Genomic DNA, 56,448 nt, shown 5'->3' on the forward strand with positions numbered 1-56,448 from the left:
TACGACACCCTCGAAGGCGTGCGCCGTGTCATCCAGCTCGGCCATGAACGGGGCGAGGCCTTCCGCGTTCGGGCCATCCGCCTGGACTCCGGTGATCTCGGAACACTGGCCCGCCAAGCCCGGGCGATGCTGGACGACGCCGGACTGCAGCAGGTCGGGATCTTCGCCAGCGGCGGCCTCGACGAACACGCGATCGCCGAGTTGCTGGCACGGGACACACCCATCGACGCCTTCGGCGTCGGCACCAGCATGGGCATCTCCACCGACGTGCCGGACCTGGATATCGCCTACAAGCTGGCCGAGTACGCCGGAGAAGGCCGCCTCAAGCTCTCCAGCGGCAAACCCATCCTGCCGGGCGCCAAGCAGATCTTCCGACGCCAGGAAGGCGGCCGGTTCGCGGGCGACATCATTGCCCGCCACAACGAAAGCCAGCCCGGGGAACCATTACTGCGGCCGGTGATGCACGAGGGCCAGCGTCTGCCCGCGCATCCTCGCGACCTGGACACGCTGCGTGACCACGCGCGGGAACAGCGGGCGCAACTGCCCCCCGCGATCCGCGCCATCGAGCCCGCGGAGACACCCTACCCCGTGTCCGTCAGCCCGGCGCTACAGGCACACCAGGATGCGGTCACCCGCGCCATACGCGCCCGGCACGCCACATCCGGCCAGCGGCAACACCAAGGGGGAGTCTCATGACGGACGATCCACGCCACCAGCTTCAGACGGGGGACGCCCTGCTGGTCGTCGACGTACAGAACGACTTCTGCCCCGGCGGGGCCCTGGCCATTGATCACGGCGACACCGTCATCCCGGTGCTCAACCGCTGGCTTGAGGCCGCGGACGCGCTGGGACTGCCGGTCTATGCCTCCCGCGACTGGCACCCGGCCGGCCACCCGAGCTTCCGGGAACAGGGCGGCCCCTGGCCTCCACACTGTCTGCAGGACTCGCCCGGGGCCCGGTTCCATGCGGACCTCGCGCTGCCTGCCGGCGTTATCAAGGTCACGAAGGGAACGCGCTTCGACCATGACCAGTACTCCGCGTTCGACCAGACCGGCCTGGCCGAAGAACTGCGGAAACGGGGCGTGACGCGGATCTGGCTGGGCGGGCTGGCCCTCGACGTCTGCGTGGCGGCAACAGCCGTGGACGCGCGCAACAACGGCTTTGACGTCCACCTGATCCCGCATGCCGCGCTGCCCGTTACGCCGGAGGGCGGCGCGGAGGCCCGAAAAAAGATGAAAGCCGCCGGCGTGGAGATCGCGGCGTATGCCTGAACCGAACAAGATGCCGGTCCAGCTGATCACCGTGGACGAGGTGGTCCGGGCGGCCGACGACCTGGCACACCAGGTCCTGGACAGCGGCTTCCAGCCGGACTGCATCGTGGCGATTGCCCGCGGCGGCTTCATGCCGGCGCGTTTTCTCTGCGACTTCCTCCGCGTGCACAAGCTGCTGAGCCTGAAGGTGGAACACTACACCTCGGGGGCCCGCGAGAAACAGCAGGCAGCGGTCACCATCCCGCTCGCCGGCGACGTGCGCGGCGAACGGGTCCTGCTGGTGGACGACGTCAACGACTCCGGGGACACCCTGGCGACCGCCCGCCCGCACCTGGAGGGCTTCCAGCCCGCCGCGGTACGTACCGCGGTGCTGCACGAAAAGGCCGGAACGTCCTGTCGCGCCGATTTCCACAGCCAGGCGGTACAGGAGTGGCGCTGGATCCTCTATCCCTGGGCGGTCATCGAGGATGTCGGCCAGTTTGCCCGCGAGATGGACCCGGCCCCGAACAGCCCCGCCGACCTGCACGCCCGCCTGCAGCAGGACTACGGCCTCGCGCTGAGCACCGCCGAGCTGGATCGCGTGATCCGCTACAACCGGCTCGACTACTGAGTGCGCGCGCGAACGGGGCCGCAGCTCCGCCCATCCCCTCGTCATTGCGAGGCCCCGCAGGGGCCACGGCAATCGTTTGGAGAGGCCCCCGGATCCACCCGGCCACCGGGGCCAGCACGGAGATCGCCACGGCGCCGCGCGCCTCGCGATGACAGTGGGGTTCCTGCGCCGTGGCGCGCCCCGCAGCAAAAGCCGCCGCCACCGAGTGCCCTTTCAGCACCTCGGGCTTGGCATCCCACGCCGCGCGAAGGATCATACGCCCTGGCGTCCGCGCGGACGGACCCCCTGATCGCAACCCATCCAGCATCGAGACCGCCCATGTCGTATCTCAAGGATTTCCCCAGCCCGGAAGGCTACTTCGGCGAATTCGGCGGCGCGTTCCTGCCACCGGAACTGGAACCGCATTTCGCCGAGATCAATCACGCCTACCGCACCCTGGCGCGCTCGGGCGACTTCCTGAACGAGCTGCGCTACATCCGCAAGCACTATCAGGGTCGCCCGACGCCGGTGTACTACGCCCACAACCTGAGCCGCTCGGTAGGTGCGCATATCTACCTCAAGCGTGAGGATCTGAATCACTCCGGCGCGCACAAGCTGAACCACTGCATGGGCGAGGCGCTGCTCGCCAAGCACATGGGCAAGAAGAAGCTGATCGCCGAGACCGGCGCCGGACAGCACGGCGTGGCCCTGGCCACCGCGGCGGCCTACTTCGGCATGGAGTGCGAGATTCACATGGGCGAGATCGACATCGCCAAGGAGGCCCCCAACGTCACCCGCATGAAGCTGATGGGGGCCCAGGTGGTGCCCGTCTCCTTCGGCGGCCGCTCGCTGAAGGAGGCCGTGGATTCGGCCTTCCAGTCCTACCTGTCGCAGGCGGACGAGGCCCTGTTCGCGATCGGTTCCGTGGTCGGGCCGCACCCGTTCCCGCTGATGGTGCGCAATTTCCAGTCGGTGGTGGGCATCGAGGCGCGCGAACAGTACCTGGAGATGAGCGGTGGCGAGCTTCCGGACCACGTGGTCGCCTGCGTCGGCGGCGGTTCCAACGCCATGGGCATGTTCGCCGGCTTCATCGAGGACGAACAGGTGCAGCTGAACGGCGTGGAACCGCTGGGGCGCGGCACCAAGCTCGGCGAGCACTCCGCCACCATGACCTATGGCAAGCCGGGCATGATCCACGGCTTCAAGTGCATGCTGCTGGCCGACGAGGAAGGCAACCCGGCGCCGGTGCACTCGATCGCCTCCGGGCTGGACTATCCCGGCGTCGGCCCGGAACACTCCTACCTGAAGACCACCGAACGCGTCGCCTACCACGCAATCAACGACGACGAGACCCTGGACGCCTTCTACCAGCTATCGCGGACCGAAGGGATCATCCCGGCGCTGGAAAGCGCGCATGCCGTCGCCTGGGCCATGAAACACGGACGCGAGAACCCGGGCACGACCATCCTGGCCAACCTCTCCGGACGCGGCGACAAGGACATCGACTACGTCGCCCGCGAATTCGGCCACGGATAGCCCCTGCCACGCGGGGAACAGACTACCCGGGCGGGCACGCCCCGCCCCGGCCCGCCGGAACTTCACACCCGGTCCGGGCGGTCTCAGCCTTGCAGGCATGCGCAAAAGGGAGGGCACGCGAATGGCGGGCGGATGGGCAAAGGACGGAGCGGAGCAGGAGCAGATCGACCACACGGTGGAGGATGCCCTGCAGCGCGTGCGCAGCGAACTCCCGGCCGGTGAAAGCCTGCTCGAATGCGAGGAATGCGGCGCGCGGATTCCCGAGGGACGGCGCCAGGCCCTGCCGGGCGTGCGCCTGTGCATCACCTGCCAGGAGGCGCAGGACGCCGAGCACCACGCGACCAGCCCCTACAACCGCCGCGCCTCCAAGGACAGCCAGCTGCGCTGAGGCCCCTAGGGAGACGCTGATTGAATCGCACGTCCGCGTTGGTGCCCCCCGGTTCTTCGAGACAAAGCGTTCCGAGACAAGGCGCGTCGTGCAGCGGGTAGTGGTTCTACCCGCCCGTTTTTGATGGATTCGGGGCGCAACACAGGATCGGGCCATATTCATTCAGAATCGGGGGGCACCAACCCCACAAGCCATAGAAAGCGGGGGCTCGGCCGCCCGTTGTTGATCGAAAACGGGCGCGCGCACGGCGTTGCGGCTCCCTTGTGCAGAATGACTGCACGGCAGTCACCGCGCCTTGTTCGCACGCAAAAGCGACTCGAGCGCGGACGCGCGATTCAATCAGCGTCTCCCTAGAGGTATTTCATCCGCGCCCGCAGGGCATCCGGGTCGGATACGACGTCCTGCAGGCTGGCGCCGTCGTCGCGGCTCCCCACCACCAGGCCCTTGCCCGACACCGGGATCACGTTGTCGATCTGGAAACGCCCGGTCGTCCCCCGCAGGAAGCACTCCTCGTCGAAGAACAGGCGGTCACCATCGGGACCGATCTCGTCGGACTCGAGCGTATCGAAACCGATCAGCCGCGCGATATCCTCGCGCCCTTCCACCTCCACCGCCTCGATCGTCTGCTTCTCCGGGTCGATCAGCAAGGCCTTCATGCACATCTCCTCTGCACCATGGATTGATCCCGCGTCCTACCGTACCGGCTGGGGCCGCACGGGGCCACCGCATTGGCCGCCGTCTGCCCCCTATACTCGCAGGAGGTGCCCCGACGGAGGCTGACCATGACCCATACGGCCTATATCTCGCACCCCGACTGCCTGCTGCACGATCCAGGCCCGACCCACCCGGAGCGCCCCGGCCGCCTGCACGCGATCCGCAATGCCCTGCTCGACGAAGGCCTGCTGGAAGGCCTGATCCTGCTGGACGCGCCCCCGGCCACCGACGCGCAACTCGAGCGGGTCCACAGCCCGGCGCATGTCGCACGCATACGGGCCAGCGCCCCGGCTCCCGGGCAGCAGACGATGCTGGACGCGGACACCGTCATGAGCAAAGGCTCGCTGACGGCCGCCCTGCACGCGGCCGGGGCCGGAGTCGCGGGCGTGCGGGCCGTGATGGAGGGGGAGGCCGACCATGTCTTCTGCGCCGTCCGCCCGCCCGGCCATCACGCCGAACGCGAGCGGGCCATGGGCTTTTGTCTGTTCAACAACATCGCGGTGGCGGCCGCCCACGCGCTGGCGCGCTACGGCCTCGCGCGCGTGGCGATCGCGGACTTCGACGTCCACCACGGGAACGGGACCGAGGACATCTTCCGTGATGACCCCCGGGTGCTCTACTGCTCTTCCTTCCAGCATCCGTTCTACCCGGGCACGCCGCTGGCCGAACGCGAGCATCTGATCCACACGCCCCTGGCCGCCGGCACCGACGGCGCAACCTTTCGCGCCGCGATCGAACGCGACTGGCTGCCCGCGCTGGACCGCTTTCAGCCGGAGCTGGTGCTGGTCTCGGCCGGCTTCGACGGCCACCGGGACGATCACCTGGCCGGACTCCACCTGGCGGAAGACGACTTCGCCTGGATTTCGCGCACCCTGGTCGATGTCGCCGTGCGACACGCTGGCGGGCGCCTGGTCTCCATGCTGGAGGGTGGATACGACTTCCCGTCGCTCGGGCGCAGCGCGGCCGCCCATGTCCGCGCCCTCTGCGAGCTGTCGCGCCGCTGAGGCGCCGGGCCCCTCCCTCACGCCGGTAAAACGCATTCTGGACCGGCCCTTTGCATTTTTATGGTGCAGTGTCTTTACTCGACAGGGTTGCGACGGGCCGACATTCGGCCAAGGCAACATGCCAGAAAAAAGCCAAGGAGGAGACGGTGAGCGAGAATCCGCAGGACCTCGAAAAACAGAAAGAGGCACTGGAAGCCGAATACGACACCGAACACGAGATTGGCGAGCAGAACATCAACCCGCTGGGGCTGGACCTGCACAACCCGGTCTTCGTGGTCAGCGCATTCCTGATCGTCGTATTCGTCATCCTGTCCCTGATCTTTCCGGAACAGGCCAACGAACACCTCGACGCCACGCGCCAGTGGATCGGCCGCACCTTCGACTGGCTGTTCCTGTCGGCCGGCAACATCTTCGTGCTGTTCTGTCTGGCCCTGATCCTGCTGCCGATCGGGCGCATCCGCATTGGCGGCCAGGACGCCAAGCCGGAGTTCTCCGTGATCTCCTGGTTCTCCATGCTGTTTGCCGCCGGCATGGGTATCGGCCTGATGTTCTGGAGCGTGGCCGAGCCCGTCGGCTACTTCACCGAATGGTTCGGCACGCCGCTGGGGATCGAAGGCGGGACCGAGGAATCCCGCCAGGCGGCGCTGGGCGCGACCATGTATCACTGGGGCCTGCACCCCTGGGCGATCTACGCGGTGGTCGGCCTGGCGCTCGCGTTCTTCGCCTACAACAAGGGCCTTCCGCTGACCATCCGTTCGGCCTTCTATCCCCTCCTCGGCGAGCGCGTCTGGGGGCCGATCGGCCACGTGATCGATACCCTGGCCGTACTGGCCACCATGTTCGGCCTGGCCACCTCGCTGGGCCTGGGGGCACAGCAGGCCGCCTCGGGGATGGAGTTCCTGTTCGGCATCGACTCGGGCCTGAATACCCAGGTCGCCATCATCATCGGCGTGACCATCATCGCCCTGCTGTCGATCATGCGCGGCATCCATGGCGGCGTGAAGGTCCTGAGCAACATCAACCTGCTGTTCGCCGCGCTGCTGCTGCTGTTCGTGATGGTGGCCGGAGGCGTCCTGGCGTTCCTGTCCAGCGTCGGCACTACGGTCGGCGGCTACGTGCAGTACATCCTGCCGCTCAGCAACCCGGTCGGGCGCGAGGACGAGACCTTCTACCACGCCTGGACGATCTTCTTCTGGGCCTGGTGGATCTCCTGGTCGCCGTTCGTCGGCATGTTCATCGCGCGCGTCTCCCGCGGGCGCACCGTGCGCCAGTTCGTCACCGCCGTCTTGCTGGTGCCGACCCTGGTCACGGTGATCTGGATGAGCGCCTTCGGCGGCTCCGGCCTGGACCAGGCACGCGAGGGGATCGGCGCCCTGGCCGACGGCATCTCCGACTCGTCGCTGGCGCTGTTCCAGATGCTGGAACACCTGCCGTTCACGGCGATCACCTCGTTCCTGGCCATCGCCCTGGTGCTGGTGTTCTTCATCACCTCGTCGGATTCCGGTTCGCTGGTGATCGATTCCATCACCTCGGGCGGCAAGACCGATGCCCCGCAGTCCCAGCGCCTGTTCTGGGCCACCACCGAGGGCGTGGTCGCCGGTGTCCTGCTGGCGGTTGGCGGGGCCGCGGCCCTCAACGCCCTGCAGGCCGGGGCGGTCAGTACCGGCCTGCCGTTCGTCATCGTGCTGCTGCTGATGTGCATCAGCCTGATGAAGGGGCTGTTCCACGAACTGGCCCTGATCCGCATCGAGGAAGCCAAGACCTGACGACCGCCACGGGCCATCCAGGGCCTTCACTCCACCCCGCGCCCGCCCGTCCGGCGGCGCGGGGTTTTTTCGTGCGGGACAACCGCCCCCGGGATCGGGCATCCTCTCGCGAATGAATCCGTCCACCCTGCCATGAGCCTGCGTAAGGCCATCGCGCGGCACCCATTGCTGGCCGGCCTGGTCTTTCAGGCCGCGCTGATCCCGCTCGCCCTGATCCTGGCCCGCGTTGCCGGGATCCCGCTGGCCGAGCGGATCGAGTGGAGCCTGGACGCCGCCGCCCTGGGCGCCCTCGCCGTACTGCCCATGCTGATCCTGCTGGGCGCGCTCGCCATCAGTGGCTGGGAGCCCTATCGTGCCCTGGCCGATCAGGTGCGGGATTTTGTGCACCAGCTCTTTCGGCACGCCCTGCCCGGTGCCGTGCTGCTGATCTCCATCCTCGCGGGCGTGGGCGAGGAACTGCTGGTGCGGGGTGTGCTGCAGGGGTGGCTGACCGAACGCTGGTCCGCCGAGTGGGCCATCGTCGCCGCCGCGGTGGTCTTTGGATTGGCCCATTCGATCAGCCGCCTGTATTTCGTGTTCGCCACGATGATCGGGCTGTACCTCGGGGTCCTGTACCACCTCACCGGCAACCTGCTGGTGGTCATCGTCACCCACGCCCTGTACGACTGGATCGTGATCCACCTGTACCTGCGTTCACGATCGACAGGATAGGCAGCGAACGCATCAGGCCAGCGCTGTCAATCGCGCGTCCGCAACATCTGCTCCATGAAGTATCCCAGGCGGGCCGGCCGGCCGAGGTAGAACCCCTGCACCAGATCACAGTCCAGGGCCCGCAGACGGGTCAGCGTGTCCTCGTCCTCGACCCCTTCGGCCACGACCGTCAGGCCCAGTTTGTGTCCAAGGCCGACCATGGACTCCACGATGCGCTGATGCGGGGGACTGGCGCTGAGTTCGTGGACAAAGGTCATGTCGATCTTGAGTTCGTCCAGGGGCATGCGCAGCAGCCGCTCCATGGATGAATAGCCGATGCCGAAGTCGTCCATGGAGAGGCGCAGCCCGAGCCCCTTCATGCTGTGCAGGGCGTCGCGCGCGGTGGCATCGTGGCTCTCCATCACCGCCGTCTCGGTCAGTTCGATCGTGACCTGCTCGGGTGGCACGCCCCAGAGGTCCATCGACTGGGCCACCAGGTCCACCACCTCCGGCTCCTGCAGATCATCCGCGGAAAAGTTCACCGACACCCCGACGCCCAGCCCGGCCTGGCGGTATTCGGCGCACTGGCGCAACGCGGTGTTGAAGACCCAGTGGGTCAGGCGCGGCATCAGATCGGTCCCCTCCGCCGCGCGCACCATGGTGTCCGGCCGGATCGCGCCATATTCCGGGTGATCCCAGCGCAGCAGGGCCTCGGCCGATTCCACCCGCCCCGAAGCCAGGGCGATCTGCGGCTGATACTCGAGGTGCAGGGCTCCCTCCTCGATCGCATCGCCCAGCTGCGACCACAGGTCGACACCCTCCAGCATCGTCTCGGCTGCGTCGGGGGCATGCAGGCGCAGGCGGACCCGTTCACGCCGAGCCTTGCGCATCGCCGCACAGGCCTGGGCCAGCAGGGTCGGCGGGGCTACGGCGCGCCCGCCCCGGGACAGGGCCAGTCCGACCCGCGGCCACAGGAGCACCTCGCGCTCGCCGCAGGGAAAAGGCTCGCCCAGCACCCGCAGCATCTTGTGGCCCGCCAGCTCGGCAAATCCGCTGCCGTCCACATGGGGCAGCATGCAGGCGAGCTGGTGGCGTCCCATCATCCCGACGAACCCGCCCGGCAAGGCGGTCGCCAGGGCCTCGCCGGCCTGGCGCAGCAACCGGTCCGTCACGTCATAACCCAGGGCGGCATCAATATCGCCCAGGCCCTCCAGATCGACCACGGCCAGGGCCGGAGAACGCGCACCGCAACCCGCCTGCAGGCGTTCGAGAAAGGCTGGATAGTCCGACAGATTCGACAACATCGCTGGGCTCCGGCATTGCGCCCGCGCGGCGCCTCCAGGAAAAGACTGAATCCGTTCGGTCCGGCCGTGTGCCACGAACGCTGTAGCGGACCAGGAACCACTCACCTGGCACTGGGACGCCGGCCGCCGCTTGTAACCAAACCGGACGTTTTTTCAGTCTTTTCTAGAGATAATAGCGTGCAGGATCGACTCCGTAGGCCCCGGCCGGCAAATCGCGCACGATCTGCCGTTGCGCACCCTCGGATTCCGGGTCCGTCGACCCGAGGTCGAGTTCCAGCGGATCGGGGTAAGGCTGACGCTGCGGATCCAGGATGCGCATGACCCGAGGCATGAAGCGCTGGGTCCGCCGGTGGCTCAGGACGATGGCGACCTCGCCGCTGTCCAGCTCCACAAGACTGCCCACCGGGAACAGACCCACGCAGTGCGTGAACTGGTCGACCAGCGCCGAGTTCAATCCCCAGCGGCCATGCTCGCGCAGTTCCTTGAGCGCCTCGAAGGGCGTTCCCGCCAGGCGCCGATCCGCCAGCAGTTCCTCGTAGGAGTCCACGATCGCCGCCATCCGCGCGCAGGCGCTGATCTCGTTGGCCACCAGCCCCCGCGGATAGCCGCGACCGTCCTCGCGCTCGTGATGCTGAAGGACGATATCGCGGACCTTATCGGGGATGCCGTGGGAGCGCTGCAGGATCTGCTCGCCGTACTCCACGTGCCGCTGCATCTCGCGGCGCTCGTCGGGGGGCAGCCGCTTTCCCCGCTCCAGCAAGGCTCGGGGCAACTGCATCTTGCCCACGTCCATCAACAGCCCGCCCAGCCCCAGGATCGACAGCTCGCCACGGTCCAGCCCCAGGTGCCGTCCCAGTGCCAGCAGATGCACGGACACCCGCAGGGAGTGGTCGTACAGGACATCGCCGGAATCGCGCAGTCGGGCCAGCAGCAAAAGCGCATCGGGATTGCGCTCCACGCTCTCGCGCAGCGCCTCCGAGGCCTCCCGCGCCGCCGCGACGCGCACCCCGGGATTTCGCTCCATCTCGGTCCGGATGCGATCGAGAATGGTACCGGCCGTGGCCCAGGCCTCGCTTGCGGCCGGGAGTTCCTCGTCCACGCTGCACTGATCGCGGTAGACGGTCATCCCCCGAAACTGGGCGGCCTCGGCGCGACCGGGAACGGATTCGGTCAGCGCCGCTTCGCGGGTGGCGGGCGCAAGTCGGGTCAGCGACTCCGGGGCACTCTTCTCCCGGTCCACGAACACGTGGCGACAATGGCGGGCCAGCTCGTCGATGTCCTCCTGCGAGCGGATCAGAATGCCCTCGACCCAGTACGGCGTATCCCGCCACGGGCGGTCGAGCTGGCTTACGTACATGCCAACCCGCAACTCCGCGACGGGAATCTCCTGTTGTATCAATCCCCAGGACATGCCAGGAACACTCCGCTTGCCATCCGGCGCTCTCGTAACTCACACCTTCAGTATTGTTTTCTACACTACCCAGACGCCCCGCCCCAGGCCAGCCCGTTAGTGCGCCGGCCGTGAATCGCTAACGCTCGGCGCCCCGAACCCGTGCACACATCACGATTTTGCGGGACGATGGACCCGCAGCGACGACGATCCCACGCCGGAGTGCCTCATGCCAGCCGACCAGGACACCCTCCTTGGTTCTTCCCGCCAGCCGCTCAAAGCCTCCGGCAAATGGACCGGGATGGCCGGGCTGTCGATCGTGCAGCGAGAGCAGCTCGCCGAGATGGTCGTGCCCCGGGTGATCGAACACCTGGAGCGCTGCCTGGCGACGGCCCGCGACGAATGGAAGGCCGGACGCACCTGGGGCAATGTGACGGGCAATCCCCTCCTGTGGGCGAATGACTTCCGCATGTTCGAGAAGCGCGTGACCCGGGACTTCCAGGACGCCCTGATGGAGGACTTCCGCAGCCACGACTACCCCCCGCAGTACGAGTTCTCGGGGGTCGCGTTCGCGGATCAGGACGACGGTCTCAGCATCCTCGACGACTACCAGTCCACGCGGCGGTCGCTGCGGCACAAGCTGGAAGGCTCGATGCGCGAGAACAACCGCTACTCGCACTACGTGTTCACCCAGGCCGCGCGCGAAAAGAACCGCTTCGAGCATCCCAACTGGGCCCCCTGGTCACCGCTGCACTGGTACGAGCGCCTGATCGAGATTGGCGAGCTGTACTTCGGCAAGACCGAGATGACCCTGGACCTGATGCGCTCCTACCTGGACTGCATGCAGAAGACCGCGGCCCCCACCCTGGCCTTCGTGGTCGAGGCGATCGAACACTGCGGGCTGATCACCGAGACACCGGCCGCCCCCGAGTCCAGCGAAACCCTGCGCCGCAACGCCTCGTGGAAACGCCTCGCCGGCGCACGCGATACCGACGCCTCCGCGGAACCGGACGCCGACCCCGCCACCACGACCTCCGGGTGGCGGCCCTCCACGCGCAAGGCCGAGGCCGACGAACCCGCGCGCATGCCCGACACCGAGGCCGACCCGGCACAGTGGGCCGCCTGGGCCTCGAACATGGTGCAGTCCCCGGTGTTTCGCCCGGTCGAAGGTGATGGCGGCGGGCAAGCGGCGGGCTCCGCGGGCTCCGGCAACGCGGCCCCGATGACGGCCTTCGTCATGCCCTCCGATCAGCCGGACCCGCGCGCCTCGCTGATGCCGTTCATCCACGACCTGCTGCAGGGGCTGTTCGACCACATCTTCCGCGAGGTGGGGTTCAACCCGGCCGTGCGCGCCGAGATCGGCGAGATGCAGTACCCGCTGGCCACCGCCGTCATCCGGGATCTCGGCTTTTTCCGCGACCGCTCGCACCCCTTGCGCCTGTGGATCGGGAGCCTGATCAACGTCGCCATACGCATCAATCCGGAGTCGGAGCCCGACGGCGAGGACGTCGAGCGCTACCTGGGCTGCATCCGGCGTTCGATCGAATACTTGCGCAACGAGGCCGACCGCCTCGACCGCGACAGCGCCGAGGTGCTGATGAACCAGTTCCTCGAGAGCGTGGAGAACGAGGACGCCCTCTGGCATGCCCGCCAGATCACCCAGATCGACCTGCCCAACGCCGAGGAATGGGCCGAGCAGGCCCGGCGCAACCTGGCGCTGGCCGCGCTGGAGACCGGGGCCGATCTCCCGGAGACCGCGGCCGAGGAGATCTTCCAGTCCTGGGAGACCGTGCTGGCCGTGGAGCACGACGCCGGCGAGGCCGGGGAGGCCCTGCATCGCGTGCTGCGCCAGGTCGTGCGCCACATCTGCAACATGGCCACCGCCGCCGAGGTGAATCCGCTGGTGGCCGAGGCGAAGGAACACGCCCGCGCCGCCGGCCTGGGGGACGACCGCATCCGCGACCTGGTGCAGCACCTGGGCAAGGCCCACCTCTACCGCCTGCGGGCCCCGGAGGACGCCGAGCGCTTCGACCCGCGGGCACGGCTGCAGACACGCGAATCCGTGCGCTATGAGGACGACGACCCAACCCTGGAACAGGACCGCGACGACGACCACGTCTTCGCCGCGATCGGGCTCGACATCGGAGACTGGTTCGAATTCTGCGACGACGCCGGCGAAAACCCGCGGCGCCTGGCCCTGATCTGGCGCGGCGACACGACGCGGCGCTTCTTCTTCCTGTCCCTCGACGGCGTGCACGCCCGCCGCCACAGCCTGCAGGGCGTGGCCCAGGAGCTGCGCCAGGGCCGCATGCGCGCGCTGCCGGAGGACAACCCGCTGGACGCCATTATCGAGGCCCCGGGGGGCTGAGCCCCCGCGCAGCCGGATCGGTCAGTCGCGCGCCTGGCGGATCGCCAGGGCCAGCTGGTTGCGCACCGCCTTCAGCGCCCGCAACACGCTCGGGTCCAGCGAAACGCCTTCCGGCAATTCCAGGTAGAGCAATCCCACACACCGATCCCGCACCGCCAGGGGCAGCAACAGGAAGCTGCGCGCATCCAGGGCCTGCCGGAACTCGTCGGGGATATAGCGGCTGATCGATGCCTCGTGGCTGTCGCTGATGACCAGATCCTTCTGCTGCTCCAGGGCGAGGGACAGGATGTCGCCCTTGCCCGCTACGCTCAGGCGCAAGCGACCGGACAGGGTCTCCGCGTCCTGACCAAACGCGGTATGGGCCACCAGGACCCGGTGCTCGCGGTCCGCCAGCATCAGCATGACCCGGCGCAGGCCCAGCGCCTGATACAGCGTCTCGAGCGTCGTCTGGACCAGCGCGTTCAGGTCGAACTCGCCGACCATGCTGTCCAGCATGTCGGTCAGGGCCTCCATCAGCGCCGCGGCCTGAACGGCGGGCTCCTGCCCGGCCCGCGGGAGCGCATCCCCGGCTCCCGGCTCGGGTTCCAGCGCCTCCGCTTCGCCGTCATCAATGCGTACCCCCAGGTTCGCCTTCAGGCGGTTCAGCGGTTCCCGACCTTCCGGCGGCAGCTTGACCACCGCCAGGAAGTGATCCATATGCTCGCGTCCCGAGCGGATCGCCCGCTGCATGCCGCGCGCATCCACGCCCAGGGCATGTTCATAGCGCCGGCGCAGATCGGTCAGCAAAGCCCCCTGCTGGTCGCGCTCGGCGCGGGTGATGCACTGGCCCATCTCGGAGGCCAGGGTCACGATGCGATGCAGGCGCTGATCGGCATCCCGGGCCGCCGGCAGGATGCCGGGCGGAGCGCGCTCTACCGATGCCACCAGCTCGCGCGGGAAATTCCAGTCCTCCAGTACGCTGCGCGCCAGCGCCTCGTAGGAGATCCCCAGCACCTGGCGGGCGGCACTGTCCTCCCCCGTGCCCTGACCCACACGGATGCGGATCTCGTCCGCTTCCTCGGGCAGGTAGTACAGCACCAGCATGCGCCCGATATCGTGGAACAGCGCGCAGACGAAGGCCTGCTCGCTCTCCACCCCGCCAACCTGCTCCGCCAGATCGCGCGCCAGCATAGCGCTGAACAGCGTGCCGACCAGGGCCTCCATCAGGCGACCGGAATGCCGGCCGCCCTTGAGGTTTTCGAACAGCACCAGCCCGAGCGCGGCCGTGCGCACCTGCTCGAAACCAAGCAGCACGATCGCGCGCGACACCGTCCGGATATTGCCGCCGAAGTTGCTGTAAAAGGGCGAGTTGGCCAGTCGCAGCAGCTTCTGGGTGGTGGCGTAATCCTTCAGCACCGCGTTCGACAGCTCCGCCACCGAACGCTTCATGGTGTCATCGGAACACTGGGTAATCTCGCGGATGTGGCTGGAGATCCCGGGAAAATCCGGCTTGCGCCGGATCTTGCGCAGGATGAAATCCTGCGACCCGGCGTCCTGCGAGCCTTCCCCCTCCAGGGCCGCCACCAGTGCCTCGCGAAACTCTCGGGCCGAGGCAAAGCGTTCCGCCGGATCGGGGCGGGTCGCCCGCAGGATCAGGGCATCGAAGCGCTCGTCGCCATTACCGGTACGACCGGATGGTGGCTCCAGCCCCGCCGCCAGCATCGACTGCCGGATCGCCTCCGGATCCTCGCCTCCAAAGGCGCGTTCACCCGTCAGCATCTCGAAGAACAGGGCCCCCAGCGAGAAGACGTCAGAGCGTTCGCTGGCCGCTTCGCCTGCCAGCTGTTCCGGGGCCAGGTAGTAGGGGGTGTCCGGCAGGTGGCTCTCGCCACGGGCCGCGGCGTCGGGCAGCGCCATGCCCAACCCGGTGATGCGTGCATGCCCCTCGGGGTTCACGGTCACGTTGGCCGGCTGCAGGGTCCCGTGCAGGATGCCCTGCTCATGGGCCGCCGCCGCGGCGTCCAGCAGCTCGCGCATCAGGGCCAGGCCACGATCAATCGGCAGCGCGCCCCCGGCCAGGATCCGGTCCAGGGTCTCGCCCTCGACGTACTCGAACACCAGGTAGACGCCCTGGGGGTAGCTCCCCGCCTCGAAGATCGGCGCAATATTCGGATGCCGGAAGCGGCTCAGGCGACGCGCGTCCGCGAGCAGGGCCTGACGGGTGAGGTCGTCGGCGCCCGCCTGGGTCAGCGTGCGAATCGCGACCTGCCGATCCAGTACCGGATCGTGCGCCACGTAGAGCCCGTCGCGGGTACTGGCACCCAGCGTCCGCAGAATGCGGAAGCGTTCAATCTCGGGAACCGCCATGTGCTCAGCCATCCGCCCGAACCCCGACCGCACCCCACCCCTGTCCAGGGCGCCTGCTCGCGCCCGGCATGCTCGGATCCATCCGTATCTCTCCCTAATTTACAGCGGGCCGGCCCCATCCCGGCCCTGCGCCGATATTCCGCGGAGGGTTGCCCCGCTCAATCGGCCGGGTCGCGCGCATGTTCCTTCAGGATATCCAGCGGGATCACCGCCAGGGTCTCCTCGTGCGTGGCGCGCAGAAACACCCCGGGCGCCGCCCCCGCCCGGTAGGCCTCCAGCCAGCGCGCGGCACACAGGCACCAGCGATCCCCTGCCTCCAGGCCGGGGAAGCCGAACTCCGGTACCGGTGTCATCAGATCATTCCCCTGCGCCAGGGAAAAATCCAGGAACTCGCGCGTGACCTCGGCACACACGGTGTGCATGCCCTGGTCGTCATAGCCCGTGGCGCAACGGCCGTCGCGATAAAAGCCGGTCACCGGGTCCCGGCCGCAGGGCTCGAGCGCCCCGCCAAACACATTCTTGGAGGGAAAAGGCTGCATGGAAAACTCCCCGTTCATGGTCCCTACAGCATAACGGACACCCCCCCGCCCCATGCGAGCGACTACTCGGCCCGCGGGAATTCAGTCGGCATCGGGCCAGCCCCATTCCACCAGGTGGTTCCGCAGATTCTCGGGCCGATAGTCGGGATCCTGCTGGTACCGATCGAGGACGCTGGGATGCAGTTCCGTCGGATACCCCGGCTGGTGCAATGGACGCCGATGGCGGCGGCGCAGGCGATAGATGTGCCGCCGTGAACGATGCAGCGGGGCCAGCGGATCGGGCCGCAGGGCATCGACCAGGTGCGGCTCCACCTGCAGGCCGGCCGCCCGCGCCTGGTCGATCATCCACGCGAGCGGCGCCTCCGACGCCAGACGCCCGTCGGCATCCGGGGCATAGCCGCCCCCCACATCGGCATGCACCCCGCTGAACCAGACCTGCTTGAGGTCCAGCCCCGGGCGCGGCTCCCACAGGGTCGGCTCGAAGTCGGCGCGGGTCTCGTCGATCGCCATCGCATGCCGCGCGACCCGCACGTTGGGGCCCAGCTTGGTGTCGTAGAACTCGTCAGTGCGGTCGAACAGCCCCAGCAGGGAGAACGGGATGCCCAGGGCGCCCACCGTATCCCAGACCCCGACAAAGCGGATCTCCCGCGAGGGGTGGGCATACGCCGCCCGGAACTCGCGCGAGGCCAACCCCTCCGGCGCATGGCTCGCCGCGGTCTTCTTGTAGTGACGGAAGGCCTGTTCGATCAGGCGCGCGTCCGGGCGCCTCAGGATCCCGCAGTTGTTGATCAGCCCGCACAGGCTGCGCACGGTGTAGGCACCGCGACTGAAGCCGAACAGAAAGATCTCGCTGCCGGGGTTGTAGTTCTGGACGATGTAGCGATAGGCATCCTGGATGTTCTTGTGGATGCCCCGCCCGGTCACGCCGCCCGTGACCTTCGCGTAGTACGCCCCGACACCCCAGTCGTAGAAGACCTGCTGGGGGTCACCACTGGCATCGGCGGGCGCGATGGCCCGCGCCAGACGCAGCACGTTGGTCGGCACGTCCGACTCGACGTCCTCCTCCGGACGGTTCCAGGTCCCGTCCGCGCAGATCACGATCCGTCGTGTCATCCGCCCGCCTCCCATCCTGTTCGTAATGACGACCGCAGCCGCCGTGGAGCCTGCGACTGATCAGGAGCCAATGTCGATGCGGCGCACTCCCGGCCGCGCGTCCTCCGCACGGCGGGGGATGTCGATCGTCAGCACGCCGTTTTTGAACCGCGCCTGGATCGCATCGACATCCGCATCCCCCGGCAGGCTGAGGATCCGGCGGAACTGCCCGTAGGCCCGCTCGACCCGATGATAGCCCTGGTCTTCTTCTTTGGTCTCCTGGCGCTTCTCGCCGGAGATGATCAGGTCATCGCCGTCCACCGTCAGGTCGATCGCATCCTCCTCGATGCCCGGTACCTCGACGGTGATCCGGTACGCCTTGCGACTCTCGGCAATATCCACACTGGGCTTGAGCAGCAGCGAGGCCGCGTCACGCCCGCGCCCGCCGAGAGCGGCACCGAAGAAGTCCTCGAACATCCGGTCCATCTCCCGGTGCATGCGCATCAGCGGATCACGCATGGGCACATCGGACACCTCGCGCCGGGCCGGAACCACCTCGGGGTTCGCGGCCTCCTCGCGCTTGAACCAGTTCCACGGCTTGAGCTTTTGCAGGTCCATGATCATCACCTCCGGTAGAAATCCAACCCTGTCTAGCGAATTAACTAGGTCGCCCAAAGGGACTTTTCAAGCCCGGTGAATCAAGCCCTTCGAAAGTCGGCCAGCCGCACCGACTGCCGCCGGGCACCCCAGGTGCCGGGGCGGGACTCGAAGACACCCGGGACCGATGCCCCGCAGGCGTTGCAACAGCCATCGGCGGTCAGATTCCAGTCCGACAGTTCATACCAGTCGCGCCCGATCAGGCGTTGCCCGCACCCCGCACACCAGGTGCTCTGGCCGTCCGCATCGTGCACATTACCGGTGTACACGTGATGCAGGCCCTGCTCACGGGCGATCCGGCGTGCCCGCTGCAGGGTCTCGATCGGCGTGCGCCGGTGTTCCGTCATCTTGAAATCCGGATGGAAGGCCGTGAAGTGCAGCGGCACATCCGGCCCCAGATGTTCCAGGATCCATTGCGCCATCGACGTAATCTCCGCGTCGCTGTCGTTCTCGCCGGGGATCAGCAACGTGGTGATCTCGACCCAGGTATCGGTCTCGTGTACCAGCCACTCCAGGGTGTCGAGCACCGGCTGCAGATGCGCCCCGGTCAGCTTGTGGTAGAAGCGATCGGTGAACGCCTTTAGATCCACGTTCGCCGCGTCCATGGCGGCAAAGAACTCGCCGCGAGCCTGTTCGGTGATGTAACCGGCGGTGACCGCCACCGAGCGGATGCCCCGCGCACGGCAGGCAGCCGCGACGTCGATGGCGTATTCATGGAAGATCACCGGGTCGTTGTAGGTGAAGGCCACCGCGCGGCAACCCAGCGCCTCGGCCACGCGGGCGATGGTCTCGGGATCGGCACGGTCCGCCAGGGTGTCGATCTCGCGCGACTTGCTGATATCCCAGTTCTGGCAGAACTTGCAGGCCAGGTTGCAGCCCGCCGTACCGAACGAGAGCACCGGGCTGCCCGGCAGGAAGTGGTCGAGCGGCTTCTTCTCGATCGGGTCGACACAGTAGCCGGAGGAGCGCCCGTAGCTGGTCAGCACCACGGCATCGTCGAGGTTGGCGCGGACAAAGCAGGCCCCGCGCTGCCCGGGCTTCAGCTTGCAGTAGCGCGGGCACAGGTCGCATTGCACGCGGCCATCCTCCAGGCTGTGCCAGTAGCGAGTGGCCACCGTGAAGGCGTCGTGTTCAGGGGTGTCGTTCATATCCGGTCCGGCTCGTGGTTCATGCCCTTGAATATGAGGCCGAAACCCCGATATTCAACGACATAATGTCCGACGGAGACCTCCCATGAGCGCCCCGCTCCGCGTCCGCGAGCCCGCTATCGCGGGACAGTTCTACCCGGCCGACCCCGCCGAGCTGCGGGCCACGGTCACCCGGCTGCTGGATGCCGTCCGGCCGGCACCCGACGCGGCGCCGCCCAAGGCCCTGATCGCCCCGCACGCCGGCTACCCCTACTCCGGCCCGGTGGCGGCCTCGGCTTATGCCCGCATCCGCCCGCTGGCGGGCCGCATCCGGCGCGTGGTGCTGCTGGGCCCGTCGCATCGCGTGCCCTTCCACGGGATCGCGACCACCACGGTCACGGCCTACCGCGGCCCGCTGGGGGACGTCCCCGTGGATCACAAGGCTCTGGACACCATCGCGAGGCTGCCCGGCGTCCAGGCACTCGACCTCGCACACGCCCCGGAACACAGCCTGGAAGCTCACCTGCCGTTCCTGCAGGTGGCCCTGGGGGCCTTCGAGCTGGTACCGCTGGTGGTCGGGGATGCCCCCGCGGAACAGGTTGCGAACGTACTGGAACGCCTGTGGGGCGGCCCGGAGACCCTCATCGTGGTCAGCTCGGATCTCTCCCATTTCCATAACTACGCCACCGCGCGCCGGCTGGATACCGCCACCACCCGGGCAATCGAACGCCTGGATGCGCACGCGCTGGGCCCGGAACAGGCCTGCGGCTGCCGCCCCCTGGCGGGTCTGTTGCGTCTGGCGCGGCAGCGGGGTCTCGCCATTACCACTCTGGACCAGCGCAACTCCGGCGACACCGCCGGCCCGCGCGACCAGGTGGTCGGCTACGGCGCGTGGATGCTGCAATGACGCCCGTCATCGACCTGTCCGCGCCGGCGCGTGAGCGCCTGCTGGAACTCGCAGCGGACGCCATCCACCGGGCCGCGCACGACCATGCCGCCGACGGTATCGCGCTCGCGGAGGAGCCCGCCCCGCTTGCCGACCCGGGCGCCAGCTTCGTGACCCTAAAGCGGGGGGATGCCCTGCGCGGCTGTATCGGCAGCCTGGAGGCCCATCGCCCCCTGGCCACGGATGTCCAGCACAACGCCCGGGCCGCCGCCCTCCATGATCCGCGCTTTCCCCGCCTGCGCCCGGAGGAACTCGTCGGGCTCGAGTATTCGGTGACCCTGCTAAGCGCCGCGCACCCCGTGGATGCCCCGCATCGAGAGGCCCTGCTGCAGCAGTTGCAGCCCGGGCGCGATGGCCTGGTCATCCAGGCCGGGACGCGGCGGGCGACCTTCCTGCCCGCGGTGTGGGAGCAGCTACCCGATCCCGAGGCCTTCCTCGATGCCTTGCTGCAGAAGGCCGGGCTGGGGCATGACGCCTGGACAATGGGGCTCCAGGCCTGGCGCTACAGCTCGCAGGAGTTTGCCGGTGAACTTTGAACCCAGCATCACCCTTTACATCGTCATTGCCACGGTCGTGATCTCGCTGCTGGCATGGCAGAACCCGCGCTGGCTGCAGGCGATGATCCATCACCCACCGTCGGTGCAACGCGGCCAGTACTGGCGCCTGGTGACCCACGGCTTCATCCATGCCGACGGCACCCATCTCGCGTTCAACATGATCACGCTGTTCTTCTTCGGCATGGCCATGGAACGCGTGCTGGTGCCCGAGATCGGCATGGGTGGCTTCGCCCTGTTCTATCTGGCCGGCATCGTGCTGGCCAGCCTGCCCAGCCACCTGCGCCATCTGCGCGACCCGAGCTACCGCTCCCTGGGGGCCTCGGGCGCGGTGTCCGCGGTGCTGTTCGCCTACATCCTGCTCCAGCCGTGGTCCCTGCTGTTCGTGTTCTTCATCCCGGTCCCGGCCATCGTGTTCGCCGCGGTCTATGTCGGCTACTCGCTCTACGCCCAGCGGCAGAACCGCGACAACATCAACCACAGCGCCCATCTATGGGGTGGCGCCTGGGGCGTGGCCTTCATGCTCTGGCTGGAGCCCGGCCTGCTGGCCCGGTTCTTCCACGAGCTGCTCGCGCCCCTCGGCTGACCCCGATACTTGTCCGGAGCGCCGCGTCCGCCTAGCCTGCGTGCCTTCTTTCGGCCGCTACGAGATCCCGCCATGCAAGACGCCATCGCCACCCTGCCCAAGGTCGAGCTGCACCTGCACATCGAGGGCACGCTGGAGCCCGAGCTGATGTTCGCCCTGGCCGAACGCAACGGGGTCGAGCTGCCGTACGCCTCGGTCGAGCACGTGCGCGCGGCCTACCAGTTCCACGACCTGCAGTCCTTCCTGGACATCTACTACGCCGGCGCCCGCGTGCTGCTGACCGAGCAGGACTTCTACGACCTGACCTGGGCCTACCTCGAACGCTGCCAGGCGGATGAGGTCCGCCATACCGAGATCTTCTTCGATCCGCAGACGCACACCGAACGCGGCGTGGCGTTCGCGACCGTCATCGACGGCATCCGCCGGGCACTCGCCGATGGCGAACGTGAACTCGGCATTACCAGCCGGCTGATTCTCTGCTTCCTGCGTCATCTGAGTGCGGACGCGGCCATGGAGACCCTGGAGACGGCGCTGCCGTGGCGCGAACATATCCATGCAGTCGGCCTCGATTCGGCCGAGCTGGGCAACCCGCCCGAGCGCTTCCAGGCCGTGTTCGATCGGGCCCGCGCCGAGGGCTTCCCCGCGGTGGCCCATGCCGGTGAGGAAGGCCCGCCGGAATACATCTGGCAGGCACTGGACGGGCTCCGGGTCGCGCGCATCGACCACGGGGTGCAGGCCGAACAGGACCCGGCGCTGATGGAGCGACTGGCCCGCGACCGGATCCCGCTCACGGTCTGTCCGCTGTCCAACATCAAGCTGTGCGTCTTCGACCGCCTGGAAGGCCACAACCTGAAACGCCTGATGGACGCCGGGCTGTGCGTCACCATCAATTCGGACGACCCGGCCTATTTCGGCGGCTATGTAAGGGAAAACTTCCGTGCGACCGCCCAAGCCCTGCAACTGGGTCCCGACGACCTGGAACGCCTCGCGCGCAACGCCGTCGACGCCGCGTTCCTGGAGCCCGAAGCACAGCAGCGTCTGCACGGCGAGATCGACGCCTGGCGCGCCCGTCTCGCGGACTGACGGCGCTCGACGACTTCTCTAGCCGGAAAACCGGAGCGGACGCGCCGGCAGGCGACCCTGCTCCACCAGGCGCTCGATCCGCGAGAAGACCTCGCCGCGACCGAAGGGTTTCTTCATGAAGTCATCGGAGCCGATGCGATCGAGGAAGAACTGCTCCACCGCGTCCTCGTTGCCGCTGATCATGATCACCGGCACCTTCGCGGTGGCCGGGTCCCGGCGCAGCTGACGCAGCATGGCAAACCCGGTCATCCCGGGCAGGATGATGTCGAGAAAGATCAGGTCCGGCGGGTTCTCGCGGGCCAGCGCCAGGGCCTGCTCGGCATCGCCGGCCCCCACCGGCTCCATCTCGTTTTGCCGGAGCATGCTGGAGAGCAGTGCGACCACGGTGCGCGAATCATCCACCACCAGCACACGCAGCCCGCGCGCGGCCTCCCGGCGTGCCTTCCTGCGCCGTTCGCCAGCCTTGCCAAAACGCAGCAGACTCCCCATTCGCTGCAGATAGCTCATGCCGGACTCCCTTCCTGATCCATAGGCCAGGCGCGCTCGCCCGCCTGGCTGCATTGTTCCTCCCCCCGCTGGCCCTGTCCACCGCGCCCGTTGCTTCGGTTTGAACAGCAGCGCAAAGGCGCGCATCATCCGGGTTTTCGTGCGGATGCCTGAACGGAGTCGGAACCCGCCATGAAGACCAATACAGCCCGGCCACAGCCCACGCGCGCGCCCCTGCGGCGCCCGGCCGCGGGAAGCCCGGCATGAAGATCCTCGTCGTCGACCGCTCGCGGGTCTTCCGGGCGCTGTGGAGCCGCATGGTCCTGGCCGCCGGGCACAAGCCGATCATGGCCAGCAGCGGGGCCGAAGGGCTTGCCCGCATCGAGGAAAACGACCTGGAACTGGTCTGCGCCTCGATCACCCTGCCCGACATGACCGGCGTGGAATTCTGCCGCCGGGCCCGTGCCAGGGCCGCTGGCCATGACCTGCCCCTGATCCTGCTCACGACCCAGCACGACCACGACATCCGCCGTCAGGCATTCGAGGCCGGCGCCACCGACCTCCACGACAAGACCAACATCCGTGACCTGTTCCATCAGGCCGCGCGCTACGGGCGGCCGGTGGAACACGCCCACGAGGGGAACGTCCTGTACGTGGAGGACAGTCCCACCGTCGCCCGCGTGATGATCCGCATCCTCGAGGGCATGGGCCTGGAGGTCGCGCACTTCCGCAGCGCCGACGAGGCCCTGCAGGCCTTTGACCGGGGCACCTGGGACCTCGTGCTCTCCGACATCCTGGTCGAGGGCGAGATCAGCGGGATGGGGCTCGTCAGTCGGCTGCGCCAGCAGTTCCCCGACAAGACCAGCCTGCCGATCGTGGCCATGTCCGGCCTGGACGACCAGAACCGGCGCGCCGAACTCTTCCGCCTCGGCGTCAACGACTTCGTGACGAAACCCGTGCTGGAGGACGAGGTCCGCGCCCGCATCGGGAACCTGCTGGCCAACAAGCGGTTGTTCGAGGAGGTCCAGGACCAGCGCCAGAAGCTCTACGACATGGCAATGATCGATCCGCTGACCGGGCTGCGTAACCGCAACGTCCTGGCCGAGTGCGCCGCGCGTTTCTTCGCCGAAGCCAACCAGAACGACATCCCGCTCAGCCTGATCCTGCTGGACATCGACCACTTCAAGCAGATCAACGACACCCATGGCCACCTGGTCGGGGACGAGGTCCTGGTCGGCGTCGGCGAACTCCTGCGCACCACCGGACGCGAGAGCGACGTGGCCCTGCGTTTCGGGGGCGAGGAATTCCTCCTGTTACTCCCGGAATGCGACCTGTTCGATGCCCACACCCGCGCGGAGGAGCTGCGCCAGCAGCTGCGTGAACTCGAACCCGCCGGGCTGACCATTACCGCAAGCTTCGGCGTCACCAGCCGCCCGGCCGGGCGCGAGGTCAGCATGAACGACCTCTTCCGGGTCGCCGACCAGGCCGTCTACCAGGCCAAGGGCGAAGGCCGCGACCGCGTGGTCTCGCGCACCCTGGACGGCCCGGGCAAAACCGACCTGCCGGACACCCCACCCGATTCTGCCCCGGGGGATGGACAGGCCAGCCCGCAACCCGTCAGCTAGGGAGACGCTGACTGAATCGCCCGTCCGCGTTGGTGCCCCCCCAGTTGTTCGAGACAATCGTTCCGAGACAAGGCGCGTCGTACAGCGGGTAGTGGTTCTACCCGCCCGTTTTGGATGGATTCGGGGCGCAACGCAGGATCGGGCCATATTCATTCAGAATCGGGGGGCACCAACCCCACAAGCCATAGAAAGCAGGGGCTCGGCCGCCCGTTGGTGATCAAAAACGGGCGCGCGCGCAGCGTTGCGGTTCCCTTGTGCAGAATGACTGCACCGCAGTCACCGCGCATTAAACGCACGCAAAAGCGACTCGAGCGCGGACGTGCGATTCAATCAGCGTCTCCCAAGGTAGACACTGGCGTATCAGCCCTGGACGCGCCAGCTGCCATCCGCCTGCCGACAGGCCGTCCCGTACACCTGCTCGGTCTGGCCGCCAATCACCGCGTCAATGGTGTATTCGCGGCACGGGCCGGCCGTGGTCTCGTAGGTTCGGGTCGGCACCACGGTGTACTGATTGCCACTGTCGGGATTGACCCATCGCGAGGGCACGCCCGTGCGCACGCTCTCCAGGGTCTGGGCCGTCTTCAGGCGGTCCACCTCGTCCATGGACTGGCCCACCGAGCCACCGATCGCCGCACCGGCCAGGGTCCCGGCGATGATGGCGGCCGTGCGGCCACGTCCGGATCCGACCTGAGAACCGAGCACGCCGCCCAGCACGCCACCGATCACCATCCCGGCCTGCTCCTGCGAGCCCTGATAGGTCGCGCAGCCGCCGAGCACCAGGGTCGCCGCCAGGACGATCACGAAAGAAACATTGCGCCACATGAGCATTCCTCCACCGGCGACCCGTACCTGAACCCGCGGGGGACCGGCGCCGGCTTCGGCGTCCCCCTGCCCCGAGTATAGGCGGCCCGGCGAACCGGGCGGTCAGCCGGACGGCTTCGGCGGGGCTGTCGTCTCCGGCTTGGAGGCGTTGATCGCGCGCTGGAATACCCAGCTCTTGATCTCGCGGATCTGCTCCACCATGGTCCGCGACAGCGGTACCGTGTTGATCACGTTGCGAATTACGTCGCGCTGGTTGAATACCCGGCCCTCCTGGTAGGCGTCGATGCGCGCCGATTTCACCGCCTGCTCGATCTCGGCCCCGCTCCAGTCCTCGGTACTGGCCGCCATGTAGTTCAGGTTGAAGTCCTCGAGGTGGCCGCCATGGCGCTCGATATGGATGCGCAGGATCTCCTTGCGCTCCTCCACGTTCGGCAGGTCGAGGAAGAACAACTGGTCAAAGCGCCCCTTGCGCATCAGCTCGGCCGGGAGCTGCTGGATACGGTTCGCGGTCGCCGCCACGAACACGCGTGGCGACTTCTCCTGCAGCCAGGTGAGGAAGCTCGAGAAGATATTCACATTGCCGGCGCTGCCGGCGGCGTGGCTGTCGAAGCCAAAGGCATTCTCCAGCTCGTCCACCCACAGCACCATGGGCGCGATTTCCTCCGCGATACGGGTGGCCCGGGCAAAGGCGTATTCCGGGGTGCCGAAACTGCCGGACAGCACCAGGCTCATGTCCAGCCGCACCAGCGGCAGCCCCCAGGCGGTGGCGATGGCCTTGGCGGCCATGCTCTTGCCACAGCCGCTGACCCCCATGAACAGCACCCCGGCGGGCAGCGGAACGTTGTCGTTCCAGGCCTTCTCGGTGAACAGGTCGGCGCGCGTGCGCACCCATTCCTTGAGATTCTCCAGGCCCCCGATGTCCTCCAGCGAGCGCTGTGGCGGATAGAACTCGAGACAGCTCTCCTTGCGCAGGATCTGGCCCTTCTCCTCCTGGATCTCGGCCAGCATCTCGGCCTCGGGCAGGGGCTGGCCGCGGAACAGCCGCGCGCTCAGATGCCCGACCTCGTTCAGGGACAACCCGCGCATCCCCGCCGCGAGGCGGAACAACTGCTCGCGCGGGATCGCCTCGGCGCCATGGGTGTGCTCGAGCTGCTCCAGCACCTCGGCCTCCGAGGGCAGGTCCACCTCGACCAGGAAGACCTCCTTTTTCAGGATCTCCGGCAGCTTCAGCAGCGGACAGCTGAGGAACACCACGTTGCGCCCCTTCTTCAGCTGGTAGTAGAGATCGCGCACCCCGCGCACCAGTGCCGGGTTGTCGTCGAACCAGGTGGGCAGGTCTTTCAGCAGGACCATGCGCGGCGCATCCGTCTCCCCTGCCGCCACCCGCGCCACCGCCGCGACCGGATCGGTGGTCGGCGCGCCCGGGGCATCGTGTTCGCCGAACCCGTGGCTCGCCGACCAGACCTCCAGGTGACCGTCCTCGCCGTAGAACGAGCGCGCGACCGAGCGCAGCAGCCGCTCCATGCGGTCCTCGTCCCAGCCCAGCAGGTAGAACACCGGATAACGCGACTTGAGCCCGCGCAGGATCTTGTGTGCCGTCCGATTTTCCAGCTTCTTGCCCAATCCGTCGCTCCTTCGCGGTACCCCGCCGAGTGTACCCAACCATCGCGGCAATGCGAGGGAAACACGGATCATCCACGCCACCCGTGCGCATCGTCTACCCTGAGACCATCGTCCCGCCGCAGCCACGGAGAACCCATGCCGCCAGTCCACCACCGGATCACGCGCGCCACCCTGGGGCGTGGCGTGCTGGTCCTGCTGATCGCGCTGGGCATCGGCAGCGCGCTGTGGATGGGGGACCCGGCCCGCCTGCTGGCCTGGGGCGAGACCTTCGCGGGCGGCCTCTGGGCCACCGCCGGGCTGGTGCTCCTGATGGCGCTGATGCTCGTCTTCGCCCTGCCGGGCACGCTGGTCATATGGCTGATTGCCCCGTTCCATCCGCCGCTGGTCGCCGTCGGCCTGTTGCTGATCGGCAGCACGAGTGGTGCCTGGGGGGCCTACCGGGTCGCCGCCCGCCTGGCGCGCACCGAACGCGATGGCCGCGAGGACAACTGGCTGACGGATTTCCTGCGGCGCCACGGCCACGTCGCCACGCAGATGGCGCTGCGGGTGTTCCCCGGTTTCCCGCATTCAATGATCAACTACGCCGGCGGGGCCCTCGGCCTGCCACTGGGCGGCTTCATGCTGGCGGCCGTGCTCGGCCTGGCCGTCAAGTGGGGCGTCTACGCCACCGCCATCCACGAGGCCACGGATGCCATCGCCACCGGCGAGGTCCTGCAGGCCCGGACCCTCCTGCCGCTGGTCGTCCTGGCGGTCTTCCTGTTGCTCGGCTCGGTGCTGCGCTACTGGATTCAGCGCCAGCACTCGCGCCGGCGGACGGGCCGACCATGACGGCGTGCCCATGCGGTCGCCCCCCTCAAACCGAGAACGGTTTCCCGCTACACGCCCGCAAACCTGTCACCGTCCGCCAGGTTCGTTAGACTGTCGTCCCGCATTCCAGCGCGCCCTCTACGTGACTCGAGAGCCCTCCCCACAACCCTGTTCGGACATCGGCGACGTCAATCAGCGTTTCTATGATGGCCTGTGGGCGGATACCCGCCTGGTACACCCCGAGCGCTTCAATACCTGGACCCTGGTCTCCAGTCTCGCGGCATCCCGTGAGCGCCGCCTCGAAGTGGGGCCCGGCATGCGCCCGCGGCTGCCCATCGCGGACACCCACTTCGTCGACATCAGCCCGCCGGCCCTGGCCGCACTGGACCATCGGGGCGGTGTCACCCAGACCGCCCCGATCTCCGCCCTGCCCTATGCCGACGACCGCTTCGACCTGGTGTGCGCACTGGACATCATCGAACACGTGGAGGACGACGAGGCGGCCCTTGGCGAACTCTCGCGGGTGGCCGCGCCCGGGGCCCGGGTGCTGCTTTCGACCCCGCTGCACCCGGAATACTGGACCCCGTTCGACGACATCGTCGGCCACTACCGGCGCTACGAGCCGGCGCATCTGATCCAGCTACTCGAATGCCACGGGCTGACGATCGAACAAAGCGCGATCTTCGGGATGAAGCCGAAATCCTCGCGCCTCACCGATCTCGGGATGTGGTTCCTGCAGCGACACCGGCCCGTCGCCATGAAGGTCTACAACCGTTTCCTGATGCCGCTGGGCCTGCGCCTGCAGAAGCCGCTCGCACTGAGCCCCGGCATGGTGCCCACCGCGGGAGTGGAAGAGGTCTTCCTGGTCTGCCGCCGCGAACCCTGAGATCCGCCGGCCGCGCCCCGGGCCAGCCAAAAACCCGGCCTTTCCTCATGCCCGCTTGAAGGAACCACCCGCCCCGGCGTAATGTCTCCTGAAGCAAGACTCCCGAGAGACCATCCGATGCTCGATCTGCTGCGTTCACGTTCCACCTACCGCGATCAGCGCTTCCAGCTGTCCCTGCTGGTGCTGGCCACGGGCTTCGTGCTGACCGTGCAGAACCCCGAGGCACAGGAATCCGCCGCCGAGCTGTTCTCCAAGGTCGAGTTCCCGAATCTGGCCCAGGTCCAGGACATGCGGCCGCAATTGCCGCCACCGTGGATGGAAGGCGACCAGTTCGTCAGCGAGGACAGCGAGTCCACACCCGTCGTACCCCTGCTGGAGCGCACCGACGCGCGCTCGCCCGACCCGCGCGAGCGCCCGACGCGCTCAACCGGCGAATAGCGACTCGGGCGCGGCCACTTACAGCCCCGCTGCGCAGACCCGGTTGCGCCCCTCGCGCTTGGCGCAGTAGAGCAGCCGGTCCGCCTCGCCCAGCAGAGCCTCCGGGGTCGTCGAACGCGCCCCGCTCACCGTACTGACGCCGAGACTGACCGTCACCGTAGCGGTCACGTTATCCGGATGTTCCAGTTGCAGGGCCTCCACCTCGCGGCGCACCCGCTCGCCGACCGCGCGGGCACCCTCCAGCGTGGTGTCCGGCAGGATGCAGGCAAACTCCTCCCCCCCGTAGCGCGCAACCAGATCCGTCGGCCGGTGTGCCGCCTCCCGCAGCACCCGGGCCACCTGGCGCAGACAGTCATCCCCGCGCTGATGCCCGAAGCGGTCGTTATACGGCTTGAAGTGGTCGATATCGATCATCAGCAGTGCCAGATTCACCTCGCGGCGAGAGCGGCATTCGCGCTCCAGCACGGCGTCGAATTCGCGTCGGTTCGCCAGCCCGGTCAGGCCATCCACCCGCGCCTGGCGCGCCAGTTCGGCCTCCGCCTGCTTGCGGGCGAAGGTACCGGCGATGATGTCGGCCACCACCTGCAGGGTGGCGATCTCTTCGGGGCTCCATTCGCAGCGCCGGTTCACCGAGTCGAAACCCAGCATGCCGAAGGCGTTCTGATCACTGATCAGCGGGATCAGCAACAGGGACTCGATCATCTGGCGGCGGAACTCGGCCTGCTCCACCGCGGCCTCCGGGGGGAGGTCGTCCACATCGGGCACGTGCACGGTATCGCGGCGCCGGATGTGACCGGTCACCCACCCATGGGACTCCATGGGAATGCCCTGCATCTGGTCGAGGAACGGCTGGACGCCGGGGGCACACCACTCGTGCACCAGGTCCATAGTCGCCCCGTCCGGACGGAACCGGATCACATAGGCACGGCCCGTCTGGAAGAACTCGCCGAGATCCCGAAGTACCTCCGTTACGGCCGCGTCCACTGCGTCCGCCGCGAGGTCGGCGAACCGGGCGGAGATCGCGGACACCAGCGCCTGCAGCCGCTGCTGGCGCTGGGCCCTTGCCTCCAGGTGCTTGCGGCGGGTGATGTCCTCGGCGATCGCACTGGCCCCGATGAGCGTGCCGTCATCATCGAAAAACCGCTGGGCCGCCCACGACAGCGTGCGCGCCTCGCCGCTGCGCGTCCGGATCGTGGTCTCCAGACCCGCAATCTCGCGCCCGTCGCGGATGATGGCCTCCACCTCCTCCTGGATCGCCGCGCGATAAGCGGCGTCGGGGTAAAGCCATTCCCAGATCGCGGCATGCCCCACGACGTCCTCGCGCCGATAGCCGCTGATCCGCTCCGCCGCGCGATTCCAGAGCGTCACCCGCCCCTCGGTGTCCAGGGTGTTCACCCACACCGGGGCATGCTCGATGATCAGGGTGTGGAAACGCGTGTGGAGATCGTCCGCCATGGCCATCCTCGCACAGGGATACCTGTCGGCACGCACCGCGCAATCGTTCGACGGAGCCCGTCCACGATGCTCGCCCATACTCTGGAGGGTAGCAACATTCCCGCCGCGCGGGTCCCCCGCTCGCACCTTTGTTAGGCTCTCCGTCCCATCCGTACACCACGCCAGACCGCATGACCGATACCTTCAAGGCCCTGATCCTCGAACACACGCCCGATGGACCGCGGGCGACAATCCGCCCACTCCAGCTCGATGACCTGCCCGCCGGCGAGGTCCTGTTGCGGGTGCACTATTCCGGGCTGAACTACAAGGACGGCATGATCCTGCAGGGCCAGGGGAACCTGGTCCGGGACTACCCGCACGTGCCGGGCATCGACCTGGCCGGCACGGTCCTCGAGTCCGCGGACCCACGCTACCGCCCGGGCGACCCCGTTGTGCTGACCGGCTACCGAGTGGGCGAGACCCACTGGGGCGGCTACGCCGAACGCGCCCGCGTGCAGGCGGACTGGCTCGTCCCGCTGCCTGCGGGCTACAACGCTCGCCAGGCCATGGCCGCGGGCACCGCCGGCTTTACCGCCATGCTGGCGATCCAGGCCCTGGAGGACCACGGCCTGCAGCCGGACGCCGGCGAGGTCCTGGTCACGGGTGCCTCCGGCGGCGTGGGCAGTATCGCCGTACGTCTGCTGGCCCGCCTGGGCTACACGGTCACCGCCGTCACCGGCGGCGCGGAGAACGCCGACTACCTGCACCGGCTGGGTGCGTCGACGATCCTGCCCCGCGCCGACCTGGCCGATGCCCCGACCAAGCCCTTGCTGCGCGAACGCTGGGCCGGCTGCGTTGACACGGTGGGGGGCGACATGCTGGCCCATGTACTCGCCGGCATGGGCTATGGAACCTCGGTGGCGGCCTGCGGCCTGGCCGGGGGGCCACAGCTCAAGACCACGGTCCTGCCGTTCCTGTTGCGCGGCATCAACCTGCTGGGGATCGACTCGGTGCTGTGCCCCGCCGAACGACGGCGAGAGACCTGGGAACGCCTGGCCGCATTGCTCCCCGGCCACGATCTGGAGGCGATGGCCACCGAGATCGGGCTGGACGACCTGCCGCATTACGGCGAGCAGATCCTCGCGGGACAGATTCGGGGACGCACGGTAGTGCGCCTGGATCCGCAAGTCGCTGGCGACTCCTGATATCCCCGGGCCACCTCGAACCGGCTATGCTCGCGGACAGACCACCCCGGAGATCCCCATGACCGTACTCGCGTCCCGCCTGAAGTCCATCCGCGACCGCCTCGCCGAACTGGAAGCCATGGCCCGGGAGGACCGAGCGGAGGCCGCCCACCGCCTCACCGCCGAACTGACGCGGGAACTCAATCAGGCGCTGGAGGAGGCCTCCGGCTCCACGGACGGCGAGCCCGCGCCGACATCCGGCGAACCCCGTCCGCCGCGCGACCCGGTCGAGAAATGCCCGCGCTGCACCCTGCGCAGCTTCACCTTCCAGGACGGCACCATCCGCGAACGCCCGGACGAACCGGGACACTTCGAGGCCCAGTACCAGTGCATGAGCTGCGGCCACGAGGCCTGGCGCCGACTGGGCTAGCAAACACGGGCCGCTGGACGCCGGGCCCGGACCAACGTCTACACCTGCCCCCGCGTCCAGCGCACGATATCCGCCGCGCCCATGGCCCCCGCCTGGCGGGCCAGCTCGCGGCCGCCGCGGAACAGCGCCAGCGTCGGGATGCTGCGGATCCCGAACTGCTGCCCCAGATCGGGTGCTGCCTCGGTGTTCACCTTGGCCAGCCGCACGGTGGGCTCCAGCTCCCCCGCCGCCTGCCGAAACTGCGGCGCCATCATCTTGCAGGGACCACACCAGGGCGCCCAGAAATCGACCAGCAGCGGGATATCGTTGCGCTCGACGTGCCGCCGGAAATTCGTGCTCGTCAGTTCCGCCGGTTCGCCGACGAACAACGGCTGGTGACACTGGCCACACTTCGCCCCGGCGCCAAGGCGCGCGGCGGGGATTCGATTGACCGCATCGCAATGCGGACACACCACATGCAGGGACTCACTCACAGCAGCACCTCGCCATTACCACCCGACGGACCACTTCATTCTACTCCGCGCCGCGGCAGCAACCACCCGAACAGAAGATGGGTCAACCACCAGACCCCGGTACAAAAAGCCATCACCACGCCCAGCCACGTGACCGGATGCATCCACTCCTGGACCTGGCCGCCCGGCCCCAGGACCCAGTTCACGTTGTTCTCGGGGTCCGCCAGCGCAAAGGTCAGCAGCAGGATGGCCCAGCCCAGAACCGCCATGTAGCGCCAGGCGCGCGGGTCGTAACCCAGGCGCCAGACCAGCCAGATCAGCACGAACGGCAGCGGCAGGTGGTACAGCGACAGCAGGCGCACGAACAACGGAATCTCGGGGTTGAACATGTAGTGCACGATGCCCAGCGGCGCCCAGCCCCAGACCAGCATGCTGAGCAGGAAGTCCAGCACCCAGCCCAGCTCCAGCAGGACCACGGCCACCAGCATCATGCTGGCCAGGCGACGGCTCTCCAGCCAGGCCGCGAGCAGCCCGCCCAGCAGCGCGACGTTGGAAAACCACAGGAAATTGAACCACCCGTGCACGGCCGCGTAGATCGGCACCAGCACCAGCACAAAGGCGAGATAGGCCCACTTGAACCCGCGGGGAATCCTGTCGGCCCGCGCACTCGAATACCCTGATTCCAAAAGGCTTGCCCCCGGATGCATTCCGGCTCAGGGTAGCAGGATGCACCTCACGATTCGGAAGTACGCCACCCCATGAAGCCGCTGCTGGTCCTGCTCCTCGCCCTGTTGCTGTCCGCCGCGCCGGCGCCTCTGATGGCGGAGCGCGCCGATTCGTCATCGCCAACCATCGGGCTGGCGCTGGGCTCGGGCGGCGCCGGCGGCCTGGCGCATATCGCCATCCTCCAGGTGTTCGACGACCTCGAGATGCACCCCGACCGCATCACCGGCACCAGCATCGGGGCCGTGATCGGCGGGCTGTATGCCGCTGGGCTGGATGCTGAAGAGATCCTGGACCTGTTCGATGACTTCGCCGGGTCCGAACTCGACGCCCTCACCGGGCTGGCACGCTCCGACATCAAGCTGCTGGACCTGGTCCCGCTGCGGCTGGGCCGCAACGCCCTGTTCGACTCCAGCGAATTCCTGCGCTTTCTCGCCGATCACACCGAGGCCCGTGACTTCGACGACCTGCGCATCCCGTTCTCCGTGGTGGCCACCGACTTCCGCAGTGGGGACAGCGTGGTGATCGACGAGGGCGACCTCTTCGCCGCCATCGGCGCGAGCATGGCCGTTCCGGGACTGTTCGAACCGGTGCAACATGGCGATGACCGCTACCTGATCGACGGAGGCGCCTCCAACCCGCTGCCCTACGACCTGCTCCAGGGCCAGTACGACTATGTCATCGCCGTGGATGTCTCCGGCAACGGCGCGCAGAACGACACCGAGGACATCGGCATCACGGACCTGCTGTTCAAGAGCTTCAGCATCATGCAGGGTTCCATCATCCGCCACATGACCCGGCTGGATCCGCCCGATCTTTACCTCGTCCCGGACACCGGCGGCATCCGCCTGCTGCACTTCAACCGCATTGACGAGATCCTCGAAAAGGCACAGCCCGCCGCCGACGAACTGCGCGAGCAGCTCGAGTCCCGGGGGCATGCCCTATAATCGCGGCATCGGTCGCAACGGAGGCGACCCCGCGGGAATCCAGGAGCAGCGTGGCCCACGACCCCCCCAATCCCTCGCCCGATCCCAACGACCCGTTACCGGAACCCGGCGACGGGCGCCATGAACTGTGGTTCACCCGGCGCGGCGGGCAGGTCTGCGGCCCCTACCCCCAGCGCTCCATCGGCCGCTTCCTGATCCTGGGCCGCCTGTGCCCGGATGACGAGGTCAGTCGCGACGGCGAGACCTGGTGGCGGATCGACCAGCGCCCGCACCTGATCCCCGAAGAGCTGCAGAACGCCCACACCCCGGAGGGTCGCGAACGCCTGGAGCAGGCGCGCCTGCGCGAAGACGAACGCCGCCGCGAGCGGCGTCACGACGACCCGCCGCCCGAGATCCGCGACCGCCGCAAGGGCGACCGCCGCTGCCCGGAATCACCGGAGACCCTCTCTCACCGCCAGCAATGGGCCGAGATCCTGGAACAACCGCCACCGCCCTGGAGCGGCTGGATCCGCGGGCCGCGCCCCTGGATCGTGGGCGGCTCCGCGGTTGCGCTGGCCCTCGCGCTGCTCATCGGTTTCGGCATCACGCTCGAACGCGACCCGGGACCGGACTGCGCAGCGGCACCGGCGCCCGGCATCAACTGGAACTACTGTGACCGGGCCGGCGCCGACCTGCGTGGCGTCGACCTGACGGGCGCATCCCTGCACAACACCCGCCTGGCCGGCGCGCGCTTGCACGGTGCCCGCCTCACGGACGCCGATCTGCGCTTCGCCGATCTCACCCTGACCAGCCTGGAGGGTGCGGATCTCGCCGGCGCCAACCTGACCGGGGCGGACCTGATCCGGGCGCACCTGGTCGACGCCAACCTCGAGGACGCCAATCTCGCGCATGCCAACCTGACCGGGGCCGACCTCGCGGGCGCACGCCTGGACGGGGCCCGGCTCGGGCGCAGCATCTGGACCGATGGCCGCATCTGCGCCCGCGACTCCGTCGGGACCTGCGACTAGCCCCGATCTCCCTGCGCACCCACTTCGGACTCCAGGTCGATCCCCAGTTCCCGGGCGACTTCCGCCCAGTAGGGTTCCGCCTCGCAGGAACAGCAGTCACAGGACGCGGTCACGCCTTCGTGCATGCTGAGGCGGCTGCGCGGCGCGGCAACAGCGGCTTCGGCCCGTGTTCCGGGCTGGGTGGGTTCCGTCTTCGTGTTCATCGGGCACCCCCGAACCGACTGGTATCCCTTCGAGCATAGACGGCTCCGAATGCCGCGCCAAAGCGCCGCGCCCGCCCCGGAATTCGTCCGGGCGCATGCTAAGCTTCAACTGTCCCGCCTCTTCCACGGCCACCATGATCACACGACGCGACAAGGTCCTGCTCTCGGTCTCGGCCGCGGCCCTGCTCGGCATCCTGCTGCCGCTCGCCGCCCTGGCCTGGTTCCTCTGGCAGGAGTCCGTGGTGGCGGAGGAAAAACGCCTGGCCGAACTCGCCCAGCGCCTGGGCGAAGGGACCGAGGCGACCCTGGTCGATGCCCGCGACCTGCTGGACACCCTGAACCAGCTGGAGATGGAGCCCTGCTCGCCGGAACACCTGGAACACCTGCAGGATGTGGCGATGGCCCGGCCGCATGTACGGGCCATCGGCTACTGGCGCGCGGCGGAACGCCAGTGCGGGGCCGGATTCGTCCAGGGCGAGGCCCTGACCCCGCCCCGGGCCAGCCGCATCTACGACAGCGGCGTGATCGCCTGGTGGCCGAGCACGGCAACCGCCGTGGGCGGTGTCGAGCTGTTCCTGATGCGCTTCGGACAGCACGACGTGGCCATCGACCCGCGGCTGCTGATGCCCCCCGGCCTGCTGGACAGCCAGCAGGTTGGCCTGTGGGTCGAAGGCCTGCCCATGACACGCCATCCAGCCGACGCGGACCTGCCGTCGCCCGACGCCACGCCCGCCGGTCTCAGCGTCGACCATGCCGCGGGCCGCCTGGTCAGCCACTTCTCCCTGGATACGATCTTTCCCATCGACATCATCGCGGCGCAGCCACTGGCGGCCTTCTGGGAGCGCTACCTGCCAACCCTTGTCGTGGCCGGGATCTTCGGGCTGCTGCTGGTGGCATTGTGGCTGCTCCTGGTGGTGCACTACCTGCGGCGGCGCCTGAGCCTCGCCAGCGAGTTGCGCGAGGCCATCGCCCGCGACCGCCTGAGCGTGGAATACCAGCCCATCGTCGACCTCGCCGATGGCCGCTGCCGGGGGGCGGAGGCCCTCGCACGCTGGCACCGCGAGGGCGACGAGACCATTCGTCCGGATGTGTTCGTGCCCCTGGCCGAGGACACCGGACAGGCCACCGACCTGACCCTCGCGATCCTGCGCGCCATCCTCCACGACCTGGGGGATCATCTGCGGGCGCATGCCGAGCAGACCGTCAACCTCAACATCACCGGCCACGACCTGGCCTCCGATCGCTTCGGGGACGCCCTGCGCAAGGCCCTGCGCGAGGCGGGCGTTGCCCCCGCCTCGATCAAGCTGGAACTGACCGAACGCTCGCTACTGAACGAAGACGCCGTGCGCGGCCGCCTGCGGGAACTGCGCGGGCGCGGGCACCGCATCGCCATCGACGACTTTGGCACAGGATATTCAAGCCTTTCCTATCTGGAACATTTCGAACTGGATACACTGAAGATCGACAAGACCTTCGCCGATGCCATCGCCCACGAGGCGGTAACCAGCAGCGTGATCGGCCACATCATCGAGATGGCCCGTTCCCTGAAGCTGCACATCGTCGCCGAAGGCATCGAATCGCCCCACCAGGCCGAATGGCTGCGCCAGCAGGGCGTGGACGGCGGACAGGGCTACCTGTACAGCCGCCCCCTGCCCGCTCAGGCCTTCCTGGACTGGTGCCGCAACCACTGAGGAGAGCATGCCCAATATCCCCACCCCGCGCCTGCCGGGACGCGCCCTGACACTGGCCCTGCTGCTGGCGGCAACCGCCACCGGCTGCGGCCTGTTGCCGGTAGAACAGGAACGCCCGGCCGCGACCGAGGACCGCCCCGCCACGACCGCCGAGCCGGCCACCGACCCGGACGGGGCCGCGGACACCCCTGCGGCCGACGAGGCCACGCCCGAGGAACCCTCGGCCGCGGCGCTGAGCCTGGCCACCTCCAAGCACGCGGAAAGCGAACGCCGCGTGGCCCTGCGCGAGCAGGGCCACGAGACGCTGGAGCCGGCCCGCGTGGGCTACTACGTGGATGTCCTCGGCGCCCGGCTGCGCCAGGAGCTGGCCGGGCAGCCCGCCACCATCGAGCACCGGGACGCGGGCATCCACGTAACCCTGAACGAAGGCAACGGCCAGGCCCGTGCGCTGGACACCATTGGTCACCTGCTCCACGAATTTCGCGCCAGCCTGATCACCCTCGTGGCCTATCGCGACGGCCCGGACCCCGACTCCGACGACGGCGCGGAGACCCCCGCCGCAGGCGATGCCCTGAACGCGGGCAAGCGCCTGCAGGATGCCGGCGTGGCACCCGAGCGGCTGGTACTGCGCAGTATGGGTATCGGTACAGTGAACACGAACCCGGGCAGCCCCGTCCGGACCCCGCGCCTCGAGCTGCTGATCCAGCCACTCACAACAAGCTGAAAGACGGCACAAGGACGCCTTTCGCCATGAGCGCGAACCCGCCCGAAACACCCGGTGGCACACGGGGACGGGGCGAAATTCGTGCTGATCCTGCCGGACACCGATCGGGAGAGTGCTCACACCCTCGCCGAACGCTGCCTCCAGCGCATACGCGACGAGGCGATCCCTCACGCCAGTTCGCGCATTACCCCGACGCTCACCGCCAGCGCCGGGGTGAGCAGCATCATCCCGGACGCGACGGGCGGCGCCGCGCGGCTGGTCGAGGCCGCGGACCGCGCGCTGTACCAGGCCAAGCGCAATGGCCGCAACCGGGTCGCGATCACGGACTCCCCGAGGGCCGGCTGAACCATTGCCATCGCCAGCGATCTCAGGGAAAACCGATACGCGTGCGTGACGGGGACACGATCGGCCGCTAACGCCCGAATCCGTGATCCATACCCGATTCCGCCGGGCGCTACGCGCCGTCATCTGGAAAACGCCCCGGTTTCGGACCAGACTCCGGGGAATCCGGCACTCGGGAGGGCGAAACGGACATGACCAGCCTGCATGACCCCGCGCGCGAACCCGCGCTGTACCGAACCCTCGGCGTCACCCTGCCCCCGATCGCGGCCTACCGCTACGGTGCCGCCGCCCACAGCTGCGCCGCCCCCATCGCCATCGTCTGGGCCGCGGCCCTGGTCTCCATTGCCTATGCCCTGTGGACCGGCCTCGGGGGTGCTTCGGGGCACGCCGCCTTCCCGCTGGCCATCGGGGTCTTTCTGTGGGGGTTTGCCACCGTGTGGACCTTTCTGGTGGTACGCAATGTACAGGCCGACCCCTCGCTCGCCGATCCCGGCCTGCACGCACGACGGGTGCGTCAACAGGAGGATGACCACGACCCGCTGGATCAGCTGGAGTCCCGCGAGGACCCGCACTGACCTCTACGGGCGCTCCCGCACCCGGCGACAGGCGGTCGCGTAGCGCGAGCCAAATCTCCCTCTGAAGTACCGTTTGCGCGGTCGCGGACCTCCTGCCAGACTCCGGAAGACGCGATCGGTGGGAAGGGGCCACCGAAACCGCGACCGACAGGGGGAAGTGCATGAGCGATTCGTCCGGGGTGGAGATCCAGTACCAGGAACTGGTGGAACATCACCCCTTCATCATCATCTGCTATCACCCCGACACGACCATCCTCTATGCCAACCAGGCCGCCCACGAATTCTTCGCGGCCCCGCCCGGCGGGCTGGTGGGCCACCGCTGGATCCACGACCTGCCCGACGAGCGCCAGGCGGAAAACCGGGCCGACCTGCTGCGCTACACCCCCGATGCCCCGGTGCGCACCATCGAAAACCCCGTCCAGCGCGGCGATGGCGCGGACCGCTGGGTTCGCTGGACCAGCCGCGCGTTCTTCGACGGGGCCGGCCGGATCACCCACTTCCAGACCCTGGGCATCGACGTCACCGAGCGCCGGCAGACCGAGTCCCTGCGCGACAACCTCCTGGGGAGCCTGGCCGAAGGCGTGTTCGGCATCGATGCCGACGGTCACTACACCTTCCTCAACCCCGCCGCCCGCGAACTGCTGGGGTTTGCGACGGAGGAAGAAGCTCTGGGCCGCAACTCGCACGAGCTGTCCCATCACAGCCGCCCCGATGGCCAGCCCTTCCCGGCCACGGAATGCCCCGTGTACCGGGTCCTGCGTACCGGGGAACCGCTGCAGGCCTGCGAGGAATACTTCTGGAGCCGCGCCGGGCACGGGTTTCCTGTACTGATCAACGTGGCCCCCCTGTTCAATTCCCGCAACCGGGTCACCGGCGCGGTGGTCTCCTTCCAGGACATCACCGAGCGCCAGGCCGCGCGCGAGGCCCTGGAGCAGCGTGAATGGGAACTCCAAGAGGCCCAGCAGATTGCTCATCTGGGCAACTGGATCTCGGATTTCGAGGCCGGCAGGATCCGCTGGTCCAGCGAAGTCTTCCGGATCTTCGGCCTCGAAGCGGACCAGTGGGGCGCGACCCACGAGGCCTTCATGCGGGCCGTGCATCCGGACGATCGCGAGCGCGTGCAGCATGCCGTCGACGCGGCCCTGACCCCGGAGGGCCCGGACTACGACATCGAACACCGGATCGTCCGCCCCGATGGCAGCGTCCGCATCGTGCACCAGCGCGGTAGCGTGGACTTCGACTCCCGAGGCCAGCCCCAGCGCATGGCCGGTGTGGTGCACGACATTACCGAGCGCCGCGAGGCGGAGCGGCGGCTGCATTTCATCACCTATCACGACGCCCTCACCGGCCTGCCCAACCGGACCCGGTTTGCCGAGCGCGCCGAGCAGGCCGTGGTGGATGCCGAACGCCTGGGACGCCCGCTGGTACTCGCCCATATCGGGCTCGACCGCTTCAAGAGCGTCAACGAAGGCATGGGCCAGGCCACCGGTGACGAGGTCCTGCAACATGTGGCGCGGCGGCTGGAGAACCGCCTGCCCGTGGGCGGCGTCCTGGCCCGACTGGGCGGGGACGAGTTCGGCGCCCTGCTGCCGGTGGAAGCACCCGGCGCGGTCGCCGGATCGGTCACCCGCCTGCTGGAACCCCTGCGCCGAGTCATCAAGGCCGGGGAACACGAACTCTACGTCCCGGGCTCAATCGGGGTCGCCGTGTATCCGCACGATACCCGCGACATCGCCGACCTGATGCGGCGCGCCGAATCGGCGATGCATCAGGCCAAGCGTACCGAGGGCAATGCCATCGAATTCTGCTCCGGCGACCTCAACAGCGACGTGCGCAAGCGCGTCTCGCTGGAGGGTCAGCTGCGGCGCGCGGTCGACCACCACGAGGGGTTCTTCCTGCATTACCAGCCACGGGTGGCCGCGCAGGATGGGCGCGTCGTCGGCGTCGAGGCCCTGCTGCGCTGGATGGACCCCGGCGGTACGGTGCATTCGCCCGGCGGCTTCATCCCGATCCTCGAGGAGACCGGGCTGATCGTCGAGCTGGGCCAGTGGATCCTGACCGAGGCCTGCCGCCAGTGCCGGGCCTGGCATCAGGCCGGACTCCCCGCCGTGCGGATGTCCGTGAACCTGGCCGCCCCCCAGTTCCGGGATCGGCAAATGGCCCACTGCATTGACCGTGTGCTGGAAGAGACGGGGCTGGACGCCAATGCCCTGGAACTGGAGGTCACCGAAAGCATGCTGATGGCCGACATCGAGCAGGTAATCCGTACCCTGGGCCAGTTCCGCGAGCGGGGCGTGCGGGTGGCCCTGGATGATTTCGGTACCGGGTATTCCTCGCTGGCCTACCTGCGCCGCTTCCCGCTGGACGTGCTGAAGATCGACCGCTGCTTCATCGCGGATCTGGCGCCCGGGACCAGTGATGCCGCCATCGTCCGCACCATACTGGGCCTGGCCGACAACCTCGGTCTCGAATCCGTCGCCGAGGGCGTGGAGACCTCGACACAGAAGGACTTCCTGGAGGCGGAGGGCTGCCAGACCCTGCAGGGCTTCCTGTTTGCCCGCCCGCAGGCAGCGGCGGACTGCGAACGCCTGCTCGCGCGACCCGCGGCAACCGGCGCACAGTCGGGCCACAGCGCCTGATCACTGCGTGCCAACAACCCCGGCACCGCAGGGAGACATGCAAGGGCGTCCGCCCAGCGGCTACGATGGCACACCATCCACCGGAGGCCACCGCGTGCGCCCACTCCTCGTCCTCGCCGGAATCGTCCTGCTCGCCGGCTGCAGCGCACTGCCCCGCGGCGACGACGCGCCGCGCGAGGTGTCCTACATCTGCGCCTACGGGCCCGAGTTCACCGCCACCTTCGAAGACGACCAGGCCCTGCTCGCTTTCAATGGTGCCCGGGCCCGCCTGCAGGCCACCGAGACCGCCTACGGCGGACGCTACGCCAACCCTACCGACGAGATCGTGTTCTGGACGCGGGACGACGCGGCGATGCTGGAGATGGTCGGCGTGTTCTGGAGCTGCCGCGCCCTGCCCCCGCGCCGATGAGCGCCCGCACCACCGACTTTGTCCGGCAGGCCACCGGCGCCCGCCAGGCGGAACGCGAGCAGGTGATCCAGACCCTGTGGAGCGGCTACGGGGAGATCGTCCGCTACCGGCTGCAAGGGACCGACCAGCCGACGGTCATCCTCAAGCACGTGGTCTTCCCCGACGCAATGGACCATCCGCGGGGCTGGAGCAACGACCGCTCGCATCAGCGCAAGGTTCGCTCCTACCAGGTGGAAATGGCCTGGTATCGCGACTGGACCGGCCTCTGCAACCCCGTTAGCCGTGTGCCCCACTGCCTGGCCACCGGGACCATCGGCGACGAGCACCTGCTCCTGCTGGAAGACCTCGACGCCGCCGGCTTTGCGCGGCGCAAGGAACACCTGACCCGCGCCGAGGCGCAGCACTGCCTGCACTGGCTGGCCCGCTTTCATGCACGCTTCCTGGGACACGCCCCGAAGGGGCTGTGGCCCGAGGGCAGTTACTGGCACCTGGCCACCCGCCCGGACGAATGGGCCGCCATCGAGGACCCGGCGATTCGCGCCGCGGCGCCCGTGCTGGACGCCGCCCTGACCGGTGCCCGCCACCGCACGCTCGTCCATGGCGACGCCAAGGTCGCGAACTTCTGCTTCACGCCCGGGGCCGACGCCGTCGCCGCCGTCGATTTCCAGTACGCAGGCGGTGGCTGCGGGATGCGCGACGTGGCCTATTTCCTCGGGAGCTGCCTGGACGAACGGGAACAGGAGGCCTGGGAGGCCGAACTGCTGGAGGTCTATTTCGCCGCCCTGGGCAAGGCCCTGCACGCGGAGGGCAAGGGAGACGTGGCCGGGGCCGTCGAGCGCGAGTGGCGCGCACTGTTCCCGGTGGCCCAGGCCGACTTCTACCGCTTCCTGGTCGGCTGGATGCCGGACCACTGGAAGATCCACGACTACAGCCGGCGCACGGCCCTCGCGGTGATCCACCGCATTCAGGACGAAGGCGATTCCGGCACCGGCCCAGAGTCCATCCCGGGGCCCATCTCGGGATCCAGCCCCAGCTCCTCCGCGACTTCCAGCCAGTAGGGCTCCGCCGAGCAGCTGCCCCAGGCCGCGGTCGTGCCTGCCGGTTTCGCGTCCGGGGTGGGCGCTTCACTCGCCGATTCGGTGTTGTTCCGGCTCGTTTCGGTCGTCATCGGTGAATGATGGCATGTCCGGGCGCCCATCACGGAGCGGGAGAGTCGGCCGCGGCCGCGCCCGCCGCGCCGGAAAACCCGGGACCGCGCACATCCTCGGTTGACCAGCCGCGGTTGCTGTCACGTCCCGTAACCCACCACTCGTGCACGAACAGACGCAGCGGGCCCCGCACCCGCTCCTCGAAGCGGGTCGGCAAGGTGAATCCCTCGACCTCGGCATACTCCAGGAAGGTCGTGTCCACGTGGGCACCCTGGGTCGGTCCAAAGCCGTTCAGCGTGATGTGCACGCGATAGAGCAGGTCCGTCTCCGGATGGATCCACATCACCACCTGGTCCCGGTCGGCCTTGCCAAAACCCGGCTCGAGGGTGGCCAGGACGCGCCGATAACGCACCCCGCCCTCGCGCCGATCCTCCAGGCGCTCGAAACCCGTTGCCCGATGCTTCACGAAGCTGGGTCCGTAATGAAACAGCTCGCCGGCATCCGTGGTCATCGCGCTGGCACGTATCCGCTCGGGATCCGTGCTGCGTTCGCCGTCGTAGAACACCCGAAACACGTCGCCATGGCGGTACACGCTCTTGGTGCCCTCCGGTCCGGTGTAGTGGAGGGCGTACAGATCATCGGCGGGGCGGAAGCGCTCCTCCCCCACCCCGCGGTAGCCCGCGTCGGCCACCAGCGGCTGGATGCGCTGGATCATGCGCCCCCATTCGCCATCGGTCGCCTGATTCAGGTCGCCGTCGAACGCGCGCAGATCTCCACCGTGCGCCGCGAGCGTGCGCTGGAACAGGGCGTCCGCCGTCAGTCCATCCTCGAACGTCGCCCCAGGACCGGGCTGGGGAAAGGTCCCGCCACAGCCGGCCAGCAGCACGGCCAGACCAAGCCACAGAACCGCCCACGAGCCTCCCGAACGTGCTGAATGCCCCATGCCATCGCTCCTTGCGATAAATGTCTGTACTTTTCTTGTACACGACCTGTACAGTGTTTTCAACGACACAGGTCGTTCCCTCACTGTCCGGAGTCCACCATGACATCCATCTTCCCTTCCCGAGCCGACGCCGCAGCCGCTTCCGACGCGCCCGCCAACCCCGTGCTCGAGGCGATTCGCGAGGCGGTCGCCTACATCGAATTCACCCCGCGCGGCCAGATCCTCGACGCCAACGAGCGTTTCCTCCAGGCCGTGGGCCACAACCGCGAGGACGTGATCGGGCAGCACCACCGGATGTTCTGCAGCCCGGAATACGCCCGTTCGCTGGAGTACCGCGACTTCTGGCGCCGCCTGGCGGCCGGGGAATCGCGCGCCGGAACCTTCCCCCGGGTGACACGCTCGGGCGAAACCCTCTGGCTCGAGGCCACCTACTTTCCCGTGCGCGACGCCAATGGGCGGCTGGAGAAGGTGGCGAAACTGGCCTATGACGTGACCGAGCGGCAGGCTCAACTGCGCGACCAGGCTGCGGTGTTTACCGCGCTGGACCGGTCCATGGCCGTCATCGAATTCACCCCGGACGGCGTGATCCTCAAGGCGAACGACAACTTCCTCAGGGCCGTGGGCTACGATCTCGACGCGATCCGCGGCCAGCACCACCGCATGTTCTGTGACGAAGCCTTCTACCGCGATCATCCGGACTTCTGGGAGCGCCTGGCGCACGGGCAGTTGATGAGCGGCAAGTTCCGCCGGCTCACGGCATCCGGTGAGGAGCTGTGGCTGGAGGCTACCTACAACCCGATCCTTGATGAACACGGACGGGTCGAGAAGGTGATCAAGTTCGCCACGGACATCACCGCCAGCGTGCATACCGCCGAACGCACCCGCGAAGCGACGGCCGTCGCCCACGAGATGGCGCAGAAGACCGCGGAACATGCCCGCCGCGGCGCGGATTCGCTGCAACAGAACGCCCGCCATACCGAGCAGATCCGCAGCGAGGTCAGCGGCACCCAGGAGGCCGTGGAACGCCTGAACGCCGAGGCCCGCAACATCGAATCCATCATCGAGACCATCCGCACGGTGGCCGAAACCACCCGGATGCTGTCGCTGAACGCCGCCATCGAGGCCGCCCGTGCCGGCGAACAGGGGCGCGGCTTTGCCGTGGTCGCCCAGGAGGTGCGCAAGCTCGCCGCCAACACCAGTGAGGCCACCACCCGCATCGCCGAGGTGATCAACGGCAACCTGGAACGCACCCGCGAGATCGGTGAACGCATCGAGACCGTGCGCGAGATCGCCGAACAGGCCGACGCCCAGGTGCAGACCGTGCAGGGCATCGTCGACGAGATCCACGACGGCGCGAATCTCGTGGTCGAATCCGTCGCCTCCATCCCCCGCGACGGGCACTAACCGTCTTACGGGTCCGCGAGCGGTCTACGCCTGGCTACGCCTCGCGGCGGTCGCGGGTCTGCCGCTCCTGTGGCAGGCCCGACCAGAGTTCATCGAGATCGGGGAACGGCCATGCGGCCGGATCCTCGCGCGCAGCAATGGCCTCCTGCTGGTGCGGCGCGGACAGATCCACGATCTTCGGGGGGATCCGGCAGCCCGAGCTGGTGGAGTAGAAGATCTTCACGACCGGCTTGAGCAGGGAGCCAGACGACTGGTCGACGACCACCCCGATGCGGCCGGATTCCAGGCGTACGAGCGAGCCCACGGGGTAGATCCCCAGGCTCTTCACGAAGGCCTGGAACACCCGGGGATCGAAGTGGCCGTCCGCCCACTCGGCCATCTTGCGAATGGATTCGCCCGGATCCCAGCCCGCCTTGTACGGCCGGTTCGAGGTGATCGCGTCGTAGACATCGCAGACCGCGCCCATCTTCGCGTGCAGGGTGATCTGCTCGCCGGTCAGCCCCTCGGGATATCCCGAGCCGTCCATCTTCTCGTGGTGATGCAGGCAGACGTCCAGGGTCACCGGATCAAGCGCGTGCGCGGACGCCTGCAGGATTCGGTGCCCCTCCGCCGGATGGCGTTTCATCACGGCGAACTCCTCCGCGGTCAGCTTGCCCGGCTTGTTCAGCACCTCCAGCGGCATCGCGGCCTTGCCGATGTCGTGCATCAATCCCGCCTCGCCGGCCGCCAGCAGGGCCTCGTCCTCCAGCCCCAGTTCACGCCCCAGCGCAACCATCAATGCACAAACCGCCACCGAGTGCATGTAGGTGTAGTCGTCCGCGTTCTTCAATCGCGCCAGGCTGACCAGCGCGCGGGAGTTGCGGGTGACCGAATCGGTGATCTCCTCGACCACCTTGCGCGCCAGTTCGGTATCCACCGCGCGGCCCATCCGCGCCTCGCCGAAGATCGACGTCATGGCCTGGCGCGACTTCCGGCAGATGGTGGCCGCCCGCTCCAGCTCCTCCCGGGTCGAGGCGGGCTCCCGGTCGCGCCCCGTATCCGGGATGAACTGCAACGGCGCCGGCACCGCGGCGTCGCGCTCCTCCGGCGTCACAACGGCCTCCACGGCCTCCGTGTCGCGCCCCCTGGAGGTGTCGATCCACACCTCGCGGATACTGCTGTCCCGCAGGCTCGCCAGATCCTTCGGGTCATCCAGCAGGAAGCGCGTACGCCAGAAGGGATGCTCCATCCACGACCCGCACAACTCGCGGATAAACATCCCGCAAACGACGTGCTCCACCTTGATCTTCTTCAGCATTCGTGTCCCAGGTTCGTCGAGTCAGGGCACGGGGCGCCCCGCGGCCGGGATTATCCTGCCACTACCGGAGAGCCACAAATCGCGGCTAACGGCGCCTAACGAGAAGCCTTGCTAGGATGCCGGTCATCCACCGGGAGGACGTTCATGAGCAGCAAGATCATCGAGGTCGTGGGACCCGCCGGGCACCTGGACACCGTGCTGGGCATCGCCGAGGGGCTCGCGATCGACGTGCTGTGGCACGGCGTGGACGAGAACCGCGACCGCATGGCGGTGCACATGCTGGTCAGCACCGAGTACCGCCAACGCCTGATGGACGACCTCTACCGTGTACTCGGCGCGTCCGAGACCGCGCGTATCCTGGTGCTGCCGGTCGAGGCCGTACTGCCGGACCCCTTTCAGGAGCCGAAAGAGGCCGACAAGGAGGCGGCCGGCAAGAAGGCCCGCGCCGTGTCACGCGAGGAGCTCTACACCAACGTCGCCGGCGGGGCGGATCTCACCGGCCAGTTCCTGCTGCTGACCGTGCTGTCCACCATCGTGGCCGCGATCGGCCTGCTGGAGAACAACGTGGCCGTGGTCATCGGCGCCATGGTCATTGCGCCCCTGCTGGGGCCCAACCTGGCGCTGGCGCTGGGCACCTCCATGGCGGACACCCGGTTGATCGGCCGCTCCCTGCGCACGAACGCGGTGGGCCTGGGGGGTGCCATCCTGATCGGGATGCTGCTCGCCACGGTCATGTCGGTGGATGTGGGTGCCCGCGAGCTGCAGATGCGCACCGAGGTCGGACTGGATTCGGTCGCGCTGGCCCTGGCCTCCGGTGCCGCGGCCGTGTTGTCGCTGACCACCGGCCTGCCCACGGTGCTGGTCGGCGTGATGGTCGCCGTGGCCCTGCTCCCGCCGGCCGCGACCGTCGGGATCATGCTCGGCTCCGGCGAATTCTCCGCCGCGTACATGGCGGCCCTGCTGCTCGCGGTGAACGTAGTCTGCGTAAACCTCGCGGCCAAGCTCGTCTTCCTCTACCAGGGCGTACGCCCGCGCGGCCAGGCGCAGCAGGCAGCCGCCGCGCAAAGCATGGCGGGCTACCTCCTGCTATGGGCCATCACCCTCGCCCTGCTGGTCTTTCTGATCCTCGAGGCGGACGTCACGCTGTAGTCTCGCCCCCGGCGCCACGCGCGGCTTTGACCCCGTCCACCGCTTCGCCTAATCTCACGACTGGGTGGCGATCCTTCAGGATCGGTGGCGAACATACCGGAATGGATCCGAATGGGCCGCGACCACCCGACAGGGAGGAACCCGCCCCATGCCCCTGCGCATGCCCGGCTTGATCGCCAGACTCGGCCCCTGGCTTCGCCCCGCTCTGCTCGGACTGGGGGGCCTGCTTTGCCTGCCCGCCGTGGCCTCCGTGGCCCCGGAGCCGCTGCCCGACAATCGGGGGGCCTATCTCTCGCCCTATACGGCGCAGGGGGATCTCGCCGGCTGGGTCGACGAGGCCGTGGGCGAATCCTCCCGCGACATCGCGGGTCTCGCCGGGCGGCTGCTGCAGACCGCCGCAATGGCCTATGGCGCGCAGCAGACGCATCGCATGAGCGGCCTGCTCGATCATGCCAGCCGCACCGCCGGTGTCCCCGCAATGGATTTCGGCAGCGCTCTGGTCGCCGCCACCGAGCCCGGCCGCACCCCCGCCGGCGGACTGGAACAGGTCACCGCGATCCTCGGAGAGCTGGGCCGGCACGGACTGGTCGGCGAGCATGCCGGGCACCAGGTGCGCCAGCTCGCGCGCGTGCTGGAGGACCCGGAAGCCGCCGTGCGCGGCGAGCTCGAACGCCTGCAGATCGGATCGCGGGATGTCGCCGGGGTCTTACGGGATCTCGAGCGCCTGCCACACGGACAGCGCCAGGACGTCCTGCGTGCGCTGGGTGACGACACCGCCCCGGCGCTCGAACTCCTGCTGGACGCGGGGCATCAGCGCCTGGACCGCGAGATCCGCGAACTCTCCCGGCCCCGTGGCGCCCCGGCCAGTGCCACCGGCAGCCTCTTTGGCCTGCTGGCGCGCGATGGCAATGCCGGCCTTTTCGGCGCCGGCGAGGTCCTGCAGCGCCAGCTGGGCGATCACGCCCTGCGCCAGGGGGCCGATCTGGGGATGGGCTTCTTCGCCCTGTTCGACGGCTTGTCGCAGACCCACCGCCAGCTCGAACTGACCCCGGAGCGCATGGCGCGCTACCGCCAGGCCGCCGACCGCTCCTTCAACGATCTCGACAGCCTGCTGGTGCACACCATGGTGCACTACCGCACCCGGCGCGACTTCGCCCGCGCCAGCGAGGCCGTGATGCTCCTCTACCCCGAGGCGCGCCCGCGCATGGACGCCGCCCATCGCGTGGCGGGCGACATCATCACCGCCGAATGGCACCGCATGCAGCAACGCATGGACCTGCAATGGCAGTAAACCCACGGAGAACCGACTGATGCGCACCCACCCGATACCCACCCGTTTCCTTGCTCTGGGCCTCGCCCTGACCCTCGGCCTGGCCGCCACGGCGGCCCACGCCACCCCGGGCGCCGACCGCCAGTTCGACCGCAACATTCAGGCGGTGGACACGGCCCTGCTGGAACCCGGCACCCGCGCGCTGCTGGACACCTATCGCAACGAACGCGGCTCGCGCGAGGCGCGGCAGATCAGCCGCCAGGCCCTGCCGGGACGCGGCGCCACGCAATGCGCCTGGGACGACCGCTACCGCGCCATGGCCAACCTCGAAACGCCGGCCGAGGTGATCTTTGCCCGCGCCCTGGTCACCAACAAGGGACGCGGTTCGGTGGACCTGGGCTTCGACCGCTTCGAACTGCATGCCGATGGCGCCTGCCCGGATGCGGTCGACAACGGGCCCGTCAGCTTCTGGATGACCTGGTACCAGAACCACCAGGCCATGGAACCGGCGGCCGTCTCCAGCATCGAGGAGGCGCGGCGACTGTACGCCGCCTCCGCCATGGACAGCAGCATGAAGATGGTCATGCGCTTCGACGGCGAGATGCGGGACGGCCAGCCCCACGGGCGCTTCCGCGTGATCCAGACCAATCACACCCCCGAGATGCAGGGTATGCGCGGCGGCCATGTCAGCAGCCATGCGCTGGGTTATGTCGAATTCGAGGCCGGCGAGCGGATCCGGCGGCTGATCGTGACCGAGATGGCCCACGGCGCCACCCTGGTCTACCTGGAACAGCCCCACGGCGAGGCGCACATGCTCAACTACTGGGTCCTGCACGGGGCCGGCATGCACATGGGCGACCATTACCCGACCAACGCCGCGGGCGAGATCGACGGCCGCTTCGTCCGCCTGCGCAGCAACGAGAACCCGCCCGAGATCAACACCTGCGTGCGCGGCAACCTCCCGGCCGCCGCCACCGCCTGCGACTAGCCCGTCAAAGCCGGTGCGGGCGCCGACCCGCACCGGACAACTGGATCCCCGCGCGACCCAGCCGGCAACAGGCCCGGGCCATGGCGGACCCCGGCCGGCGTTTTCCCGCGCATGGGCTACACTCGGGAAATAGGTCGCGATCTCGTACATTCCGGATCGCGGCCGTGAGCCGCGCCCCGCGATGAGGCGGCCCGCACTGCAGCAACCGGCCCGGGATCGGCCAAAGGAAGTGCGCGATGTCCAGGTTCGAATCGGCTCCCCCCTCCGCCGGCGGCCTTCGGTATTCCGACCACCTCGCCCGCACGACCCTGCGCGCCTGGGTCGGCATGTCGTTTGTCACCGCGAGTGCGCTGATCCTCGGTGGGCTGATCCTTTCCTGGCTGATCGTCTACACCGCGGGCGGGGCCGACAGTATCGTCCCGCATTTCTATTACGTTCCCATCCTGTTTGCCGCAGCGCGCTTCGGCGCCAGCACCGCGCTGGTCGTGGCCCTGGTCGCCGGCGTGCTGGCCGGCCCCCTGACGCCGGTGGATGTCGCGGCCGGCACCGCCCAGGAGACCGAGCGCTGGCTGACGCGCACCGGCTTCTTCATCGGTATCGGACAACTGATGGCCTGGCTGGTCATCCCGGCGCTGCATCCGGTCACCGAGGAGCTGCGGCGGATGCGCCAGGAATTCGATATCCGGCGCGGGCTTCGGCACAACGAGTTCTTCCTGCGCTACCAGCCGATCTACTCCCTGGAGCTGGAACGCCACGTCGGGGTCGAGGCACTGATCCGCTGGCAGCACCCCATTCGCGGCGAACTCGCCCCGGCCGACTTCCTGGATGTAGCGGAGGACTCCTCGCTGATCCACGACATCAGCGACCGGGTGCTGAACGAGGGCTGCCGCCAGGCCGCTGAATGGAGGGCCCAGGCCACCAAGCATGGCCACCCACCCTGGTACGTCGCGATCAATCTCTCGGCACACGACATCGTGCGACCCGAAATGGCGGCCCACGTCGCGGCCGCGCTAGAGCGGCATCAACTCCCGCCGGAGCTGCTCCACATCGAACTGACGGAAACCGTGCTGGCCATGGACAATGCCACCGACACCCTGCACCAGTTCAAGTCGCTGGGTGTCCCGCTGGCCATCGACGACTTCGGAACCGGCTATTCGTCCCTCGCCTACCTCAATCGCTTCCCCATCGACATCCTGAAGATCGACCGCCACCTGATCTCCGGGCTGGGCCTGGATCCCTCCGCGCGGGACCTGTCGCGGGGCATCGTCCTGCTGGCCGACTCCCTGGGTCTGCGCACGATCGCCGAAGGGGTGGAGACCCGGGAGCAACTGGAGATCGGCCGCCAACTCCGATTCGACTGCGTGCAGGGCTACTACTTCGCCCGCCCGCTGCTGGCCAAAGAGATCCCGACCTTGCTGCTCTCCGACGCGCCTCGCACCGGCGGGCTCCACGCGGTCCACTACTGACCGAAGTACTCCCGCAGCAACTGGGTGGTGCGTGCCGCCGGGTCCTCGCGGATACGGCGCTCCTCATCGGCCAGGATGGTGAACAACCCGTCCAGGGCGTGATCGGTCACGTAGCGGTCCAGATCCACGTCCAGCGCCTCCAGGCCGGGAATGCGTCCCGCCGCATCCCGCAGCGGCTGGTACACGCGATACACATCCGCCCGCTCCATCTGCTCCCGGACAATGGGCATGTAGCGCTCGCGCAGGGTGGACTCCGACGCCCCGCGCAGGTACTGCGTGGCGGCATCATCGGCACCCCGCAGCACGCCGTGAACGTCTTCGGGACGCATCCCGCGGATGGCGTCGACAAACACCGGCACCGCCTCCCGTGCCGCGGACTCCGCCGCCCGGTTCATGCGCCGCTCCAGGTCCTCCACTTCGCGCGCGAACCCGACGCGGCGCAGCACATCCCCGGCCTGCTCCAGCTCCTGTGGCAAGCCGATGCGGATCAGCGCGTTCCCCCAGTAGCCGTCCTCGCGGCCGGTGCGTTCCACCGTGCGCTCGGTCCCGACGCGCAGGGCCTCGCGGATCGCCTCTTCGGCTCGATCACCCCCGCCCCCATCCAGCCCGAAATCGCGTACGTCCAGACCGGCGCAGGCCGTCAGCAGGAAGGGCAGAAGGAGCCAGGGGAGCAGGTACACGCGGGGCATAACAGGTGATCCATAACGGGTGTCCCGTCATGATACACAGGGTGGAAAACCCTCCGGTCCATACCCGGCGACACCCCTTGCCGCGCAGGCCCGCTTGTCCGATGGTGAACACATGAACGCCCCCCGTCCCGATTCGTCCCGGCGCCGCCGGCGCCTCGCGGCCTTCCTGATCCTGGTGGGCCTGCCCCTGCTCGCGCTGGCGATCTGGGTCGGCTGGGCCGAACACAACCCGGAGCAGGAGCGCGAACTGCGCGTGGAGGTGCAGGACCGCCTGAGCGAGTGGTTTCCGGAGGCCATGGAGCTTCCCGACGAGCTGCTCGGATTCATTCCCCGATCCGAGCGCTTCGCCGAGGACCACCCGCCGGACGTCTTGCTCCTGCACGGGCTGGACGAGCCTGGCGATATCTGGGATACGCTCGCGCCGGCGCTGGACGAAGCCGGCCTCAACGGCTGGGAGTTCCGCTACCCCAACGACCAGGCCATCGACCACAGCACGGACCTCCTGGCGGAACACTGGGGGCAACTCGAGGGCGATGCCCCGCTGATCCTGATCGGTCACAGCATGGGGGGCCTGGTGATCCGCGATTTCGTGACGCGCTACCGGCACCCCGAGGGCAAGCCGCCCCGGGTCGGGGGGCGACCAGTGGCCGGTGTCATCCTCGTCGCCACCCCCAACCACGGCTCCGAATGGGCACGGCTGCGGGTCTGGCTGGAGGTGCGCGAGTGGCTGGCCGACCTCCAGGAGCAGCGCTTCTCGCTGTTCGCCGGACTGCGCGACGGCACCGGCGCCGCCAAGATCGACCTGCGTCCCGACAGCCCCTTCCTGGCCGAACTGAATGCCCGTCCCTGGCCCGAGGCGATCCCGGTCCGCATCATCGGTGGCAAGCTCCCCGAACCCACCCCCGCCATGCGCGAGAGCCTCGCCGCGCTGGACGAGCAGATCGACCTGGAGGCCGTGGCCGGACGCATCAGCGAATGGTGGGAGCAGACCGACGAGGAACTGGGCGACGGCGTCGTACCGCTGGAGTCACTGAGCCTGGAGGGACACCCGGAGCCCCTGATTCTTGAGGCCTCGCACCGGGGGCTGCTGGTCCCAGGCCCGCTGACGGACGAGCCCCCCGCCATCGACCCGATCCTCGACATCCTCGACCAGTGGCGCGCCCGCCCCGCCAACGACTGACCGAAGCCACGGCAACCGCGAGCGGTCCCGGCCGGCCCGTGCATGCCTGGCGCAACGACGGAACGACGGAACCAACCGGGGCTGTGCCAGCATCGCGACCGACGTACGCCCCAAAAGCCCCGCTCGCCGCCACCCTGAACGACCCGCCTATGGCCGCTGCAGATCCATGTGGATCTCGATGGTGCGCAGCAGTTGCTGGCGTTCAATCCAGCCGATCGCGCGCCCGGAGGCCTCCATCACCGGGATCTGGTTGAGGTTGCGCTCGCTCATCATGCGCAGGATCGCCTCGGCCTTCGTGTCTGGCGCCACCCGGCTCAGCGACTCCACCGGGGTCATGATCTCGTCGACCCGGCGCGCGGCCCACTGCCCGCGCGGCAGCTTGCGGCTGTCGCTGAGGCTCACCAGGCCCTGCACCCGCTCCGGCGTACCCACCAGAAAGGCCCGGCGCCCGCCCGGCAGCACATCGTGGTGAATCCAGTCGTCGATGGTGGTCTCCGGGCGCACGCAGGGCGGATCCGGGCTGGCCAGGTCCCGCGCGCGCACATCGGCCAGGCGTTCCCGCATATCGAACATCCGGCCCTGCCCCTCCGCCATGGTCAGCAGGAACCAGGCGATCAGCATCATCCACAGCCCACCGATCAGGTTACCGATCACCACCAGGTTCCAGAAGGCGAAGCCGAACAGCAGGAACGCCACCACACGCCCGCCCCAAACGGCTGCCTCGGTGGCGCGGCGCGCATCACCCGTGAGCTTCCAGATCACCGCGCGGAACACCCGCCCGCCATCCAGCGGGAACCCGGGGATCAGGTTGAAGATCGCCACGATCACGTTGATCAGCGCGAGCCAGCCCAGGGCCACCGGGATCGGCTCGTACCCGTCCGCGGTGGCCTGCGCGAGCGCGGCGAAACCGAGCGCCAGTGCCACGCTCACCGCGGGCCCGGCAATGGCGATCCAGAACTCGTCCTCGGCCCGCTCCGGATCCCGCTCCATCTGCGCCACGCCGCCGAAGATGAACAGCGTGATGGACTCCACCGGTACCCCGCGCCGCAGCGCGACGATGCTGTGCCCCAGTTCATGCGCCAGGATGGACGCAAAGAACAGCAGGGCCGTCACCAGCGCCGTGCCGGCCGCCATGGCCAGGCTCCACTCCGGATACTGGTGGTGAAAGCCCGTGCTCATGCTGGCCACCAGCAGGATCAGGATGAATACCCAGCTGATGTGGAGCTGGATACGAATCCCGCGGATATGGCCAAGGATCAGGACGGTCTTGAACATGCAGCAACTCCTTGCGGCGCCAGGCTCTCCGATACCATCAGCGGTACCGACGTGGTCCGTATTATGGCGCGGCGCACTTGGCTGTCGGGGGGCACGGGGCTTGCGGAACATCCGCCGCCGTGAGTGCTCTCAATGCCATGGATATCCCCCTGCTTATCATCGGCGCCCTGCTCGTCGCCAGCCTGACCGCGTTCTTCTCCGGCGTGCTGCCCTACCCCATCGGCTGGATCATCCTGGGCATCGCCTTCATCGCGCGGCTGCTTTATCTGGCCGGGCGCTGAGCGAACAGGCGTCACGCAGACGCGGACCTGTTGTATCGTCGCGACCATGCGCAAGCCCGGAACTGCACCCGTATGACCGCCAACCGACTCATCGGCCTCTACACCGGCCGCGTGGCCCCGGATTACGCCCGAGGCCGCGCCAGCGCCATCGACAAGCAGCCGGTGGCCGGCCCGCTCGCGGTGGGGCCCCTGGGCCTGGACGGTGACGAGCAGGCGGACCCGGACAACCACGGCGGACCGGAACGCGCCCTGCTCCATTACAGCCTGGACCGGTACGACGGTTGGCAGGCGCAGTACCCGGCTCACGCCGCCCGCTTCGTCGCCTCCGGCTTTGGCGAGAACCTCGCCAGCCACGGCATGGACGAGCGCAACGTCCACATCGGCGATATCTACCGCATCGGTTCCGCCCGGGTGCAGGTCAGCCAGCCCCGTACGCCGTGCTGGAAACTCGACGTACGCTTCGACATCCCGGGCCTGGCCCGCGAGGTCCAGGACACCGGCCGCTGTGGCTGGTTCTACCGCGTGCTGCAACCGGGCACCCTCGGCGTGGGCGACACCATCGAACGGCTTGAACGCCTGCCCGACACCCTCAGCATCGCCGCCGCCATGGCGGCGGTCTACCAGCACAACCAGCGCACGCCCCTGGAGCAGCTCGCGGACTGCGAGGCCCTGGCCGCCAACTGGCGGGAGAAAGCCCGCAGAAGGCTGCGCAACGCTCCCTGTACCAACAGTCACCCACGCCTCCCCGGCGACTCCCCCAGCCGCTAAATGGCCCGTACGGAAAAGGCGGTCGCGCGCGCTGGCACCCCCGCCCGCTTTGCGCCGCTCTGCATGCCCGCGGTCAGGCCAGCAACCGAACTGGCGCCACCGAAAGACTCGGTTTAGAGTACCCATGCCCGAAACAGGGGTGTAACGGGCGCATCGTCACAACAAGACCAATAAAGAACGCTGAAAAACCATCAAAAGGAGACCCACATGCAACATTCGAAGACCCCGGCCGGGATGCAGCCGGCTTCCGGGAAGCCGCGCTTCCGCATTCTGGCTGCGCTTGCCTGCACCGCGCTTATCGGCCTCGGCTGGAGCGCATCTGCATCCGCCTTCGAGCCCGAGGCCAAGGTCGTCTACCACGTGGACTATGGCGACCCCCAACGGCTTTCCTCGATGCTGACGAGCGTCAACAACATGATGACGCACTACCAGAACGAGTTCATGGATGTCGACGTGCGGGTGGTATTCATGTCCGACGGCATACGGTTCACCACTGACAACAACCTTGAAGGCACCCCGTTCGAGTCGGATCAGGCGTTCATCGAGGAACGCGACGAACTCCGCACGCGGCTCGCCGGGCTGAAGCAAACGCACGGGGTACAGTACGAACTTTGCGACATTACCCGGACGCGCGTCCGGCTGGACCATGACGAGGTCTACGACAAGGTCAGCCTGGTTCCCTCCGGTGTCGTTCGCCTGGCGGAACTCCAGAACGAAGAAGGCTTCGCCTACATCAAGATCGACTGACCCCAGGGGCAGGGCCCCTTCCGTGTCGCGGGGCATCCAGGCGATGCCCCGTGGCATCGGGTCTTGCCGCCATCCCGCGACCAGACCGCACATCCCAGTGCCCGGCCCATCAGGGAAACCCGCAACAACGCCCCCTGGCAACACCGCTGATCAGGGACGGTCGAGTAGACGGTAATCCCGCGATCCATCATCCCGTTCGGTAACCACGAGTTCGACCTCGCGGCCCACTTCCATCGGGCTTCGCAGCTCCTGCCACAAAAACCGGACCGGACCGTCCGCGGGGGTGTCGACAACGACACGAACCCATGCCGTGTCCTCGGTCTCCCGTTCGACCTCGATCACCGGTGCCCGGATCACCTCCCGACTGGCGACGCCAGGCCCGAACCAGGGTTGTGTGCGTCAAGTTGTGCAGAAATGAGTCGGCCATGTTCGGTTGGTCCGTATGG

Annotated in this window: 55 protein-coding genes and 1 pseudogene (1 of these 56 cut by a window edge); 37 read left to right on the plus strand and 19 right to left on the minus strand. The window is 68.2% G+C overall.

What is annotated here, in order from left to right; translation table 11 throughout:
• The 5 genes from F793_RS0110255 to F793_RS0110275 form a co-directional block, all read left to right on the plus strand.
• Window positions 1-696, plus strand: partial view of a nicotinate phosphoribosyltransferase gene (locus F793_RS0110255; RefSeq protein WP_018882630.1) — the 3' end only. The gene continues 714 nt to the left of window position 1, outside the view; only the last 696 of its 1,410 coding nucleotides appear in the window; the start codon falls outside the window, past its left edge; it ends in the stop codon at window positions 694-696.
• Window positions 693-1,271: an isochorismatase family protein gene (locus tag F793_RS0110260; RefSeq protein ID WP_018877593.1), complete on the plus strand. Its 579-nt coding sequence runs from the start codon at window positions 693-695 to the stop codon at window positions 1,269-1,271. The genes F793_RS0110255 and F793_RS0110260 overlap by 4 nt, the downstream gene beginning before the upstream one ends.
• Window positions 1,264-1,881, plus strand: a complete 618-nt coding sequence (locus F793_RS0110265) for a phosphoribosyltransferase (RefSeq protein WP_018877594.1) — start codon at window positions 1,264-1,266, stop codon at window positions 1,879-1,881. Before F793_RS0110260 ends, F793_RS0110265 begins: the two co-directional genes overlap by 8 nt.
• 318 nt (window positions 1,882-2,199) lie before the next feature.
• The gene (gene trpB / locus F793_RS0110270; protein WP_018866128.1) at window positions 2,200-3,396 is read left to right on the plus strand and encodes a tryptophan synthase subunit beta; all 1,197 of its coding nucleotides are present in this window, start codon (window positions 2,200-2,202) and stop codon (window positions 3,394-3,396) included.
• A 121-nt stretch (window positions 3,397-3,517) separates the two neighbouring features.
• A complete protein-coding gene (locus tag F793_RS0110275; RefSeq protein WP_018876375.1) occupies window positions 3,518-3,784 on the plus strand; it encodes a DksA/TraR family C4-type zinc finger protein in 267 nt (88 codons plus the stop codon).
• Between the two features lie 350 nt (window positions 3,785-4,134).
• Here the strand turns inward: F793_RS0110275 and F793_RS0110280 are convergent, their stop codons facing one another.
• Window positions 4,135-4,440 (minus strand): hypothetical protein, encoded by a 306-nt coding sequence (locus F793_RS0110280; protein ID WP_018880018.1) that lies wholly within the window; start codon window positions 4,438-4,440, stop codon window positions 4,135-4,137.
• A gap of 126 nt (window positions 4,441-4,566) precedes the next feature.
• On the opposite strand from F793_RS0110280, the gene F793_RS0110285 reads away from it, so the two are divergent.
• From F793_RS0110285 to F793_RS0110295, 3 genes are all read left to right on the plus strand, one after another.
• Window positions 4,567-5,502, plus strand: coding sequence for a histone deacetylase family protein (locus F793_RS0110285; RefSeq protein ID WP_018882631.1), 936 nt, complete (start codon window positions 4,567-4,569; stop codon window positions 5,500-5,502).
• 146 nt (window positions 5,503-5,648) lie between these two features.
• Complete coding sequence (locus F793_RS0110290) at window positions 5,649-7,268, plus strand: BCCT family transporter (RefSeq protein ID WP_018882632.1); 1,620 nt, start codon at window positions 5,649-5,651, stop codon at window positions 7,266-7,268.
• 132 nt (window positions 7,269-7,400) lie between these two features.
• A complete protein-coding gene (locus F793_RS0110295; RefSeq protein WP_018866123.1) occupies window positions 7,401-7,979 on the plus strand; it encodes a CPBP family intramembrane glutamic endopeptidase in 579 nt (192 codons plus the stop codon).
• Window positions 7,980-8,005: 26 nt separating this feature from the next.
• On the opposite strand, the gene F793_RS0110300 is transcribed toward F793_RS0110295, so the two are convergent.
• Together F793_RS0110300 and F793_RS0110305 are read right to left on the minus strand one after the other, a co-directional pair.
• Window positions 8,006-9,262: a bifunctional diguanylate cyclase/phosphodiesterase gene (locus F793_RS0110300; protein ID WP_018882633.1), complete on the minus strand. Its 1,257-nt coding sequence runs from the start codon at window positions 9,260-9,262 to the stop codon at window positions 8,006-8,008.
• Window positions 9,263-9,425: 163 nt separating this feature from the next.
• Window positions 9,426-10,673 (minus strand): HD-GYP domain-containing protein, encoded by a 1,248-nt coding sequence (locus F793_RS0110305; protein ID WP_051074736.1) that lies wholly within the window; start codon window positions 10,671-10,673, stop codon window positions 9,426-9,428.
• A gap of 208 nt (window positions 10,674-10,881) precedes the next feature.
• Between F793_RS0110305 and F793_RS0110310 the strand changes: the two genes are divergently transcribed.
• Window positions 10,882-13,020 carry a DUF1631 family protein gene (locus F793_RS0110310; RefSeq protein WP_018882635.1) on the plus strand — a complete coding sequence of 713 codons (2,139 nt, stop codon included), beginning with the start codon at window positions 10,882-10,884 and terminating at the stop codon, window positions 13,018-13,020.
• A 21-nt stretch (window positions 13,021-13,041) separates the two neighbouring features.
• On the opposite strand, the gene F793_RS0110315 is transcribed toward F793_RS0110310, so the two are convergent.
• From F793_RS0110315 to amrS, 5 genes are all read right to left on the minus strand, one after another.
• Window positions 13,042-15,366, minus strand: a complete 2,325-nt coding sequence (locus tag F793_RS0110315; protein ID WP_018882636.1) for an HDOD domain-containing protein — start codon at window positions 15,364-15,366, stop codon at window positions 13,042-13,044.
• Window positions 15,367-15,524: 158 nt separating this feature from the next.
• Entirely contained in the window at window positions 15,525-15,905 is a 381-nt protein-coding gene (locus F793_RS0110320; RefSeq protein WP_018866118.1) for a DUF2237 family protein, read from the minus strand.
• 81 nt (window positions 15,906-15,986) lie between these two features.
• Window positions 15,987-17,018, minus strand: coding sequence for a DUF2235 domain-containing protein (locus F793_RS0110325; protein ID WP_018882638.1), 1,032 nt, complete (start codon window positions 17,016-17,018; stop codon window positions 15,987-15,989).
• Between the two features lie 60 nt (window positions 17,019-17,078).
• On the minus strand, window positions 17,079-17,615 hold the full coding sequence (locus F793_RS0110330) for an Hsp20/alpha crystallin family protein (protein WP_026280898.1): 537 nt from the start codon (window positions 17,613-17,615) through the stop codon (window positions 17,079-17,081).
• A gap of 80 nt (window positions 17,616-17,695) precedes the next feature.
• On the minus strand, window positions 17,696-18,802 hold the full coding sequence (gene amrS, locus F793_RS0110335; protein ID WP_018880026.1) for an AmmeMemoRadiSam system radical SAM enzyme: 1,107 nt from the start codon (window positions 18,800-18,802) through the stop codon (window positions 17,696-17,698).
• An 85-nt stretch (window positions 18,803-18,887) separates the two neighbouring features.
• Between amrS and amrB the strand changes: the two genes are divergently transcribed.
• From amrB to F793_RS0110355, 4 genes are all read left to right on the plus strand, one after another.
• Window positions 18,888-19,688 (plus strand): AmmeMemoRadiSam system protein B, encoded by an 801-nt coding sequence (gene amrB / locus F793_RS0110340; RefSeq protein WP_018882640.1) that lies wholly within the window; start codon window positions 18,888-18,890, stop codon window positions 19,686-19,688.
• Window positions 19,685-20,263 (plus strand): AmmeMemoRadiSam system protein A, encoded by a 579-nt coding sequence (gene amrA, locus F793_RS0110345; protein WP_018882641.1) that lies wholly within the window; start codon window positions 19,685-19,687, stop codon window positions 20,261-20,263. The genes amrB and amrA overlap by 4 nt, the downstream gene beginning before the upstream one ends.
• The gene (locus F793_RS0110350) at window positions 20,253-20,867 is read left to right on the plus strand and encodes a rhomboid family intramembrane serine protease (protein ID WP_018882642.1); all 615 of its coding nucleotides are present in this window, start codon (window positions 20,253-20,255) and stop codon (window positions 20,865-20,867) included. Before amrA ends, F793_RS0110350 begins: the two co-directional genes overlap by 11 nt.
• Before the next feature lie 72 nt (window positions 20,868-20,939).
• Window positions 20,940-21,950 (plus strand): adenosine deaminase, encoded by a 1,011-nt coding sequence (locus F793_RS0110355; RefSeq protein ID WP_018882643.1) that lies wholly within the window; start codon window positions 20,940-20,942, stop codon window positions 21,948-21,950.
• Window positions 21,951-21,968: 18 nt separating this feature from the next.
• On the opposite strand, the gene F793_RS0110360 is transcribed toward F793_RS0110355, so the two are convergent.
• Window positions 21,969-22,457 carry a PleD family two-component system response regulator gene (locus tag F793_RS0110360; protein WP_018880030.1) on the minus strand — a complete coding sequence of 163 codons (489 nt, stop codon included), beginning with the start codon at window positions 22,455-22,457 and terminating at the stop codon, window positions 21,969-21,971.
• 242 nt (window positions 22,458-22,699) lie between these two features.
• Between F793_RS0110360 and F793_RS0110365 the strand changes: the two genes are divergently transcribed.
• Window positions 22,700-24,061, plus strand: coding sequence for a diguanylate cyclase (locus F793_RS0110365; protein ID WP_018882644.1), 1,362 nt, complete (start codon window positions 22,700-22,702; stop codon window positions 24,059-24,061).
• A 360-nt stretch (window positions 24,062-24,421) separates the two neighbouring features.
• On the opposite strand, the gene F793_RS0110370 is transcribed toward F793_RS0110365, so the two are convergent.
• Together F793_RS0110370 and F793_RS0110375 are read right to left on the minus strand one after the other, a co-directional pair.
• Window positions 24,422-24,883 carry an RT0821/Lpp0805 family surface protein gene (locus tag F793_RS0110370; protein ID WP_018882645.1) on the minus strand — a complete coding sequence of 154 codons (462 nt, stop codon included), beginning with the start codon at window positions 24,881-24,883 and terminating at the stop codon, window positions 24,422-24,424.
• 102 nt (window positions 24,884-24,985) lie between these two features.
• Window positions 24,986-26,506, minus strand: coding sequence for an AAA family ATPase (locus tag F793_RS0110375; RefSeq protein WP_018882646.1), 1,521 nt, complete (start codon window positions 26,504-26,506; stop codon window positions 24,986-24,988).
• A 135-nt stretch (window positions 26,507-26,641) separates the two neighbouring features.
• Between F793_RS0110375 and F793_RS0110380 the strand changes: the two genes are divergently transcribed.
• The 3 genes from F793_RS0110380 to F793_RS0110390 all read left to right on the plus strand — a co-directional run bounded on the left by F793_RS0110380 (window position 26,642) and on the right by F793_RS0110390 (window position 28,637).
• On the plus strand, window positions 26,642-27,334 hold the full coding sequence (locus tag F793_RS0110380; RefSeq protein ID WP_018882647.1) for a VTT domain-containing protein: 693 nt from the start codon (window positions 26,642-26,644) through the stop codon (window positions 27,332-27,334).
• Between the two features lie 121 nt (window positions 27,335-27,455).
• Window positions 27,456-28,199 carry a class I SAM-dependent methyltransferase gene (locus tag F793_RS0110385; protein WP_018882648.1) on the plus strand — a complete coding sequence of 248 codons (744 nt, stop codon included), beginning with the start codon at window positions 27,456-27,458 and terminating at the stop codon, window positions 28,197-28,199.
• Between the two features lie 117 nt (window positions 28,200-28,316).
• The gene (locus F793_RS0110390) at window positions 28,317-28,637 is read left to right on the plus strand and encodes a hypothetical protein (RefSeq protein ID WP_018866104.1); all 321 of its coding nucleotides are present in this window, start codon (window positions 28,317-28,319) and stop codon (window positions 28,635-28,637) included.
• A gap of 18 nt (window positions 28,638-28,655) precedes the next feature.
• Here F793_RS0110390 and F793_RS0110395 read toward each other — a convergent pair whose 3' ends face one another.
• Window positions 28,656-30,092: a diguanylate cyclase gene (locus tag F793_RS0110395; protein ID WP_018876357.1), complete on the minus strand. Its 1,437-nt coding sequence runs from the start codon at window positions 30,090-30,092 to the stop codon at window positions 28,656-28,658.
• A gap of 170 nt (window positions 30,093-30,262) precedes the next feature.
• Here F793_RS0110395 and F793_RS0110400 point away from each other — a divergent pair, with 170 nt between their 5' ends.
• Together F793_RS0110400 and F793_RS0110405 are read left to right on the plus strand one after the other, a co-directional pair.
• Window positions 30,263-31,276: an MDR family oxidoreductase gene (locus F793_RS0110400; protein WP_018882649.1), complete on the plus strand. Its 1,014-nt coding sequence runs from the start codon at window positions 30,263-30,265 to the stop codon at window positions 31,274-31,276.
• 58 nt (window positions 31,277-31,334) lie between these two features.
• Window positions 31,335-31,685, plus strand: coding sequence for a hypothetical protein (locus tag F793_RS0110405; RefSeq protein ID WP_018866101.1), 351 nt, complete (start codon window positions 31,335-31,337; stop codon window positions 31,683-31,685).
• Window positions 31,686-31,723: 38 nt separating this feature from the next.
• On the opposite strand, the gene trxC is transcribed toward F793_RS0110405, so the two are convergent.
• Complete coding sequence (trxC, locus tag F793_RS0110410; RefSeq protein WP_026279188.1) at window positions 31,724-32,158, minus strand: thioredoxin TrxC; 435 nt, start codon at window positions 32,156-32,158, stop codon at window positions 31,724-31,726.
• 35 nt (window positions 32,159-32,193) lie between these two features.
• On the minus strand, window positions 32,194-32,751 hold the full coding sequence (locus tag F793_RS0110415) for a hypothetical protein (protein ID WP_018866099.1): 558 nt from the start codon (window positions 32,749-32,751) through the stop codon (window positions 32,194-32,196).
• Window positions 32,752-32,895: 144 nt separating this feature from the next.
• On the opposite strand from F793_RS0110415, the gene F793_RS0110420 reads away from it, so the two are divergent.
• On the plus strand, window positions 32,896-33,807 hold the full coding sequence (locus F793_RS0110420; protein ID WP_018866098.1) for a patatin-like phospholipase family protein: 912 nt from the start codon (window positions 32,896-32,898) through the stop codon (window positions 33,805-33,807).
• Between the two features lie 50 nt (window positions 33,808-33,857).
• Window positions 33,858-34,814 carry a pentapeptide repeat-containing protein gene (locus F793_RS0110425; RefSeq protein WP_018866097.1) on the plus strand — a complete coding sequence of 319 codons (957 nt, stop codon included), beginning with the start codon at window positions 33,858-33,860 and terminating at the stop codon, window positions 34,812-34,814.
• Here the strand turns inward: F793_RS0110425 and F793_RS13390 are convergent.
• On the minus strand, window positions 34,811-35,017 hold the full coding sequence (locus tag F793_RS13390) for a hypothetical protein (RefSeq protein ID WP_018866096.1): 207 nt from the start codon (window positions 35,015-35,017) through the stop codon (window positions 34,811-34,813). The genes F793_RS0110425 and F793_RS13390 overlap by 4 nt on opposite strands.
• Before the next feature lie 134 nt (window positions 35,018-35,151).
• On the opposite strand from F793_RS13390, the gene F793_RS0110435 reads away from it, so the two are divergent.
• The 7 genes and pseudogenes from F793_RS0110435 to F793_RS0110465 all read left to right on the plus strand — a co-directional run bounded on the left by F793_RS0110435 (window position 35,152) and on the right by F793_RS0110465 (window position 42,455).
• Complete coding sequence (locus F793_RS0110435; RefSeq protein WP_026280405.1) at window positions 35,152-36,708, plus strand: EAL domain-containing protein; 1,557 nt, start codon at window positions 35,152-35,154, stop codon at window positions 36,706-36,708.
• 7 nt (window positions 36,709-36,715) lie between these two features.
• Window positions 36,716-37,432 (plus strand): hypothetical protein, encoded by a 717-nt coding sequence (locus tag F793_RS0110440; protein WP_018882650.1) that lies wholly within the window; start codon window positions 36,716-36,718, stop codon window positions 37,430-37,432.
• A 39-nt stretch (window positions 37,433-37,471) separates the two neighbouring features.
• Window positions 37,472-37,777, plus strand: a pseudogene (locus F793_RS0110445) (diguanylate cyclase domain-containing protein); the annotation flags it as partial.
• Window positions 37,778-37,965: 188 nt separating this feature from the next.
• Entirely contained in the window at window positions 37,966-38,349 is a 384-nt protein-coding gene (locus tag F793_RS0110450; RefSeq protein ID WP_018866092.1) for a hypothetical protein, read from the plus strand.
• A 161-nt stretch (window positions 38,350-38,510) separates the two neighbouring features.
• On the plus strand, window positions 38,511-40,988 hold the full coding sequence (locus tag F793_RS0110455) for an EAL domain-containing protein (RefSeq protein WP_018882651.1): 2,478 nt from the start codon (window positions 38,511-38,513) through the stop codon (window positions 40,986-40,988).
• Window positions 40,989-41,082: 94 nt separating this feature from the next.
• On the plus strand, window positions 41,083-41,397 hold the full coding sequence (locus tag F793_RS0110460; protein ID WP_018882652.1) for an MliC family protein: 315 nt from the start codon (window positions 41,083-41,085) through the stop codon (window positions 41,395-41,397).
• Complete coding sequence (locus F793_RS0110465; protein WP_018882653.1) at window positions 41,394-42,455, plus strand: phosphotransferase; 1,062 nt, start codon at window positions 41,394-41,396, stop codon at window positions 42,453-42,455. Before F793_RS0110460 ends, F793_RS0110465 begins: the two co-directional genes overlap by 4 nt.
• Before the next feature lie 139 nt (window positions 42,456-42,594).
• Here F793_RS0110465 and F793_RS0110470 read toward each other — a convergent pair whose 3' ends face one another.
• The gene (locus tag F793_RS0110470; RefSeq protein ID WP_028484565.1) at window positions 42,595-43,488 is read right to left on the minus strand and encodes a hypothetical protein; all 894 of its coding nucleotides are present in this window, start codon (window positions 43,486-43,488) and stop codon (window positions 42,595-42,597) included.
• 99 nt (window positions 43,489-43,587) lie between these two features.
• Between F793_RS0110470 and F793_RS0110475 the strand changes: the two genes are divergently transcribed.
• A complete protein-coding gene (locus F793_RS0110475; protein ID WP_018880042.1) occupies window positions 43,588-44,892 on the plus strand; it encodes a PAS domain S-box protein in 1,305 nt (434 codons plus the stop codon).
• 34 nt (window positions 44,893-44,926) lie between these two features.
• Here F793_RS0110475 and F793_RS0110480 read toward each other — a convergent pair whose 3' ends face one another.
• Window positions 44,927-46,189 (minus strand): HD-GYP domain-containing protein, encoded by a 1,263-nt coding sequence (locus F793_RS0110480; protein WP_018866086.1) that lies wholly within the window; start codon window positions 46,187-46,189, stop codon window positions 44,927-44,929.
• Between the two features lie 144 nt (window positions 46,190-46,333).
• Here F793_RS0110480 and F793_RS0110485 point away from each other — a divergent pair, with 144 nt between their 5' ends.
• The 4 genes from F793_RS0110485 to F793_RS0110500 all read left to right on the plus strand — a co-directional run bounded on the left by F793_RS0110485 (window position 46,334) and on the right by F793_RS0110500 (window position 51,062).
• Window positions 46,334-47,338, plus strand: coding sequence for a TIGR00341 family protein (locus tag F793_RS0110485; RefSeq protein ID WP_018882654.1), 1,005 nt, complete (start codon window positions 46,334-46,336; stop codon window positions 47,336-47,338).
• A 148-nt stretch (window positions 47,339-47,486) separates the two neighbouring features.
• A complete protein-coding gene (locus F793_RS0110490; RefSeq protein WP_018882655.1) occupies window positions 47,487-48,629 on the plus strand; it encodes a hypothetical protein in 1,143 nt (380 codons plus the stop codon).
• Between the two features lie 19 nt (window positions 48,630-48,648).
• Window positions 48,649-49,596: a hypothetical protein gene (locus F793_RS0110495; protein ID WP_018882656.1), complete on the plus strand. Its 948-nt coding sequence runs from the start codon at window positions 48,649-48,651 to the stop codon at window positions 49,594-49,596.
• 236 nt (window positions 49,597-49,832) lie between these two features.
• Window positions 49,833-51,062: a bifunctional diguanylate cyclase/phosphodiesterase gene (locus F793_RS0110500; protein ID WP_018877620.1), complete on the plus strand. Its 1,230-nt coding sequence runs from the start codon at window positions 49,833-49,835 to the stop codon at window positions 51,060-51,062.
• Here F793_RS0110500 and F793_RS0110505 read toward each other — a convergent pair.
• Window positions 51,056-51,751, minus strand: a complete 696-nt coding sequence (locus tag F793_RS0110505) for a DUF4197 domain-containing protein (RefSeq protein WP_018882657.1) — start codon at window positions 51,749-51,751, stop codon at window positions 51,056-51,058. The genes F793_RS0110500 and F793_RS0110505 overlap by 7 nt on opposite strands.
• Window positions 51,752-51,863: 112 nt before the next feature.
• Between F793_RS0110505 and F793_RS0110510 the strand changes: the two genes are divergently transcribed.
• Entirely contained in the window at window positions 51,864-52,931 is a 1,068-nt protein-coding gene (locus tag F793_RS0110510; protein WP_018880047.1) for a triacylglycerol lipase, read from the plus strand.
• A 147-nt stretch (window positions 52,932-53,078) separates the two neighbouring features.
• Here the strand turns inward: F793_RS0110510 and F793_RS0110515 are convergent, their stop codons facing one another.
• Window positions 53,079-54,206, minus strand: coding sequence for a site-2 protease family protein (locus tag F793_RS0110515; protein ID WP_018882658.1), 1,128 nt, complete (start codon window positions 54,204-54,206; stop codon window positions 53,079-53,081).
• Between the two features lie 119 nt (window positions 54,207-54,325).
• Here F793_RS0110515 and F793_RS14030 point away from each other — a divergent pair, with 119 nt between their 5' ends.
• From F793_RS14030 to F793_RS0110530, 3 genes are all read left to right on the plus strand, one after another.
• A complete protein-coding gene (locus F793_RS14030; protein ID WP_155985231.1) occupies window positions 54,326-54,487 on the plus strand; it encodes a hypothetical protein in 162 nt (53 codons plus the stop codon).
• 72 nt (window positions 54,488-54,559) lie between these two features.
• Complete coding sequence (locus F793_RS0110525) at window positions 54,560-55,255, plus strand: MOSC domain-containing protein (protein ID WP_018882659.1); 696 nt, start codon at window positions 54,560-54,562, stop codon at window positions 55,253-55,255.
• 207 nt (window positions 55,256-55,462) lie between these two features.
• On the plus strand, window positions 55,463-56,002 hold the full coding sequence (locus F793_RS0110530; RefSeq protein ID WP_018882660.1) for a DsrE family protein: 540 nt from the start codon (window positions 55,463-55,465) through the stop codon (window positions 56,000-56,002).
• Window positions 56,003-56,448 lie beyond the last annotated feature (446 nt).

The sequence above is a fragment of the Thioalkalivibrio sp. ALE22 genome (assembly GCF_000381445.1).
Lineage (GTDB): Bacteria > Pseudomonadota > Gammaproteobacteria > Ectothiorhodospirales > Ectothiorhodospiraceae > Thioalkalivibrio.

Bases quoted from the DNA above. Each gene is read 5' to 3' on its own strand.
- F793_RS0110275 (WP_018876375.1), top strand. From the start codon at position 3,518: ATGGCGGGCGGATGGGCAAAGGACGGAGCGGAGCAGGAGCAGATCGAC.
- F793_RS0110265 (WP_018877594.1), top strand. From the start codon at position 1,264: ATGCCTGAACCGAACAAGATGCCGGTCCAGCTGATCACCGTGGACGAG.
- F793_RS0110315 (WP_018882636.1), bottom strand. From the start codon at position 15,366: ATGGCGGTTCCCGAGATTGAACGCTTCCGCATTCTGCGGACGCTGGGT.
- F793_RS0110435 (WP_026280405.1), top strand. From the start codon at position 35,152: ATGATCACACGACGCGACAAGGTCCTGCTCTCGGTCTCGGCCGCGGCC.
- amrB (WP_018882640.1), top strand. From the start codon at position 18,888: ATGAGCGCCCCGCTCCGCGTCCGCGAGCCCGCTATCGCGGGACAGTTC.
- F793_RS0110500 (WP_018877620.1), top strand. From the start codon at position 49,833: ATGTCCAGGTTCGAATCGGCTCCCCCCTCCGCCGGCGGCCTTCGGTAT.
- F793_RS0110505 (WP_018882657.1), bottom strand. From the start codon at position 51,751: ATGCCCCGCGTGTACCTGCTCCCCTGGCTCCTTCTGCCCTTCCTGCTG.
- F793_RS0110355 (WP_018882643.1), top strand. From the start codon at position 20,940: ATGCAAGACGCCATCGCCACCCTGCCCAAGGTCGAGCTGCACCTGCAC.
- F793_RS0110260 (WP_018877593.1), top strand. From the start codon at position 693: ATGACGGACGATCCACGCCACCAGCTTCAGACGGGGGACGCCCTGCTG.
- F793_RS0110360 (WP_018880030.1), bottom strand. From the start codon at position 22,457: ATGAGCTATCTGCAGCGAATGGGGAGTCTGCTGCGTTTTGGCAAGGCT.
- F793_RS0110495 (WP_018882656.1), top strand. From the start codon at position 48,649: ATGCGCACCCACCCGATACCCACCCGTTTCCTTGCTCTGGGCCTCGCC.
- F793_RS0110470 (WP_028484565.1), bottom strand. From the start codon at position 43,488: ATGGGGCATTCAGCACGTTCGGGAGGCTCGTGGGCGGTTCTGTGGCTT.
- F793_RS0110305 (WP_051074736.1), bottom strand. From the start codon at position 10,673: ATGTCCTGGGGATTGATACAACAGGAGATTCCCGTCGCGGAGTTGCGG.
- F793_RS0110465 (WP_018882653.1), top strand. From the start codon at position 41,394: ATGAGCGCCCGCACCACCGACTTTGTCCGGCAGGCCACCGGCGCCCGC.
- F793_RS0110490 (WP_018882655.1), top strand. From the start codon at position 47,487: ATGCCCCTGCGCATGCCCGGCTTGATCGCCAGACTCGGCCCCTGGCTT.
- F793_RS0110420 (WP_018866098.1), top strand. From the start codon at position 32,896: ATGAAGCCGCTGCTGGTCCTGCTCCTCGCCCTGTTGCTGTCCGCCGCG.
- F793_RS0110390 (WP_018866104.1), top strand. From the start codon at position 28,317: ATGCTCGATCTGCTGCGTTCACGTTCCACCTACCGCGATCAGCGCTTC.
- F793_RS0110365 (WP_018882644.1), top strand. From the start codon at position 22,700: ATGAAGATCCTCGTCGTCGACCGCTCGCGGGTCTTCCGGGCGCTGTGG.
- F793_RS0110300 (WP_018882633.1), bottom strand. From the start codon at position 9,262: ATGTTGTCGAATCTGTCGGACTATCCAGCCTTTCTCGAACGCCTGCAG.
- F793_RS0110405 (WP_018866101.1), top strand. From the start codon at position 31,335: ATGACCGTACTCGCGTCCCGCCTGAAGTCCATCCGCGACCGCCTCGCC.
- F793_RS13390 (WP_018866096.1), bottom strand. From the start codon at position 35,017: ATGAACACGAAGACGGAACCCACCCAGCCCGGAACACGGGCCGAAGCC.
- F793_RS0110320 (WP_018866118.1), bottom strand. From the start codon at position 15,905: ATGCAGCCTTTTCCCTCCAAGAATGTGTTTGGCGGGGCGCTCGAGCCC.
- F793_RS0110480 (WP_018866086.1), bottom strand. From the start codon at position 46,189: ATGCTGAAGAAGATCAAGGTGGAGCACGTCGTTTGCGGGATGTTTATC.
- F793_RS0110455 (WP_018882651.1), top strand. From the start codon at position 38,511: ATGAGCGATTCGTCCGGGGTGGAGATCCAGTACCAGGAACTGGTGGAA.
- F793_RS0110295 (WP_018866123.1), top strand. From the start codon at position 7,401: ATGAGCCTGCGTAAGGCCATCGCGCGGCACCCATTGCTGGCCGGCCTG.
- amrA (WP_018882641.1), top strand. From the start codon at position 19,685: ATGACGCCCGTCATCGACCTGTCCGCGCCGGCGCGTGAGCGCCTGCTG.
- F793_RS0110395 (WP_018876357.1), bottom strand. From the start codon at position 30,092: ATGGCGGACGATCTCCACACGCGTTTCCACACCCTGATCATCGAGCAT.
- F793_RS0110440 (WP_018882650.1), top strand. From the start codon at position 36,716: ATGCCCAATATCCCCACCCCGCGCCTGCCGGGACGCGCCCTGACACTG.
- F793_RS0110485 (WP_018882654.1), top strand. From the start codon at position 46,334: ATGAGCAGCAAGATCATCGAGGTCGTGGGACCCGCCGGGCACCTGGAC.
- trpB (WP_018866128.1), top strand. From the start codon at position 2,200: ATGTCGTATCTCAAGGATTTCCCCAGCCCGGAAGGCTACTTCGGCGAA.
- F793_RS0110530 (WP_018882660.1), top strand. From the start codon at position 55,463: ATGCAACATTCGAAGACCCCGGCCGGGATGCAGCCGGCTTCCGGGAAG.
- F793_RS0110370 (WP_018882645.1), bottom strand. From the start codon at position 24,883: ATGTGGCGCAATGTTTCTTTCGTGATCGTCCTGGCGGCGACCCTGGTG.
- F793_RS0110450 (WP_018866092.1), top strand. From the start codon at position 37,966: ATGACCAGCCTGCATGACCCCGCGCGCGAACCCGCGCTGTACCGAACC.
- F793_RS0110330 (WP_026280898.1), bottom strand. From the start codon at position 17,615: ATGGACCTGCAAAAGCTCAAGCCGTGGAACTGGTTCAAGCGCGAGGAG.
- F793_RS0110475 (WP_018880042.1), top strand. From the start codon at position 43,588: ATGACATCCATCTTCCCTTCCCGAGCCGACGCCGCAGCCGCTTCCGAC.
- F793_RS0110380 (WP_018882647.1), top strand. From the start codon at position 26,642: ATGCCGCCAGTCCACCACCGGATCACGCGCGCCACCCTGGGGCGTGGC.
- F793_RS0110325 (WP_018882638.1), bottom strand. From the start codon at position 17,018: ATGACACGACGGATCGTGATCTGCGCGGACGGGACCTGGAACCGTCCG.
- F793_RS0110285 (WP_018882631.1), top strand. From the start codon at position 4,567: ATGACCCATACGGCCTATATCTCGCACCCCGACTGCCTGCTGCACGAT.
- F793_RS0110525 (WP_018882659.1), top strand. From the start codon at position 54,560: ATGACCGCCAACCGACTCATCGGCCTCTACACCGGCCGCGTGGCCCCG.
- F793_RS0110310 (WP_018882635.1), top strand. From the start codon at position 10,882: ATGCCAGCCGACCAGGACACCCTCCTTGGTTCTTCCCGCCAGCCGCTC.
- F793_RS0110400 (WP_018882649.1), top strand. From the start codon at position 30,263: ATGACCGATACCTTCAAGGCCCTGATCCTCGAACACACGCCCGATGGA.
- F793_RS0110280 (WP_018880018.1), bottom strand. From the start codon at position 4,440: ATGAAGGCCTTGCTGATCGACCCGGAGAAGCAGACGATCGAGGCGGTG.
- amrS (WP_018880026.1), bottom strand. From the start codon at position 18,802: ATGAACGACACCCCTGAACACGACGCCTTCACGGTGGCCACTCGCTAC.
- F793_RS0110515 (WP_018882658.1), bottom strand. From the start codon at position 54,206: ATGTTCAAGACCGTCCTGATCCTTGGCCATATCCGCGGGATTCGTATC.
- F793_RS0110510 (WP_018880047.1), top strand. From the start codon at position 51,864: ATGAACGCCCCCCGTCCCGATTCGTCCCGGCGCCGCCGGCGCCTCGCG.